Origin of the sequence: Aeromonas molluscorum, from assembly GCF_051376105.1 — a bacterium.
Classification (GTDB): domain Bacteria; phylum Pseudomonadota; class Gammaproteobacteria; order Enterobacterales; family Aeromonadaceae; genus Aeromonas; species Aeromonas molluscorum.
Genome location: NZ_JBPQCY010000001.1, coordinates 2,082,552 through 2,138,793, shown reverse-complemented (window position 1 = coordinate 2,138,793; position 56,242 = coordinate 2,082,552). Strand labels below are relative to the sequence as shown.

At 61.8% G+C, this 56,242-nt stretch carries 50 protein-coding genes (1 of these 50 running past the window's edge); 26 read left to right on the top strand and 24 right to left on the bottom strand.

The features are described 5' to 3' along the window. Window positions 1-223: 223 nt before the first annotated feature. On the top strand, window positions 224-475 hold the full coding sequence (locus ACSMDR_RS10545) for a YkgJ family cysteine cluster protein (protein ID WP_436468155.1): 252 nt from the start codon (window positions 224-226) through the stop codon (window positions 473-475). A gap of 112 nt (window positions 476-587) precedes the next feature. On the opposite strand, the gene ACSMDR_RS10540 is transcribed toward ACSMDR_RS10545, so the two are convergent. The 4 genes from ACSMDR_RS10540 to hemC form a co-directional block, all read right to left on the bottom strand. Continuing rightward, window positions 588-1,751 (bottom strand): heme biosynthesis HemY N-terminal domain-containing protein, encoded by a 1,164-nt coding sequence (locus ACSMDR_RS10540; RefSeq protein ID WP_436468154.1) that lies wholly within the window; start codon window positions 1,749-1,751, stop codon window positions 588-590. Window positions 1,752-1,761: 10 nt separating this feature from the next. After that, window positions 1,762-2,859: a uroporphyrinogen-III C-methyltransferase gene (locus ACSMDR_RS10535; protein WP_436468153.1), complete on the bottom strand. Its 1,098-nt coding sequence runs from the start codon at window positions 2,857-2,859 to the stop codon at window positions 1,762-1,764. Then, complete coding sequence (locus ACSMDR_RS10530) at window positions 2,856-3,590, bottom strand: uroporphyrinogen-III synthase (RefSeq protein ID WP_436468152.1); 735 nt, start codon at window positions 3,588-3,590, stop codon at window positions 2,856-2,858. Before ACSMDR_RS10530 ends, ACSMDR_RS10535 begins: the two co-directional genes overlap by 4 nt. Before the next feature lie 124 nt (window positions 3,591-3,714). Further along, the gene (gene hemC / locus ACSMDR_RS10525) at window positions 3,715-4,644 is read right to left on the bottom strand and encodes a hydroxymethylbilane synthase (protein WP_436468151.1); all 930 of its coding nucleotides are present in this window, start codon (window positions 4,642-4,644) and stop codon (window positions 3,715-3,717) included. Window positions 4,645-4,967: 323 nt separating this feature from the next. On the opposite strand from hemC, the gene ACSMDR_RS10520 reads away from it, so the two are divergent. Beyond that, window positions 4,968-7,487, top strand: a complete 2,520-nt coding sequence (locus ACSMDR_RS10520; protein WP_436468150.1) for a class I adenylate cyclase — start codon at window positions 4,968-4,970, stop codon at window positions 7,485-7,487. Window positions 7,488-7,590: 103 nt separating this feature from the next. Here the strand turns inward: ACSMDR_RS10520 and ACSMDR_RS10515 are convergent, their stop codons facing one another. After that, a complete protein-coding gene (locus ACSMDR_RS10515; RefSeq protein WP_436468149.1) occupies window positions 7,591-8,244 on the bottom strand; it encodes an alpha/beta hydrolase in 654 nt (217 codons plus the stop codon). After that, entirely contained in the window at window positions 8,241-8,555 is a 315-nt protein-coding gene (gene cyaY / locus ACSMDR_RS10510) for an iron donor protein CyaY (protein WP_005892706.1), read from the bottom strand. Before cyaY ends, ACSMDR_RS10515 begins: the two co-directional genes overlap by 4 nt. Before the next feature lie 73 nt (window positions 8,556-8,628). Between cyaY and lptM the strand changes: the two genes are divergently transcribed. The 7 genes from lptM to ACSMDR_RS10475 all read left to right on the top strand — a co-directional run bounded on the left by lptM (window position 8,629) and on the right by ACSMDR_RS10475 (window position 14,290). Beyond that, window positions 8,629-8,841, top strand: coding sequence for an LPS translocon maturation chaperone LptM (gene lptM, locus ACSMDR_RS10505; protein ID WP_436468148.1), 213 nt, complete (start codon window positions 8,629-8,631; stop codon window positions 8,839-8,841). 18 nt (window positions 8,842-8,859) lie between these two features. Continuing rightward, window positions 8,860-10,110, top strand: coding sequence for a diaminopimelate decarboxylase (gene lysA, locus ACSMDR_RS10500; RefSeq protein WP_005892703.1), 1,251 nt, complete (start codon window positions 8,860-8,862; stop codon window positions 10,108-10,110). Between the two features lie 199 nt (window positions 10,111-10,309). Next, entirely contained in the window at window positions 10,310-11,140 is an 831-nt protein-coding gene (gene dapF, locus ACSMDR_RS10495) for a diaminopimelate epimerase (protein ID WP_436468147.1), read from the top strand. A gap of 240 nt (window positions 11,141-11,380) precedes the next feature. Next, window positions 11,381-12,067, top strand: a complete 687-nt coding sequence (locus tag ACSMDR_RS10490; protein WP_436468146.1) for a DUF484 family protein — start codon at window positions 11,381-11,383, stop codon at window positions 12,065-12,067. Beyond that, complete coding sequence (gene xerC / locus ACSMDR_RS10485; RefSeq protein ID WP_436468145.1) at window positions 12,051-13,007, top strand: tyrosine recombinase XerC; 957 nt, start codon at window positions 12,051-12,053, stop codon at window positions 13,005-13,007. Before ACSMDR_RS10490 ends, xerC begins: the two co-directional genes overlap by 17 nt. A 60-nt stretch (window positions 13,008-13,067) precedes the next feature. Further along, entirely contained in the window at window positions 13,068-13,787 is a 720-nt protein-coding gene (locus tag ACSMDR_RS10480) for an HAD-IA family hydrolase (RefSeq protein ID WP_436468144.1), read from the top strand. Window positions 13,788-13,876: 89 nt separating this feature from the next. Next, window positions 13,877-14,290, top strand: a complete 414-nt coding sequence (locus ACSMDR_RS10475) for a hypothetical protein (protein ID WP_005892695.1) — start codon at window positions 13,877-13,879, stop codon at window positions 14,288-14,290. Window positions 14,291-14,357: 67 nt separating this feature from the next. Here the strand turns inward: ACSMDR_RS10475 and ACSMDR_RS10470 are convergent, their stop codons facing one another. The 3 genes from ACSMDR_RS10470 to ACSMDR_RS10460 all read right to left on the bottom strand — a co-directional run bounded on the left by ACSMDR_RS10470 (window position 14,358) and on the right by ACSMDR_RS10460 (window position 18,045). Then, entirely contained in the window at window positions 14,358-15,134 is a 777-nt protein-coding gene (locus tag ACSMDR_RS10470; RefSeq protein ID WP_040318844.1) for a gamma-glutamyl-gamma-aminobutyrate hydrolase family protein, read from the bottom strand. A gap of 363 nt (window positions 15,135-15,497) precedes the next feature. Next, window positions 15,498-16,304, bottom strand: a complete 807-nt coding sequence (yidA, locus tag ACSMDR_RS10465) for a sugar-phosphatase (RefSeq protein ID WP_436468143.1) — start codon at window positions 16,302-16,304, stop codon at window positions 15,498-15,500. A 73-nt stretch (window positions 16,305-16,377) separates the two neighbouring features. After that, the gene (locus ACSMDR_RS10460) at window positions 16,378-18,045 is read right to left on the bottom strand and encodes a flagellar assembly protein A (protein ID WP_040318843.1); all 1,668 of its coding nucleotides are present in this window, start codon (window positions 18,043-18,045) and stop codon (window positions 16,378-16,380) included. Window positions 18,046-18,257: 212 nt separating this feature from the next. On the opposite strand from ACSMDR_RS10460, the gene ACSMDR_RS10455 reads away from it, so the two are divergent. Genes ACSMDR_RS10455 through ACSMDR_RS10440 form a run of 4 tightly spaced genes read left to right on the top strand, consistent with a single transcriptional unit; the run spans window position 18,258 to window position 21,400 of the window. Next, window positions 18,258-19,214, top strand: coding sequence for an HlyD family secretion protein (locus ACSMDR_RS10455; protein ID WP_436468142.1), 957 nt, complete (start codon window positions 18,258-18,260; stop codon window positions 19,212-19,214). A 25-nt stretch (window positions 19,215-19,239) separates the two neighbouring features. Further along, a complete protein-coding gene (locus ACSMDR_RS10450) occupies window positions 19,240-20,169 on the top strand; it encodes an ABC transporter ATP-binding protein (RefSeq protein ID WP_436468247.1) in 930 nt (309 codons plus the stop codon). Beyond that, window positions 20,166-20,309 carry a hypothetical protein gene (locus tag ACSMDR_RS10445; protein ID WP_436468141.1) on the top strand — a complete coding sequence of 48 codons (144 nt, stop codon included), beginning with the start codon at window positions 20,166-20,168 and terminating at the stop codon, window positions 20,307-20,309. Before ACSMDR_RS10450 ends, ACSMDR_RS10445 begins: the two co-directional genes overlap by 4 nt. After that, window positions 20,306-21,400, top strand: coding sequence for an ABC transporter permease (locus ACSMDR_RS10440; protein ID WP_436468140.1), 1,095 nt, complete (start codon window positions 20,306-20,308; stop codon window positions 21,398-21,400). The genes ACSMDR_RS10445 and ACSMDR_RS10440 overlap by 4 nt, the downstream gene beginning before the upstream one ends. Window positions 21,401-21,441: 41 nt before the next feature. Here the strand turns inward: ACSMDR_RS10440 and ACSMDR_RS10435 are convergent, their stop codons facing one another. Next, window positions 21,442-22,596 carry a molybdopterin-binding protein gene (locus ACSMDR_RS10435; protein WP_436468139.1) on the bottom strand — a complete coding sequence of 385 codons (1,155 nt, stop codon included), beginning with the start codon at window positions 22,594-22,596 and terminating at the stop codon, window positions 21,442-21,444. 115 nt (window positions 22,597-22,711) lie between these two features. Beyond that, on the bottom strand, window positions 22,712-23,953 hold the full coding sequence (locus ACSMDR_RS10430) for a cyclic di-GMP phosphodiesterase (protein WP_436468138.1): 1,242 nt from the start codon (window positions 23,951-23,953) through the stop codon (window positions 22,712-22,714). A gap of 142 nt (window positions 23,954-24,095) precedes the next feature. On the opposite strand from ACSMDR_RS10430, the gene metA reads away from it, so the two are divergent. Further along, window positions 24,096-25,043: a homoserine O-acetyltransferase MetA gene (gene metA / locus ACSMDR_RS10425; protein WP_005892672.1), complete on the top strand. Its 948-nt coding sequence runs from the start codon at window positions 24,096-24,098 to the stop codon at window positions 25,041-25,043. A 92-nt stretch (window positions 25,044-25,135) separates the two neighbouring features. Here the strand turns inward: metA and ACSMDR_RS10420 are convergent, their stop codons facing one another. Beyond that, window positions 25,136-26,410 carry a cation:proton antiporter gene (locus tag ACSMDR_RS10420; RefSeq protein WP_005892670.1) on the bottom strand — a complete coding sequence of 425 codons (1,275 nt, stop codon included), beginning with the start codon at window positions 26,408-26,410 and terminating at the stop codon, window positions 25,136-25,138. Window positions 26,411-26,611: 201 nt separating this feature from the next. Between ACSMDR_RS10420 and metH the strand changes: the two genes are divergently transcribed. Together metH and rimK are read left to right on the top strand one after the other, a co-directional pair. Further along, on the top strand, window positions 26,612-30,283 hold the full coding sequence (gene metH / locus ACSMDR_RS10415) for a methionine synthase (RefSeq protein ID WP_436468137.1): 3,672 nt from the start codon (window positions 26,612-26,614) through the stop codon (window positions 30,281-30,283). A gap of 215 nt (window positions 30,284-30,498) precedes the next feature. Beyond that, the gene (gene rimK / locus ACSMDR_RS10410; RefSeq protein ID WP_005892668.1) at window positions 30,499-31,395 is read left to right on the top strand and encodes a 30S ribosomal protein S6--L-glutamate ligase; all 897 of its coding nucleotides are present in this window, start codon (window positions 30,499-30,501) and stop codon (window positions 31,393-31,395) included. Window positions 31,396-31,488: 93 nt separating this feature from the next. Here the strand turns inward: rimK and ACSMDR_RS10405 are convergent, their stop codons facing one another. Beyond that, window positions 31,489-32,928 (bottom strand): RimK family alpha-L-glutamate ligase, encoded by a 1,440-nt coding sequence (locus ACSMDR_RS10405; protein ID WP_005892665.1) that lies wholly within the window; start codon window positions 32,926-32,928, stop codon window positions 31,489-31,491. 186 nt (window positions 32,929-33,114) lie between these two features. Here ACSMDR_RS10405 and ACSMDR_RS10400 point away from each other — a divergent pair, with 186 nt between their 5' ends. Genes ACSMDR_RS10400 through ACSMDR_RS10390 form a run of 3 tightly spaced genes read left to right on the top strand, consistent with a single transcriptional unit; the run spans window position 33,115 to window position 34,654 of the window. Beyond that, window positions 33,115-33,618: a GNAT family N-acetyltransferase gene (locus tag ACSMDR_RS10400; RefSeq protein WP_436468136.1), complete on the top strand. Its 504-nt coding sequence runs from the start codon at window positions 33,115-33,117 to the stop codon at window positions 33,616-33,618. Then, window positions 33,608-33,847, top strand: a complete 240-nt coding sequence (locus tag ACSMDR_RS10395) for a DUF3624 domain-containing protein (RefSeq protein ID WP_005892660.1) — start codon at window positions 33,608-33,610, stop codon at window positions 33,845-33,847. Before ACSMDR_RS10400 ends, ACSMDR_RS10395 begins: the two co-directional genes overlap by 11 nt. Window positions 33,848-33,907: 60 nt before the next feature. Further along, complete coding sequence (locus ACSMDR_RS10390; RefSeq protein ID WP_005892658.1) at window positions 33,908-34,654, top strand: SDR family oxidoreductase; 747 nt, start codon at window positions 33,908-33,910, stop codon at window positions 34,652-34,654. A 63-nt stretch (window positions 34,655-34,717) separates the two neighbouring features. Here ACSMDR_RS10390 and ACSMDR_RS10385 read toward each other — a convergent pair whose 3' ends face one another. Both ACSMDR_RS10385 and ACSMDR_RS10380 read right to left on the bottom strand, forming a co-directional pair. Beyond that, window positions 34,718-36,190 (bottom strand): C69 family dipeptidase, encoded by a 1,473-nt coding sequence (locus tag ACSMDR_RS10385; RefSeq protein ID WP_436468135.1) that lies wholly within the window; start codon window positions 36,188-36,190, stop codon window positions 34,718-34,720. Between the two features lie 741 nt (window positions 36,191-36,931). Then, a complete protein-coding gene (locus tag ACSMDR_RS10380) occupies window positions 36,932-37,519 on the bottom strand; it encodes a hypothetical protein (RefSeq protein ID WP_436468134.1) in 588 nt (195 codons plus the stop codon). 248 nt (window positions 37,520-37,767) lie between these two features. On the opposite strand from ACSMDR_RS10380, the gene ACSMDR_RS10375 reads away from it, so the two are divergent. Continuing rightward, entirely contained in the window at window positions 37,768-38,919 is a 1,152-nt protein-coding gene (locus ACSMDR_RS10375; protein ID WP_436468133.1) for an iron-containing alcohol dehydrogenase, read from the top strand. Between the two features lie 142 nt (window positions 38,920-39,061). On the opposite strand, the gene ACSMDR_RS10370 is transcribed toward ACSMDR_RS10375, so the two are convergent. From ACSMDR_RS10370 to ACSMDR_RS10360, 3 genes are all read right to left on the bottom strand, one after another. Further along, the gene (locus tag ACSMDR_RS10370) at window positions 39,062-39,688 is read right to left on the bottom strand and encodes a glutathione S-transferase family protein (protein WP_005899781.1); all 627 of its coding nucleotides are present in this window, start codon (window positions 39,686-39,688) and stop codon (window positions 39,062-39,064) included. A 109-nt stretch (window positions 39,689-39,797) separates the two neighbouring features. Continuing rightward, window positions 39,798-41,066 carry an O-acetylhomoserine aminocarboxypropyltransferase/cysteine synthase family protein gene (locus tag ACSMDR_RS10365; protein WP_436468132.1) on the bottom strand — a complete coding sequence of 423 codons (1,269 nt, stop codon included), beginning with the start codon at window positions 41,064-41,066 and terminating at the stop codon, window positions 39,798-39,800. 171 nt (window positions 41,067-41,237) lie between these two features. After that, complete coding sequence (locus tag ACSMDR_RS10360) at window positions 41,238-41,414, bottom strand: hypothetical protein (RefSeq protein WP_005899776.1); 177 nt, start codon at window positions 41,412-41,414, stop codon at window positions 41,238-41,240. A 100-nt stretch (window positions 41,415-41,514) separates the two neighbouring features. Here ACSMDR_RS10360 and sgrR point away from each other — a divergent pair, with 100 nt between their 5' ends. The 4 genes from sgrR to ACSMDR_RS10340 all read left to right on the top strand — a co-directional run bounded on the left by sgrR (window position 41,515) and on the right by ACSMDR_RS10340 (window position 46,873). Then, window positions 41,515-43,227: an HTH-type transcriptional regulator SgrR gene (gene sgrR, locus ACSMDR_RS10355; protein ID WP_436468131.1), complete on the top strand. Its 1,713-nt coding sequence runs from the start codon at window positions 41,515-41,517 to the stop codon at window positions 43,225-43,227. A gap of 148 nt (window positions 43,228-43,375) precedes the next feature. After that, window positions 43,376-45,553, top strand: coding sequence for a catalase/peroxidase HPI (katG, locus tag ACSMDR_RS10350; RefSeq protein ID WP_436468130.1), 2,178 nt, complete (start codon window positions 43,376-43,378; stop codon window positions 45,551-45,553). 186 nt (window positions 45,554-45,739) lie between these two features. Continuing rightward, entirely contained in the window at window positions 45,740-46,135 is a 396-nt protein-coding gene (locus ACSMDR_RS10345; RefSeq protein ID WP_005899770.1) for an acyl-CoA thioesterase, read from the top strand. 30 nt (window positions 46,136-46,165) lie between these two features. Beyond that, on the top strand, window positions 46,166-46,873 hold the full coding sequence (locus ACSMDR_RS10340) for a hypothetical protein (RefSeq protein ID WP_436468129.1): 708 nt from the start codon (window positions 46,166-46,168) through the stop codon (window positions 46,871-46,873). A 79-nt stretch (window positions 46,874-46,952) separates the two neighbouring features. On the opposite strand, the gene ACSMDR_RS10335 is transcribed toward ACSMDR_RS10340, so the two are convergent. Together ACSMDR_RS10335 and ACSMDR_RS10330 are read right to left on the bottom strand one after the other, a co-directional pair. After that, entirely contained in the window at window positions 46,953-47,711 is a 759-nt protein-coding gene (locus ACSMDR_RS10335) for a lipase secretion chaperone (RefSeq protein WP_436468128.1), read from the bottom strand. Beyond that, window positions 47,708-48,619, bottom strand: coding sequence for a lipase family alpha/beta hydrolase (locus ACSMDR_RS10330; protein ID WP_436468127.1), 912 nt, complete (start codon window positions 48,617-48,619; stop codon window positions 47,708-47,710). The genes ACSMDR_RS10335 and ACSMDR_RS10330 overlap by 4 nt, the downstream gene beginning before the upstream one ends. 221 nt (window positions 48,620-48,840) lie before the next feature. Here ACSMDR_RS10330 and ACSMDR_RS10325 point away from each other — a divergent pair, with 221 nt between their 5' ends. Both ACSMDR_RS10325 and ACSMDR_RS10320 read left to right on the top strand, forming a co-directional pair. After that, window positions 48,841-49,284 carry a DUF2753 family protein gene (locus ACSMDR_RS10325; protein ID WP_436468126.1) on the top strand — a complete coding sequence of 148 codons (444 nt, stop codon included), beginning with the start codon at window positions 48,841-48,843 and terminating at the stop codon, window positions 49,282-49,284. Window positions 49,285-49,314: 30 nt separating this feature from the next. Next, window positions 49,315-49,929, top strand: a complete 615-nt coding sequence (locus ACSMDR_RS10320; protein ID WP_436468125.1) for a superoxide dismutase — start codon at window positions 49,315-49,317, stop codon at window positions 49,927-49,929. Between the two features lie 89 nt (window positions 49,930-50,018). Here the strand turns inward: ACSMDR_RS10320 and ACSMDR_RS10315 are convergent, their stop codons facing one another. From ACSMDR_RS10315 to menC, 4 genes are all read right to left on the bottom strand, one after another. Beyond that, window positions 50,019-50,795 carry a SanA/YdcF family protein gene (locus ACSMDR_RS10315; RefSeq protein ID WP_005899759.1) on the bottom strand — a complete coding sequence of 259 codons (777 nt, stop codon included), beginning with the start codon at window positions 50,793-50,795 and terminating at the stop codon, window positions 50,019-50,021. A gap of 203 nt (window positions 50,796-50,998) precedes the next feature. Further along, window positions 50,999-53,746, bottom strand: a complete 2,748-nt coding sequence (locus ACSMDR_RS10310) for a collagenase (RefSeq protein ID WP_436468124.1) — start codon at window positions 53,744-53,746, stop codon at window positions 50,999-51,001. Between the two features lie 173 nt (window positions 53,747-53,919). Next, a complete protein-coding gene (locus ACSMDR_RS10305) occupies window positions 53,920-55,323 on the bottom strand; it encodes an AMP-binding protein (protein WP_436468123.1) in 1,404 nt (467 codons plus the stop codon). A gap of 10 nt (window positions 55,324-55,333) precedes the next feature. Further along, window positions 55,334-56,242: the 3' portion of an o-succinylbenzoate synthase gene (menC, locus tag ACSMDR_RS10300; RefSeq protein WP_436468122.1), read on the bottom strand. Its footprint extends 21 nt past the window's final position; 909 of the gene's 930 nt are visible here — the last part of the coding sequence; its start codon lies beyond the right edge, outside the window — the gene reads right to left on this strand; the stop codon is at window positions 55,334-55,336.

Sequence of the window (56,242 nt, the reverse complement as noted above, 5' to 3'; positions counted from 1 at the left end):
AGTCACGCACATCCGCGTCGTCGTATCGAGTCGATCCACTCTCTGAGTCGCAAGGACGAGGTGATCCGCGACATCATTCTCTGATGCGCGGTGTCATGTGCCTTGCAATCCAGCCCGGCCCAGCGCCGGGCTTGTTGCAGTCTGTGAGGGGATGACAGCGATAGTGGTAAGAGGTTGTGCGGGCCTGGGATAGACTGGCACATCCCCTTGGATGGATATCGTCATGGAATGTCGTGCCAGCTGTGCAGCTTGTTGTATCGCCCCCAGTATCAGCAGTGCCATCCCGGGCATGCCACAGGGGAAACCCGCCGGGGTACCCTGCGTCCAACTCGATGAGCGGCTGGGTTGTCGCCTGTTCGGCTCACCCGAGCGCCCCAGCGTATGCAGCGGCTTTCGTCCCATGATGGATGTGTGTGGCACTCACCGGGGGGAGGCGCTCTGGCTGCTCGGGGAGTGGGAGCGGCAGACCTCCTGAGCCTACTGACGGCGCCAACCCGCAGCTGTCGCCTCTGATTGAATGAGGTCGACAGCCATAAAAAAGAGGCCGCAATTGCGGCCTCTTTTGACAGGTTTCACCCAAGGTCGGGTTAGATGCCCGCGAGCTGCAGGGCCTGACGATAGTACTCGTTGGCCTTGTTGGTGAGGCGGCGCTTGTCCATCAGCTGGCCCATTGCATGGTAGAGGGCGGCACTTGGCGCCTGTGCCAGCGCTATCTCCAGCAGTCGCTGGGCTTCATCCAATTGGCCTGCCAGCAGGCAAATCTGGGCGAGTGCTGCCTGAGCGCCCGGCTTGTCCTGCATCTTGCCAAGCAGGGTCAGCAGGGGTTGGTAGTCATCCAGACGCAAACGGGGCAACTCGGCCAGCAGCTGAGGCGAGGCATCCCGGCGCAGGGCATCGAGCCAGAGGTCGGCGGCTGCCTGGTCTCCCTGCAGGCTGCGCAACTGGCGGCCATAGCCTAGCAGCAACTCGGGGTCCTGACGCAACGTCTTGGGCATGGCCTGCCAGATGGCAGCCAGCGTGTCAGCTTCGTTGGCACCTTGCTGCAGGCGGCCAACCCAGGCTTGACGAGTCAGATCCTCTTCCTGTTTGGGTGTCAGCTTGCCGACCTTGTGCAGCACCGGGATCAGCTCCAGCAGGGCCGTCCAGTCCTGACGCGCGAGCTGCACCTGGCGCAGCTGATCCAGCACCATGGGATGGCGAGGATTGAGGGCTCGCAGGGACTCCAGGGTCGCGAGGGCGCTTTCGTATTGACCTTGCTCTATCTGCAACTGGGTCTGGGTCAAGGTCAGGGCCAGCTCGGCCTTGGGGTGCTCTTCCTGAGCCTGCAGCAGATATTGATCCCGGCGGCTGTCATCGCCACGGGCCTGAGCCGCCTTGGCGGCTGAGAGGTAGTTGAGCAGTGGGGTCTCGCTATTGCGAGCGCCCTTGACCATCAGCTTCTCGGCTTGGCTATATTGCCCCTCGGCAAAGGCCAGGGTGGCCGCCACCGTCTGTTGGTTGGCCTTGCGGCGACGGCGGGAGCCATACCAGCCAAGGGTCTTGCGGCGCAGGCCAAAGACCCGGGTCAGCACCCATTCGACGATGAGCAGCAGACCATAAAACAGAATGGCCAGGATCACCGCGCTGGTGACCGAGGACTCCAGGGTGTAATTCCCCAGAGAGATCATCACATAGCCCTTGTTGCCCGAGGCCTCGGGGCCGAAGGCCAGGCCCGCCACCATGACGGCGACCAGAATAATCAAACGGATCATGGGGCTCTCCTCAGTTACCGGTCGCGATGCGTTGCAGGCGTTCGGTCAGCACCTGTTCGAGCAGGGCCTGGGTACTGAACCTGTCCGGATAATCGAACTGGATCTGCTCGCCCTTGAGCTTGTCGAGCTCGCCCTGCAGATAGTGGGTTGCGCTGTTTTCGGTATCGAAATATTGCGCCAGCCAGCGGGAGGCCTTGTCGATGCTGTCTTCATACAGGGGTTGCTGCTCGCGGTACACAGCGAGTTGGGCCTGGAGCAGCTTGGTTTTGAGGTTCTCGCGCAGGTAGATCTCCTGCTGGGGCGAGATGAGTGCCTCGACAGCGCCATCCCGGCGACGGATGGTGATGAAGTTTTCGGTAAACTTGACCCAGTTCTTCTTCAGGTTGCTCTCCCATTCGTCCGGGTTGCTGCTGACCGCCTGATTGGCCTGCTCCTCGGCGGTGGGCATGGTGACGTTGGAGAGGGGCAGTTGATCTATCTGATCTTCGAGGGCGGCGAGCTTGAGGGTGAGCCCTTCACGATCGACGCGGGGCATGGCCTTGAGTTTGGCGATGTCTTCGGCCAGAGCCTTGCGAATGGGCATCAGGCTGGGATCGTTGAGGGCCTTGATGCGCTCGTCGGCATTGCCGAGCAAGGTGATGGCGGAAACGAGGTCGTGCTCCAGCCAGAGTTTGCGGCCCGCCATGCGTACCAGATATTCGGACTCGGCCAGCATCCAGTCATTGGGACGTTTGTCGTTGAGATCCAGCACCCGATTCTGCAAGCCTTTCAACTCCTCTTGCAGGGTCAGCTGTTGCTTGCCGAGCTCGCCCAGCTGGGTGCGCTCCTTGCTGCCGCTCTGGTCGAGTCGCCCCATGACATCCGCTAGCTGCTGCTTGAGCTGGCCCAGTTCGGCCTGTTGTGCCAGGGCGCCCTGATGGCCGTGATAGTAGAGGCCGCCAGTTAGCCCAAGGGCGATCAGTATGGCCACAGCCCCCATGACCACACCGGCACGGCCCTTGTGCTGCTTGGCCGGCGCCGGGCTGGCGTGAGTCGGCTCGGCGGCCGGACTCTGGCGCGGTGCGGCGCTCTCTTGCGAAGTGGCCTGGGTCTCTTGTTGTTCTGTCATCGCGTCTTCCTCTGTTCCAGGGCGGCCAGCAGGGCCTGATTGGCTGCCCCCTGGGCAATCGTGATATGGAGAAAACCCAACCCTTCGGCCATCTCGGCCACCCGGGGGCTGGGGACCACCAACTGGCAGCCGTGCAGCCAGGGGTGTGCATCTTCAGGTACCAGCGTCTGCAGACGCTGCAACAACTCCCCGCTGGTGATAAGCAGGCTGTCTATCCCGGCCGCTTGCCACTCACGGGCCAGTGCCGAGCCATCCAATGCAGGGTAGTGGCGCTCATAGGTGCAACAATAGTGCACCAGAGCCCCCCTCGAGGCCAGCGTTCGGGCGATGAGATCCCGGCCCCCGTTGCCGCGCAGGATCAAGACCCGCTTGCCCGCCACCTGTTGCAGTTCGGACAGGGCCAGCAGTCCCTCGCTGCGGGGATCCGCCGGGCTGGCGGCACGAATGCCCAGCTCGGCAAAGGCGGACGCACTGGCGTCGCCTACCGCAAAGTAGTCAATATTTGGCCAGGTCTGACCAGTTTGCAACAGAAAATGATCAGCAAAAATAACAGCATGTGTACTGACGGCGATGACGATATCGGCCTCGGCCAATTGATTGGCCAGCCGATCCAGCTCGTTGCCGGGACCCAGCGTGAGCAAGGTGCAGGGGTGGGGAGCGTGGCCGTGCTGGCGAAGCAGCGTCGCCAGCTCGGCCCCCTGTTCGGCGGGGCGTACCACCAGGGGGGTCATAGCTGCGCCCTCCGAGGGGGGGTGAAGGAGGTCAGTTGCCAGGGGCTCGGTCTGGCCATTCGCAAGATAGGGCCGACATGAGGGGCACGGACCTGCCGACGCTCTGCCTGACGGCCCTGGTCCATCATGCCTGATAGACCTCGGCGAGTATGGTATCGGCACCGGCAGCGAGCAGGCGCTCGGCCAGCTGCTGGCCCAGGGCCTCACCCTGGGCGAGGGGGCCGCGGATCTCGTCGCGCAGTACCTGGCTGCCATCGGGTTGGCCGACCAGACCGCGCAGCCAGATCTGATCTCCTTCGATCAGGGCGTAGGCACCGATTGGTACCTGGCAACCCCCCTGCAGGGCACGGTTCATGGCGCGCTCGGTCAATACCCGGATACGGGTCTCGGCATGCTCCAGCGGCGCCAGCAGGGCGTGCAGTTCCAGATCGTCGTTGCGACACTCGATGCCGACAGCACCCTGACCGTTGGCGGGCAGGCTCTGCTCCGGCGCGATGAAGGCGCGGATCCTGTCTGCCATCTCCAGGCGCAGCAGGCCGGCGGCAGCCAATATGATGGCGTCGTATTCACCAGCATCGAGCTTGGCTAGGCGGGTGTTGACGTTGCCGCGCAGGTCACGTACCACCAGATCCGGACGGGCAGCGCGCAACTGGCACTGGCGGCGCAGACTGGAGGTGCCGACCACGGCGCCCAGGGGCAGGTCGGCCACGCTGGCGAAACGACTGGAGACGAAGGCATCACGGGGATCTTCGCGTTCGCAGATGGTATGCAGGCCAAGTCCTTTGGGAAACTCAACCGGGACGTCTTTCATGGAGTGAACGGCGATATCTGCCCGCCCTTCCAACATGGCCGTTTCCAACTCTTTGACGAACAACCCTTTTCCGCCAACCTTTGCCAACGGAGTATCCAATATCTTGTCACCCTGAGTGCTCATGGGCACCAGCTCGACGGTGAGCTGCGGATGCAGGGCTTCGAGCCTGTCTTTGACAAAGTTGGCCTGCCACAGGGCCAGTGGGCTCTTGCGTGTGGCGATTCTCAGGGTACGGGCTGCCATATCAATCAGTTGTTTCATATTTAAAGGAAAATGATCTTACCACCCTTTACGGGGGCTTTCATGGCACGGGCCGCAAAAGCGGGATCCGGCTGAAAAATGAAGGGGAGGAAATGATTTTCATTATGGCTTTGCATAACGTCAACTATATGATTCTAAATGCCTTATTTGCTTTCCGGTGATACCGTTCATCTGGCTGTCATAAATAATCCCGCTATTCGCTGTGGGCTTGTTTACCACCGCAGTTTGCATTGTTAACATGATCACACTTTTTTGACGTCTCACCGTTTTGGTGCGTCAATTGCAACCCCCAAATAGGCAGGTCATTGCTGGTACAACTCGATGCACTCGTATCGCGTTATGACGAGATCAATCGTCTCAAGACGCAGCGGGCGCTAGGTCTCATGAGTCGCTATGGGCAACAGGTATTCCAACTGCTGCCCGTCATGCTGCACTTCAATCATCCCCTGCTGCCCGGTTATGTGGGTGGGGATGTGCCTCATGGGATCTGGAGTTTTCAAGCCGACGAGACCCAGCAGGCCTTCATCGAAGACCTGTGCCAGAACGCCAACTGCCAGGGGGGGCTCAGCACCCAGGACAGGGCCATTCAAGGCCTCTACTCCATGGGCAGCACCTCTTCTATCGGTCAGTGCTGTCATTCGGATCTTGATATCTGGGTCTGTCACGTGGCGGGCCTCTCTCCCGATCGTCTGGCTCTGCTTGATCTCAAGTGCCAGCAACTCTCCAAGTGGGCCGAGCAGCGCGGCGTGGATCTCAACTTCTTCCTGATCCCCGAAGACAAGTTTCGTCAGCACAACGATGCCCAGATGCAGGGTGAAAACTGCGGCAGTGCCCAGCACCTGTTGCTGCTCGACGAGTTCTATCGCAGCGCCATGCACATTGCGGGCAAGCGCCTGCTCTGGTACCTGGTGCCCCGCGCCTATGACGAGCAGTACGATGCCTATGTGACCGGCCTGTTTGCGAGCGGTCAGCTCAGTCAGGATGACTGGCTCGATCTGGGCAGCTTCAACCGCATTCCGGCCGAGGAGTACTTCGGCTCTGCCCTTTGGCAGCTTTACAAGGGTATCGACTCTCCCTACAAGGCGGTGCTCAAGTCGGTGTTGATGGAGGCCTACTCCCATGAGTACCCGAACACCCGGCTGCTCTCCTTCATCAGCCGCGACTGGTTCCAGCAGCATGAAGGCATGAGTTTCCGGATGGACAACTACTGCCTGATGCTGGACAAGGTGACCAACTACCTCAAATCCATCGGTGACATGCAGCGTCTGGATCTGGTGCGCCGCTGCTTCTATCTGAAGGTGTGTGACGGGCTCAGCCATCCCAACGAAGAGGGCTCGCCCCTGTGGCGGCGGGAGCAGATGGAGCAGCTGGTCGCTTACTGGGGCTGGAGCCCGGAGCGGCTCCATCATCTGGATCATCGCCAGGAGTGGAAGATAGAACAGGTCAAGGTAGCCCATGCCGAGCTGCTAGAGGCCCTGATGCATAGCTATCGCAACTTGATCCAGTTCGCCCGGCGCAACAACATCAGTGAATCCATCAACCCGGAAGATATCGGCATCTTGTCGCGCAAGCTCTATGCGGCCTTCGAGAGCCTGCCGGGCAAGGTGCAGCGCATTAACCTCAAGATAGCGCCGGATCTCAGCGAGCCTGATCTCAGCCTGGTACAGGTGCCCAACGGCCGCCTCAATCGCGCCGGTTGGTATCTCTACAAGCAGTCACTGGAGCCGTCTGACATCATTGGTCGGGCGCCGCTCGAACATAACAGCTATATCAGCAAGCTGGTGGCCTGGGCCTATTTCAATGATCTGCTCACGGCCCAGTCCAGGGTGCACCTGTTCAACCAGGGCTCGGATCTGCACATAGACAACCTGCACCAGTTCTGCCGCGATCTCTCCGGCACCTTCCCGGTCAAATATCCGCGTGCCACCAATGTGGCCCTGAGCCGACCTTGCGAGATCCATCAGCTCTCCATCTACCTCAATCTGGAGGTGGACCCGAGCAGTCATTGGGTCGGTCAGGTGATAGAGTTTGATGCCAACAGCGCCGATGTTTTCTCGTTCGGTCGCAATATGGAGTGTCTGGTCGGTTCGGTGGATCTGGTCTACCGCAACTCCTGGAGCGAGATCCGCACCCTGCATTTTCGCGGTGACGAAGCCGTGGTCGATGCCCTCACCACCATACTCGGCAAGATGCACCAGGATGCGGCGGCCCCGGAAACCATCGCCGTCTTCTGCTATAGCCAGCATTTCCGCTCCCTGGTGCGCTCCCGCTTCCAACAGCTGGTAGCCGAGTGCATCGAACTGCGTCTGGCCCGGGACAAGCAGCAGCTGGTCAAGACCCTCGTCCTTGGCAAGGAGAAATACGGCATCTTCTTCGAGCGCCGCGGGGTCTCTGTCAAGAAGCTGGAGAACGCCATCGACTTCTACCGGCACATCTCCCACAACAAGCTGGATCACCTGCCGCTGCGCCTCGACAAGACCCACAGCCAGCATCTGCCGGGCATAGTGGATACCTATGCCAGCGAGGGGCTGGTGCAGTTCTTCTTCGACACCCGCAATGCGGGCACCAACATTTACATACTGGACGAGGCGAACAGGGTCGAGATTTACCAGCATTTCGCGGGCAACAAAGATGAGCTGGTAGCCGGGGTGAACCGTTTCTATACCTCCAGTCATGAACGGTTCAGCGATGATGGCCAGTTCGTCAACTTCAACCTGCCCCAGTACTACGAGATAGTAGAGAAGGGGGAGACGCTGGACGTTATCCCTTACCGCAGCCAGGGGTTGGGGCGCGATCCTCAGGTGCAGGCCCGTGACGTGGGCTGAGCCAAGCCACCCCGGTGATGTGAAGAGGGCCTGCAATGCAGGCCCTCTTGCTTTTTACGGCGGGCGACCCTGACCCCATGTAACATGAGGCCAGGCCTGCGTCTCAGGGGGCGAAACGAGCCAACAGCCAGGCCCGGACATCCGCCAGCTGGGGGCGGCAGATCTCGTGGCGCATGGGATATTCGTGCCATTGGGGAGCCAGGCCAGCGGCTTCCAGGCGCTGTTTGGCGTCCCACCCCATGGAGAGGTGAACCACATCGTCATAGATGCCATGCATGTAGCAAATTGGCAGAGTGCGAGCGGCATCACTGAGCTCTGCCAGCAGGGCATCCGGCGCCGCCAGATAGGTGGACATGCAGAGCAGACCGGCCAAGGGCGTTGGATGACGCAGGGCGGTGAAGGAGGCAATGACGCCCCCTTGGGAAAAACCGGCGATGACGACATGCTCGGGGGCGAACCCCTCTTGTTCGAGCCGAGTCAACAGTGTGGTTATTTGCGTGCAGGCCGCGCGCACTTCCGTCTCGTCGGCCCTGTCTTCCGGCCGCTCGAAGCCCTTGATGTCGTACCAGCCGCGCATCTTGTGGCCCATGTTGATGGTAATGGGGCGCTCGGGGGCATCGGGGAGCAGATGGCGGATAGGCAGTTCGCTGGGCAGGGCCAGTGCCTCGACCAGAGGAGCCAGCCCCGCCCCCGAATCGCCCAGGCCATGTAGCCAGATCACCGCATGACGGGCCGCGTCGGGGTGGATATCTATCATGGGAAGGTCACGTCCTCGCCAGATTGTAGGGTACAGGCCCGGCTGAGCAGGGCCTTGAGCTCATGGCCGAAACGGTTGTCTATCCAGGTCTCCCCCTTCAGCTCGAAGTGGAAGCCATTCTCGCGGGTAGCGACCCAGATCTGGTGCAGGGGTTCTTGCTTGTTGAGGATGACCTTGGTCTTGTTCTCGAACGCCAGGTTCAGGACGCCGCCAGCCCGCTCGCAATCGATATCCGGGTAATTTGCATCTATGGTGTCTTCCACATACTGGAAAAAGGTGTCTACCAGGGCGTGATACTCGTGATCCTTCATCGGTTTATCCTGTTGCTTTTAACAATGTGAGTGCGATTATAGAGGGCCAAAATTTTTTTCGCAGCGAACCATTATGATCATTCAACTCGTCCGGTGCCTGTCTGCCGTTCTTCTGTCGTTCACCCTGGTTGCCTGTGGCCTGAAAGGCCCGCTCTATATGCCGTCGGCCGAACAGCCGGAGAGCCAGCAATCGACTCCGTCTGAGGCCGAGCCGGCCAAGGGCCAGCAGAGCACTCCCCAGACCCCGGCCGAGGCGACCCCAGAGGCTACGCCGCACTCGTCATAATTTGGAAGGAACCGCCCCTTGGATCACTTTAATTACAATGCCGCCGGTCAGCTTCAGGCCGAACAGATAGATCTGCAACAGCTGGCCGAGCAGCATGGCACCCCGCTCTATGTTTACTCCCGTGCGACGTTGGAGCGCCACTGGCACGCCTTCGATCAGGCGGCGGGGGACATACCTCACCTGGTCTGCTATGCGGTCAAAGCCAACTCCAACATAGCGCTCCTGAACTTGCTGGCTCGCCTCGGCTCCGGCTTCGACATCGTCTCCGGCGGCGAGCTGTCGCGGGTGTTGGCGGCGGGGGGCGATCCGGCCAAGGTTGTCTTCTCCGGCGTAGCCAAGAGCGAGGCCGAGATGCGCCTGGCCTTGGATAAAGAGATCCTCTGTTTCAATCTGGAGTCCGAAGCCGAGCTGGAGCGCCTCAACCGGGTTGCGGCCAGCATGGGCAAGGTGGCGCGGGTGTCGGTACGGGTCAACCCGGACATCGATGCCGGCACTCACCCCTATATCTCGACCGGCCTCAAGCAGAATAAATTCGGTATCCCCATCGAGCAGGCCCCTGCCATCTATCGCAAGGCGGCGGCCATGGGCAACATCGAGATCAAGGGGGTGGATTGTCACATCGGCTCCCAGCTGACCGAGCTCAATCCCTTCATGGAGGCGGCGGACAAGCTGCTGCGGCTGATCGATGAGCTGGCACTGGAGGGGATCCACATCCATCACCTCGATGTAGGTGGTGGCCTGGGGGTCAACTATGGCGCCGAGCAGCCGCCACATCCGACCGAGTATGCCGAGGCCCTCAAAGCCAAGCTGGCAGGCCGCAAGCTGACGCTGTTGTTCGAACCGGGCCGTGCCATCGTCGCCAATGCCGGTGTGCTCTTGACCCGGGTTGAGTACCTCAAGCCCGGCGAGACCCGCAACTTCGCGCTGATCGATGCCGGCATGAACGATCTGCTGCGCCCCTCTTTGTATGGCGCCTGGATGAACATCATCGAGGTCGACAGCAAGGCCCAGCATGAGCCTGCCCTGTACGACGTGGTGGGGCCGGTGTGCGAGACGGGAGACTTCCTCGGCAAGGAGCGCACCCTGGCGATCGCCGAAGGCTCTCTGCTGGCGGTGCGTTCGGCCGGTGCCTATGGCTTTACCATGTCGTCGAACTACAATACCCGCCCCCGGGCCGCAGAAGTGCTGGTCGACGGCGACAAGGCGTTCCTCATCCGGGAGCGTGAGCCGCTGGAATCACTCTGGCAGGGCGAGCATCTGCTGCCTTGAGTCAAATAGAGGAACGCAAGAGGGTGACGGGAGCTCTCTGCTCTGGCCATCAAGGTTCCTCTGATTTATTTGAGCGGGTGATTAACGGTACAGGAACGCAGGATGTTGATAGATTTCTGCAAGATGCATGGAGACCCGGACAACGACTTCATGGTGGTGGACGACCTTTGTTGCGGCCTGAACAGCGCAGGGAAAAAAGATGTTAATTGAATTTTCCAAGATGCACGGCTTGGGTAACGACTTCATGGTGGTCGATGGTGTCACCCAGAAGCTGTTCTTCAGCAGTGACGTCATCAAGAAGCTGGCGGATCGCCACTTCGGGATAGGGTTTGATCAGTTGCTGCTGGTCGAGCCCCCCTATGATCCCGAGCTCGATTTTCACTACCGCATCTTCAATGCCGATGGCAGCGAGGTCGAGCAGTGCGGCAACGGTGCCCGCTGTTTCGCTCGCTTCGTGCGGCTCAAGGGCCTGATCAACCGGGATCGCATCTCGGTCAGCACCGCCCGTGGCCGGATCATCTTGCAGCTGGAGGGGGAGAATCAGGTCACGGTCAACATGGGTGTCCCCCAGTTCGAACCGGGCAAGATCCCGTTTCGCGCCCAGAAAGCCGAGCAGACTTATCTGTTGCGGGCACAGGACCATACCGTCATGTGTGGCGCCGTCTCCATGGGCAACCCTCATTGCATCATAGAGGTGCCCTCGGTGGATGCCGCGCCCGTCGAGACCCTGGGCCCCATAGTGGAGCGCCATGAGCGTTTCCCTGAGCGGGTCAACGTCGGCTTCATGGAGCTGGTCGATGCCACTCAGATCCGGCTGCGGGTCTTTGAGCGCGGGGTAGGCGAGACCCTGGCCTGCGGTACCGGCGCCTGCGCCGCCGCCGTGATTGGCATGAGCCAGGGCAAGCTCAAGGAGCGGGTGACCGTCTCCCTGCCCGGTGGCAAGCTGACCATCGCCTGGAAGGGCCCGGGCCAACCCGTCTACATGACGGGCCCTGCCGAGCACGTGTTCGATGGTCAGATAGAGTTGTGAGACGTTGGCGGCTTAGGCCGCCTTTTCTCTATTCGGGGTCTGGATCGTCAAATCATGCGGCTCATCAAGGGCCGATGACCGAGGGCGCGTCATCAACGCACCTATATGCAAACGCGACTGTATTTGACGTCCCGATAGCGCTCTAATAGAGAATCAGACCACCAGTGTTCCCTGTGCTGGCGCCATCCGGTGGTACCAGGACGCTTGTCACACAGGGTCATCAAGACGGAATTGACCAACATGAGTGAAGTTAAACGGCAGGAGCATGAGGCCGATGAGGCTATGGTGCTGGCGTACCTGAGCCGTTACCCCGAATTTTTCCAGCAGCATGCGAGCATGCTGGATCGCGTGCGCATCCCCCATGAGCGCAAAGGCACAATCTCCCTGGTGGAGCGTCAGCTCGATCGTCAGCGTGAACGGATCGAGCGGCTGGAGCTCGAGATCACCGAGCTGATGAGTCTGGCCAGCGCAAATGAACGGATTTTTCGCATCTATGCGGATCTCTACGGCGATATCTATGGCTGCCAGACCCTGAGCAAGCTGGTGAGCGCCCTGCAAAACGCCTTCGTCGAGAAGTTGCGCCTCTCCGGCGTGCGGCTCTGGCTCAATCCCAAGCAGTATCAACCGGGGGAGGGGCAGCGTTTCCTTGTCCTGAGCAAGGGGATCGAGCAGATAATGGGTCAGCGCCTGCCAGGTCAGGGGTTCTACTTTGGACGTCTCAACCAGAGCGAGCAGCAGCAACTCTTTGGTAGCGGCACCCTGGTCGGCTCCGTGGCCTTGATGCGGCTGGGAGAGCTGGGTCTGCTGGCCTTCGCCAGTTCGGATCCCGGCCATTTCTCCCCGCACAACGATCCCTTGCTGCTGGGCCAGCTTGGTCGCCTGTTGCAGCTGCGTCTGCCGGAACTCATCCGTGACAGCCAGCGCTGAGGGACTCGCCAGCCTGCCCCCTGCGCTGGCGCAGGATCTGGATGATTTCCTCGAATACTTGCGGGTGGAGCGCCAACTGAGCCGTCATACCCGCAGCAACTACCTGTCTCACCTCATCGCGATGACCAGCCAGCTGGTGGATCTTGGTCTGAGCCATTGGCCCGCGCTTGAAGCGAGCCAGGTGCGCAGCCTGATGAGCCGGATGCACAAGGGGGGGCTGGCACCGCGCTCTTTGGCCACCAAGCTCTCCGCCCTGCGCAGTTTTTGTGACTGGCAGGTGCGACAGGGGCGGCTGATTGCCAATCCGGCGCGGGGGATCAGCACACCCAAGCAGGGGCGCCCTCTGCCCAAGAACCTGGATGTGGATGAGATGTATCAGCTGCTCAATATCACCGATGAGCAGGATCCGCTGGCGGTGCGGGATCGCGCCATCATGGAGCTGATGTACTCCTCCGGGCTGCGTCTTGCGGAGTTGGTGGGGCTGGACTTGATCGATTTGCGGCTGGACGATCGCCAATTGAGAGTGGTGGGCAAGGGGTCTCGGGAGCGCGTGCTGCCCATAGGGCGCATGGCGCTGGAGTGGCTGCACAAGTGGTTGGCCATGCGGCCTCTGCTGGTCGCGGGGGAGGAGCCTGCGTTGTTCGTCTCCAGACAGCGGCGGCGCATCTCGGCGCGTTCGGTGCAGATGCGCCTCGATGGCTGGGGCAGCAAGCAGGCCCTCGACTCCCACGTCCACCCTCACAAGCTCAGGCACAGTTTCGCGACTCACATGCTGGAGTCCTCCGGCGATCTGCGGGTGGTGCAGGAGCTGCTTGGTCACGCCAATCTGTCGACCACCCAGATCTATACCCACCTCGACTTCCAGCATCTGGCCAAGGTCTATGATGGCGCTCATCCCAGGGCCAAGCGTCGCGGCGCCGGGGATGAGGAGCAGGAGTAAGCGGGGAGCCGTCATGGTAAAAATGGCGCCTTGTGGGCATGCAGAACAACAGGAGTGACAATGCTTTTCTTTCGCCGCTGGCAGCCGGTCAAGGCTGTCTCGTTCGATCTCGATGACACCCTCTATGACAATGGCCCCCATATAGCGCGGGCCGATGCCTGGATGCTGGCGCGCCTTCGCAGCGACTATCTGGCGGGAGCCATGATGGACGCCGACCGCTGGCAGGCCTGCAAGCGCCAGGTGTTGCAGGACGACCCCGGCCTTCAGCACGATGTCAGCCTGACGCGCAAGCGCAGCCTGCAACTGGCCTTGCGCCAGGGGGGAATGGATGCGGGGTCGGCCGAAGGGGTCGCGACCGAGCTGTTCCAGGGCTTCCTGGCCGAGCGTTCAGCCATCACTGTACCTGCCGCCAGCCACGACTTGCTGGCGGCCTTGGCCCGTCGCTACCCTCTGGTGGCTATTACCAATGGCAATCTGGATCTGGTGCAGGCCGGTTTGGATGGCTACTTTCAGGGGGTCTACAAGGCGGGAGAGGGCCAGCGGATGAAACCGGCGCCGGATATGTTCGTGCAGGCGGCAACTGAGCTGGGACTGGCGCCCGCCGAGATACTGCACGTGGGCGATCATGAGCGCAGCGATGTGCTGGGGGCCCGCCTGCATGGCTATCGCGTCGCCTGGTTCAACCAGGGGCAGGGCGATTGGCGCCGCCTCTCCCAGCTACCCGATCTGATGCTCAGCCACCTCGATGAGCTGGGCCCTCTGCTGCTCGGTCATGACTGAGCCCGCATCATGAAGATGGCCGCGGCTAATAAGAGTGCGTATCGGCGGTGTAGCCCTTATGCTGCCGAGCCTGGAGAACAAGGGAGTGGATGGCGGTGGTGAGTCGTTACTGTTTATTGGCAAGCCTGCTGTGGTTGGGAGGTTGCGATCTGCTGACCGACAGTTACAGGGTCGAGTTCAGCGATGGCTCCTGGCGAGAAATTTCCATCACCCCTTTCTCCGATGAAGCCCATTGGCGTGAGGGGTGCGCCACGGGTGAGATTTTCACCGACCTGGTGCTGCCTCTCAAGCGTGGCAACAAGATGGAAGGCAAACAGCCGCTGCTCATCGGTGGTGAAAAGTTCGAACTCGATGGCGACAGCCTTTATCGCAGCAATGGCATGGTATTTGGTCACTCGCCGGATCACATACAGCGAGGTTTGAAGGGGATGGATGCCTGCCGAAACTTGCGGCCAGTACGCGGCGGCCTGCCCAAGCTCAAGGCCAGGGGATTTGGCGATTGAAGCTTGCCATGGGCGATAACAACAGAGGGGCCATGGGCCCCTCTGTTGTTTTGTGCATCCCTGGGGGCTAGCCGTGGGCGGCGTGCTGGCGGCAGGCCTCGCCGAAGGCGGTGAAGATCTTGACCGAGTGGGGATTGTCTTTCGCACGCCACTCGGGATGCCACTGCACTGCCAGGGTGAACTGAGGCAGCTCGGGGGCGTGGATCGCCTCGACCAGGCCATCTTCGGCGTAGGCCAGCGGCGCCAATCCTTTGCCAAGCCGCTTGATGGCCTGCCCATGCAGGGAGTTGACCGGTATTTTCTTGGCGCCCATCAGTTCGGCGAACCAGCTGTCTTCAACCAGCTCGACCATGTGGCTCTCCCCATACTGCACTTCGGGCGGGGTCTGGGGATCTTCGCGATGATCCTCGAAGCCGGGCTCGCAGTAGACCTTCTGGTGGATGTCACCGCCGAGGGCGACGTTGATCTCCTGCATGCCGCGACAGATGCCGAGGATGGGTAGTCCCTTGTCGATGGCCGCCCGCACCAGCGCGATGTCGAACAGATCCCGCTCCCTGTCCTGCGCCTTGTCCGGTGTCAGGTTCGGCTGGCCGTAGAGGGCCGGATCTATGTTGGAACCGGCGCCGCTCAGGTAGACGCCATCGACCAGGTCCAGATAGCTGTCGAGATCCTCGGTACCGCAGCAGGTGGGCACCAGCAGCGGGGTGCAGCCCCCTATCTCGACCAGGGGTTTGATGTATTTGTGGGTCATCACCTGATAGTCATGACCATTGCGTTCCTGGCTGCCCATCGTCATCAGGACCAGGGGTTTTCGGGTTGATGCAGATCGTGTTTGTGCGGACATAAATCACCTTGGCATTCCTTTGCTGTCCCGCGGGGACCTCTCGCGCCTTGGGCTCGCCCTGACCAAGATCAGGGCCTGCCTCAAGGCAAGTCTAGGAGATCCGTGGCGTCATATCGGGCTGTGCCAAAGGGCGAGAGGACAGACATGACGGCCTGGATCCCGATTTCAGTCTGCCAAGGCCGTTAAATATGTCAAACGAAATGAGCGATTCTTGTTACAAAACGGTGTGCTGTAGAGGCGGCGGTAGGCCGATTAATTGCCAACTGGTTGTTGGCCATGAGAAAGAGGGACATTTGGCTGGTGGATATATTAAACGGTAAGCAGGCGATGCCTGCCTCCCATTTTTCTGCGATCTCGGCTGGCTCAGGCCAGCACAAACTCTTCGATGACCCTGGCAACCCCGTCTTCATCATTGCGACTGGTGATGTGCTGGGCCAATGCCTTGAGTGCCTCAGTCGCATTGCCCATGGCGACCCCGAGACCTGCGTACTCGACCATGTGACTGTCGTTACCGGCATCACCCACGGCGATCACCTGGCTGGCGTTGATGCCAAGGTGTTCTGCCAAGGCGGCGACACCACTGCCTTTGTGGCTCTGCCTGTTCATGATCTCGAGGAAGTAGGGGGCGCTCTGCACCACGGTATAGTTCTGATGGAGGCTATCAGGCAGAGCCGCTATGGCCCGGCTGAGCAAGCTGGGCTCATCTATCATCATGACCTTGAGGATGGCCTCGTCGGCGGGCAGGGCAGCGAAATCGACCAGCTTGATGGGCATGCCGGTCAGGCGGGACTCGTGCTCTGTGTAGTGGCTGAGACGGGGAGTGATCAGACCCTGAGATACCGAGAAGCCATGGACATTGACCCCCTGCTGGTCGGCGAGGCGGGCTATCAGGCTGGCATCGGCCCCGGTCAGTAGCTGGCTGCGAATGACACTGCCACATGCCACCCGTTGCACCATGGCGCCGTTGTAGCTGATCACATAGTCATCCGGGCCCGTCATGCCCAGCTCATCCAGATAACGGGTCATGCCCTCCAGCGGACGGCCCGAGGTCAGCACCACTGTCACGCCGCGGGCGCGGGCCGCTTGGATGGCGGCGTGGGTGCGAGGGGATATCTCGCCTTGCGGGGTCAGCAGCGTGCCATCCATATCTAATGCGATCAGTTTGTACATCGACTTCTACCTGCTCTGTGTGGACTGCAAGTTTGCGAGTGTACCCAAGATCCCGCACGGGATCACGGTTGGCTTATTTGCGACCCTCGAACGGTTGCAGCACGATCTGATCCTGTTTGAAGGCGATGCGGATGGGGCCGTGGTCGATGTCGACCCGGTAGCTGCTGTTGGCCAGCTCCACCTCGACGCCGGCACAGAGGCGCTGGGTGGCGGTGACATCCATCTCGCCGAGCAGCTGCTGCAGGGTCTGCTGGGCCTCATCGAGCTTGGCATCCAGCCCCTTGCTCTGACTCAGGTACTGCTGACGCAGGGTCTTTATCTTTTCCAGGGTCTGCGGGTTGCGGCGATCGCTCGGCAATTGCAGCAGTTTGAGCAGCAGATCCTGCACCTTGAGCAACTGCTCCCGGCAGACCTGCTTGCGCTGTTTGAGCTCCTGCTCCTGCTGTTTGTGAGTGAAATAACCGCCGAGGATCTGCAACCGGGTATGGTTGGCGGCGGAGGCGCCGATGCTGGGAGCCAGGATCTGGCGATTGGCGATGCTGATGCCGCCGAGCAGGGTGCCTTTGCGCATGGCACTGTCGCCGACCAGCAGATCCTGGCCGCTGCGACTGTGGCAATGGGTGAGCTGAGTCTGGATCTGGATGTTGCCGCCCGCCTCCAGCTTGGCGTATTGGGCATAAGCTGCGTGGATCTCTCCCTGGGCGCTGAGTCGGCAGAGCAGATCGCTCTCCTCGGTCTTGCGACCTATGATGCCGTGACGCACCGTGATGGAGCCGCCGGATTCGATGTCGGCACCCTCGACGAAACCGCCAATCACCACGTCGCCACTGGCCTTGATCCGCATGCCGGCAAAGACATCGCCGCTGATGACGAGGGCCCCCTCGAAGGTCACATGGCCGCTGCGGGCGTCTACCTGCTTGAGGCTAAGCACATCATCGACCCGCATGCCCTGCTTCTCCTGGCAGGGCAGGCCGGGGCGGCTGGCGAGCAGCAGATTGGGATCATCGCTGGCGATGAGGGTGCCCTCCCCCGGGACCATGGCCATCTCCTTGCCCGGTTTGACCGGCAAGTGCTGACCTGTGACCGTGAGGCCGGGGGAGCCCTGAGTTGCGGGATGGCGGCGCATCAGCGGATCCCCGGCCCGCACCGTGATCAGGCTGCCGAGATCGCGCAGGTCCACCTTGCCGTGCTCGGTTTCCTGAGGTTTGAGGATGCGATCGGAGGGGGTGTCGACCAGACGCTCGAAGCGGGTATCCTGGCCGGGGATGGGGGGGATGCCATGGGCGATGGCGGGCTGGAGCAGGCTGCCGGGTGCCCCCTCCTTGGCGAGTTTGATGGCCAGTTCTATCAGGGTGCCCTGCACGCCGCTATTGACCTCACTCTCGGCCAAGGCTTGCTGCAGCTGGTCAAGGGTCAGGGGTTTGCCGCCCCAGTCGCAGGTGATCTGGGCCCGTGCCGTCATCTTGTCACTGTCGATCAGTATCATCAGCCGGGCGTCCTGGCGCTTGGCGATGGGGATCGGGTTGGGGGGGATGGGGGCATCGGGCTTGCTTTGCAGGGTATTGAGCAGGATGACCGCCTGCTTGATCCCTTCGTGCAGGGGTTGGTAGCGACGGCAGTTGGAGGCATGTAGCAGGGCGAGCACATCGGCCTCGCGCACTGGCCGTTCTGACCCGGGCAGGATGCGCAGGCAGGCAAACTCCATATCGGCGGACAGCTGTAACCACTCTTTGCTTAACACCCTGGCTCCTGCGCAGTCCATCTGACTGATTTATCTATCAATTCCATTGATTCCCACTTTGTCGATACCCTGATGCGGGAGATTGTGGCCCAGTATCCTGATAATTCTTCTTATTGGTCAATGAGCTATGTCCAAATGGGTGACGAGGGTTGAAGAAATCTACAGGGGGAGGGGATATGCTCAGGACTGGGTGGCAAGGGAGGGGAGGCAAGATGCTTTCATGGTACAGAGGCGGGCTTTGTTTGCTGGCACTTACGCTGGCTGGTTGTCAGCCGACGACCGAGCCGGGGGCGCTCGGCACCCTTGAGCGGGACAGGGTCGAGCTGACCGCAACCGCAAACGAAATTATCCGCGCCCTGCCGCTGGCAGAGGGCAGCCAGGTGGCCGCCGGGGATCTCTTGGTGCAGCTCGATGACAACCGCCAGCAAAGCGTGCTGGCCGAGGCCAGGGCCGATGAGGGGGGGGCCAGAGCGGCGCTGGCCAGGCTCACCAATGGCGAGAGGCCGGAGGACATAGCCGCGGCCCGTGCCGATAGGGATCAGGCTCAGGCAACCCTGCGCGAGGGAGAGCGCAACTTCAGTCGCGTCGCCCAGCTGGTGCGTCAGAAGCTGATGAGTCCGGCGGATCTGGACGGGGCCCGCGCCGAGCGAGATGGCGCTCTGGCCGCCTGGCAGAGTGCAGAGCAGCGTCTCGCCAAGCTGGTGCACGGGGGGCGCATCGAAGACATTGAACAGGCTCAGGCCAATCTGGCCGCAACCCGTGCCCGGGTTGCCCTGGCCGCTCAGGAGTTGGCGGATCTGAGCGTGCGGGCACCCCGCGCTGGGCGGCTCGACAGTCTGCCTTATCAGCTGGGAGAGCGGGTGGCGACCGGCGCCGTCCTGGCGCGCCTGCTGGCCGAGGATGGCCCCTATGCCAGGGTCTATGTGCCCGAGCCGGACCTGGCCCGCTACCGCCTTGGGAAATCTCTTGCCGTCTATATCGACGGGGTGGCCGAGCCCATGACCGGCAGCTTGCGCTGGATTGCCAAGGATCCTGCTTTTACTCCCTATTACGGTCTCAACGAGCTGGACAGGGCACGGCTGGTCTACCTGGCCAAGATTGATCTGCCAGCTGCCGCCAATCCCTTGCCAAGCGGTATACCACTGCGAGTGGAGCCGACCGATGAGTGACACCGCCAGCCCGCAGAGCACAGCCATGGACGAGCCGGCGATCCTGGCCGAGGGGCTGACGAGGCGTTTCGGTGACATGGTCGCGGTCAAAGATCTGGCTCTTTGCCTGCCCAGGGGGCAGATCCATGGCTTCCTCGGTCCCAACGGTTGCGGCAAGTCCACTACGCTGCGCATGCTGACTGGCTTGCTTACCCCGTCCGAGGGGCGGGTGCGGGTGCTGGGGCTGGAGATCCCGAGGCAAGCCGAGGCCCTGCGCCAACGGATCGGCTACATGACGCAGAAATTCTCTCTCTATGACGAGCTGACGGTGTGGGAGAACCTGGAGTTCATGGGCCGCATCCACGGCATGGCCCAATCTGGCCTGAAACTGCGCCTGCAAGAACTGCTCACCACCTATGAACTCGCGCCTCTGGCCCGGCGGCGGGCGGGGGGGCTGAGCGGCGGCCAGAAGCAGCGGCTTGCCCTGGCCGCCGCCGTCATTCACCGGCCTGATCTGTTGCTGCTCGATGAGCCGACCTCGGCGGTCGATCCCCAGAACAGGCGCGACTTTTGGGAGAAGTTGTTCGATCTCAGCGAGGCGGGAACCAGTATTTTAGTGACCACCCACTACATGGACGAGGCGGAGCGGTGTCATCACCTGGCCATCATGGAAGCGGGTCAGGTGCGGGCCCAGGGTTCACCTCAGGGGCTGATGGATGCCATGACCACCCGGGTGGTGGAGGTGCTGGCTCCGGATCTGCGTCCCCTCAAACAGCACCTGCTCACCCTGGCGGCGGTTCGTTCGGCGGCCCAGCTTGGCCAGCGACTGCGGGTGCTGGTGGACAAGGAAGAGGCGGATCCCCTGGCCTGGCTGCGTCAGGCCTGTCCTGCTCTGGCTGGCGCCGAGCTGGCCGAGGTCAGACCCAGTCTGGAAGATGTGTTCGTCAGCTGCACGGGCCGGGAGGTGAGGGCATGATCCGCTGGTGGCGACTGTGGGCCATTACCCAGAAGGAGCTGCGTCAGCTCGCCCGGGACAGGCTTACCTTTGGCACCTGGGCGGTGATGAGCCCCTGTTGCCTGAATATCACGGAAGTCACTACGAGGGTGAAGGCATGATCCGCTGGCTGCGGCTGTGGGCCATTACCCAGAAGGAGCTGCGTCAGCTCGCCCGGGACAGGCTCACCTTTGGCATGGTGGTGATGATACCCCTGATCCAGCTGCTGCTGTTTGGCTACGCCATCAATACCGACGTGCGCCATATTCCGGTCGGTCTGCTCGACATGAGTCGTACCGCAGACGCCCGCCTGCTGGTGGAGGCGGTCAAGGCAACCCAGGTGGTCAGCATAGCGCGCCACTATGAGGGGGTGAGTCAGGCGGAGGTTGCCCTGACCCGGGGCGAGGTGCGCGCCGTGCTGGTATTGCCGGCGGATTTGCCGAGGCGGCTAGGTGAGGGGCGCCCCGTGGGGCAGTGGCTGGTCGATGGCTCGGATACCCTGATCGCCAGTGCCCTGCTGGGTCTGCGCAGCATGCCGCTCACCGAACTGGATCCCAAGCTGACGCAGCCCCCGGTCAGCCTGGAGACTGTGCTCTACTTCAATCCCTCGCGTCGCTCGGCCATCAACATAGTGCCGGGCCTGCTAGGGGTCATTCTCACCATGACCATGATCATGTTCACCTCGGCCGCCATAGTGCGCGAGCGGGAGCGCGGCAACCTGGAGCTGCTCATCACCACGCCGGTGACGGCGCTGGAGCTGATGCTTGGCAAGATCTTGCCCTACATAGGGGTGGGGCTTGTCCAGGTCGCCATCATACTCGGGCTGGGCCACCTCATCTTCGCCGTGCCGATCAACGGGGCCCTGAGCCAGGTCTTGCTGGCGACGCTGCTGTTCATCGCCGCCAGCCTGACACTGGGGCTGCTCATCTCGACCCTGGCCCAGACCCAGCTGCAGGCGATGCAGATGACGGTGTTCATCCTGCTGCCCTCCATCCTGCTGTCGGGCTTCATGTTCCCCTACGAGGGGATGCCGGTGCCGGCCCAGTGGGTCGCCGAGCTGCTGCCTGCCACCCACTTCATGCGCATCATTCGCGGCATAGTATTGCGGGGTGGCGATCTGGCATCTCTCTGGCAGGACGCGCTCTGGCTCGGTTTTTTTGCCGTTGCCGTGCTGCTGTTAGCGGCCCATCGTTTCAAGAAGAGCCTGGATTGAGGGGCATGAAAGAGAACCCCGGATTGCCGGGGCCTGTGACATCACTCGGGCAGGCGCTGGGCGCTGCGGGGCAGCGTAGGGTAATCGGCGATGACGGGCAGGCCAGCCTGCTGGCGGCGCAACATGTCGAGGGCGGCGAAGGCGAGGATGCGCTGGCCGCTCTCTGGATCCGGGTGACTGAGCCTGAGGGTCTGGCCCCAGTGGCGGCCATCGCGCGACAGCAGCATGGGCACCCCCTCGGCCCCCGCACGGCCTATGGTGAGGGCCAGTCCCTGGGCAGGGCCCTGGAGCCGGGCAAGATCGTCTGGCAGATCCTGCCGATAGCCGGCGCTCACCCCGGCCCGGTCACGGCACAGGGCCAGCAGGGCGCCCTGACTCGCTCCTTCTTGCAACTGCAAGGGTTGATCCTCGGCCAGCCGTGCCAGTATCTGCAACCAGGGGGCCTCATCCCCTCGGCCGACCAGCCAGGGGGCTATCGCGTCGAGCAGGCGGGCTTCGGCGGTGTCCATGTCCTGCGGGCAGGCGCCGTGGCCGATCAGCTTGAGCTCGATGAGCGGCATGGCGGAGCGATAGCCCAGTTCTATCCCCTCGGGCCAAGGGGCGGCATCGAGCTTGTCGCTCAAGGCCGACTCCGAGATGCCAAAGCTGTAGAAGCGGCGCAGCTCGGTGTCCCGCGCACTTCCCGCACCGCGTAGCCGTGGCAGTATCTGCTCGCGCACCATCTGCTTGAATTCGAAAGGCACCCCCGGGGTGAAGACGAGTCGGCTCTGACCATGGGTAACCAGGAAGCCACAGGCGGTGCCGACCGGGTTATCGAGGATCTCGCAGCCCCCGGGCAACCAGGCCTGTTTTTCGTTGCTGGCTGGCATGGGGCGACCTCGGCTGGCATAGCGGGCCTTGATGACATCGAGCCAGTCAGGGTACAGCGTCAGCGGTGCGCCAAAGGCCTCGGCCGCCGCCTGGGCGGTGAGATCGTCGGCGGTTGGCCCTAAGCCGCCACAGACCAGCACCAGTTCGGCGCGAGCGGCGGATTCGCGCAGCAGGCTTACCAGATCGGCCATGTTGTCGCCCACCGTGTGGCGACGGCGTACCTGCCAACCCTGTTCCAGCAACAGGGCGCTGAGCCAGGCGGCATTGGTGTCCACCACCAGGCCGGTCACTATCTCGTCCCCGGTGCTGATTATCTCTATGTGCATGACAAACTCCTGATGAGGTTCCCCGGACCTGCCTTGGGCCGAGCCATGGCTGCGGCATGAGCCTGGGCTATCTTGTGTTCCCTGCTGCACCTTGTCCATGGGGTTCTCCTCGCGGCTACGACTTCGGCTTGTGTTCGAAGTAGTAGCTGATGCGGGTTCGGGGGTTCAGGTATTCAAACACGGCGGGAGGCAGGCGCTTGGGATGGATCACCTTGGCGATGGTGAGCCCCGCTTGCTCCAGGTCGATGATGGCCGCCTCCTGACGCGGTATTCGAGGGTCGTAGACCAGCACGCTGGGGCAGAGCAGTCGGGCGCTATTGATGGACATCACCAGCCCGACCTGGCCGCTGGAGAGCTGGACCACGCTGCCCGGAGGGTAGATACCGAGCAGGCGGATCAGCTGGGCCAGGTTGTCCGGGTTGAACTGGCCCTTGCGCTGCTTGTAGAGGCTGGAGAGGGCCGAGTAGGGCACCTTGGCCTGACGATGGCAGAGGTTGTCGTACTCGTTGATGAGCGACACCAGCTGGGTCGGGGGATCGAGCTGGCCGGCCTTGAGCCCCTCGGGCCCGCTGCCATCCAGATATTCGTGATGGTGCAGCACTATGCCCTTGGCTTCGGCGGGGAAGGCGCTCGCCAGGTTGATCAGATCAAGACCATAGCGGGGATGCTGGGCCAGCAGGTTTTGCTCCGGCTTGGTGAGGGCGGTGCGCTTGCGCAGGATCGGGCTCGGGATCTTCAGTTTGCCGACATCATGGAACAGGGCGCCCATGCCGATCTGGCTGATCTGCTCGGCCCCCATTGCGCACTCCTTGGCCAGCATCATGCTCAGTACGCTGACGTTGAGGGAGTGATAATAGAGCTGATCCCCCTCCTCGCCATCGGCCATCAAGTGCAGCACCAGCTCATCCGCGGCCAGCAGCTGCCGGGTGATGGCATCGATCAATTCCTTGGCTTCGCCGATGGCATTGAGGGGGCGGGCCTGCACCTTGCCCATCAGGCTGCGCACCTGGCTCAAGGAGTGCTGGAACTGCTTCTCGCACTGCTGCAGGTCGCGGCGATACTGCTGCAACTGGGCGATGCGATCTTCCTTCTCCTGCTGCATCAGCGCCTGCTGGCGGCCCGTCTCCAGCGGTTGATCCAGGGTGGGCCGCAGGGCATCCAGCGGTTTGGGTGGGCTGTCGCTCTTGTCGGGGATCAGGGTGACCTGTTTCAAGCCGAGTCGGCGGATAAGTGCTATCTCTTCGTCGCTCTTGATCTTGAAACTGGAAAACAGGAAAGGGTGCTCGCGCCAGCCCAAAGGCAGGGAGACATAGTTGCCGACTTGCAGCCGGTCTACTGAAATGGTGATACCTGTCATGGTGTTCGGAATGAGGGGCGCTTGAGCCGTATGCTAGTCAAAGGCAGGGGCGAACACAAAGGTATCTGATGACAGCTCGGGAGCTTTATTATAGGCTTCTAGATGTCCAGACATTTTTACCGATGCAGTACAGGGAGTCAGCATGCCCATCAAGATCCCGGATCAGTTGCCCGCCGCCGAAGTATTGGGGCAGGAGAATATCTTCGTCATGACGGAATCCCGGGCCGTCACTCAGAACATACGCCCGCTGCGGGTGCTTATCCTCAATCTGATGCCCAAGAAGATAGAGACAGAGATCCAGCTGATGCGGATGCTCTCCAACTCGCCCTTGCAGGTTGACGTGGACCTGCTGCGCATCGATGACAGGGAGTCCAGAAATACCCCCCAGGCGCATCTGGAAAACTTCTATCACGATTTTGAGCAGGTGCGCGGCAACAACTACGACGGCATGATCATCACCGGGGCCCCTCTGGGGCGAGTGGAGTTCGAAGAGGTTATCTACTGGGACAAGGTAGTCGAGATCATCGAGTGGTCCCATGAGCATGTCACCTCCACCCTCTTCCTGTGCTGGGCCGTGCAGGCGGCGCTCAAGGCGCTCTATGGCATGGACAAGCAGACCCACGGCGAGAAGCTCTCCGGCATCTATCGCCACCACCGGCTCGATGAGAACGAACCGTTGCTGCGTGGCTTTGACGACGACTTCGTGGCGCCCCACTCCCGCTATGCCGCCTTCGATGGCGATCTCATCCGTGCCCATACCGACTTGCAGATCTTTGCCGAGTCCGAGGAGGCTGGCGTCTATCTCGCCGCCACCAAGGATTGCCGTCAGGTGTTCGTCACCGGTCACCCCGAATACGATGTGCTGACCCTGGACGGGGAGTACAAGCGGGATCTCGAGGCGGGGCTAGAGCCCATGGTGCCAGTCAACTACTACCCCCACAACGATCCGGCCAAGTCGCCACGGGCCAGCTGGCGTAGTCATGGGCACCTGCTGTTTGCCAACTGGCTCAACTACTACGTCTACCAGCTCACCAGTTATCGCCTGGAGGACATCGGCAAGGTGTTCACCTACGAAAAACCCCGCGACTGAGTGTGATCTGCCGCCTGCCCCATGAAAAAAGCCGCCCGGATGGGCGGCTTTTTTGTGGGCTTAGAGCCTATGCTGAGCCTGGGTCAGCCAGCCTAGTAATCGCCGTTGGCCCGCTTGGCTTTCTCTATCATGGGGGTGATGGTCATCCCCTGCACCACGATGGAGAACATGACTACCGCATAGGTCATGATCAATATCACCTCGCGCAAGTCCACGCCGGAGGGGAGCATCATGGTGTCGGTTGGCAATGCCAGCGCCATCGCCATCGCCAGGCCGCCACGCAGGCCGCCCCAGGTCAGAATGCGGATGGAGAAGGTGTTGTAGCTGCGGAACTTGCGAAACGCCACATAGGGCAGGGAGACGCTGATGAAGCGCGCCGCCAGGCAGAGTGGAATGGCGATGATGGGCAACAGCCAGAACTCCCAGCCAAGATCGAGCAGCACTATCGCCAGACCGATCAGCAGGAACAGCAAGGCATTGAGGAACTGATCCATCAACTCCCAGAAGTGATCCAGATAGTGCTTGCTCTGTTCGGAGAAGCCGGTATGACGAGTCCAGTTGCCGATCATGATACCGGTCACCACCATGGCCAGGGCGCCGGAGACACCCATGATGTTGGCCAGGGCAAAACCGGCGGTCGGGATGCACAGGGTCAGCAACAGTTCGAGGGAACCATCATCGGTGGCGCTGATCATGACGTGGGCCAGCAGGCCGAGCAGCAGACCGAACAGTATGCCGCCGAGGGCTTCATGCATGAAGACAGAGGCCACACCCGAGAAGGTAGGCTCACTGCCGCCGAAGGCGACGGCAAAGACGGTGACGAAAATCACCAGACCCACACCGTCGTTGAACAGGGATTCCCCCTCGATCTGGATGGCGATCTGGGGTGGCGCCTTGAGCTTCTTGACGATGGCCAGCACGGCGATAGGGTCGGTGGGGGAGATGAGGGCCCCGAACAACATGCAGTAGATAAAGGGGATATCCCAACCCAGCAGGGCCGAGATGCCCCAGAAGCCGTAGCCGATGAGGAAGGTCGACAACAGGGTTGAGAAGAGGGCGAGAATGGTGATCTCCCACTTCTGATCTCGCAGGGCTGGCAGATTGATCCCTATCCCGCCTGCAAACAGCAGGAAGCCCAGGATCCCCTTGAGCAGGAAGTCCTGGAAGTTGATGCTCTCCATGGTGGAGACGGCCAGGGGTTGCAAGTTGAACCAACCCAGCTTGCCGAACATGACCATCAACAAAGAGATCAGCATGGAGCCCGCCGTGATGGCAATGGTGGTCTGGATTTTGAGGACATATTGGTTGGCGAAGGCGATGAGAATCGCCAATGCTGCCAAGAAGCAGAGAGTGTAGTAAACGCTCATATTTATTTTTCTCGTTGGAGTTACAGCAAGCACGAGTCCATACAGGACGCGCATAGGGTACTCTGTGGTGATAGTTTACTCACTACCTACTTTTGGGTATCGAGACGAAAGTTTTAGACAGATAGACGGCTAGATTTCCATTTTTTTTCTTTGCTGTTAGGATGAAGCCACGCAGTTGCATGGATGTAAGAGGGAAGAGCGGTGTCGATAAATAACAAGAGTCTACAGGCTTGCCTGGCGCAAAGGATCCTGATCATAGATGGTGCCATGGGTACCATGATCCAGGGCTACAAGCTGGGTGAAGCGGATTACCGGGGTGAGCGTTTTGCGAACTGGCATACCGACATCAAGGGCAACAACGACCTGCTGGTGCTGAGCCAGCCCGGGATCATTCGCGAGATCCATGATCAATATTGCGCCGCCGGGGCCGACATCCTCGAGACCAACACCTTCAACGCCACCCCCATCGCCATGGCCGACTACGAGATGGAAGCCCTCTCGGCGGAGATCAACCTCGAGGCAGCCCGGCTCGCCCGCGCCGTTGCCGATGAGTGGACGGCCAAGGACCCCACCAAGCCGCGTTTCGTGGCTGGCGTGCTGGGCCCCACCAACCGCACCGCCTCGATCTCCCCGGACGTCAACGACCCGGGCAAACGCAATGTCACCTACGACCAGCTGGTGGCCGCCTATACCGAATCGACCCACGCCCTGATCGAGGGGGGTGCCGACATCATTCTGATTGAGACCATCTTCGATACCCTCAATGCCAAGGCTGCCGCCTTCGCGGTGGAAGGGGTGTTCGAGGCGCTGGGCTATGCCCTGCCGGTGATGATCTCCGGCACCATCACGGATGCCTCGGGCCGTACCCTCTCGGGTCAGACGACCGAAGCCTTCTATCACTCCCTGCGTCACGTCAAACCCTTGTCATTCGGCCTCAACTGCGCGCTGGGCCCCGATGAGCTGCGCGAATACGTGGCCGAGCTGTCTCGCATCAGCGAGAGCCATGTCAGCGCCCACCCCAACGCCGGTCTGCCCAACGCCTTTGGCGAGTACGATCTCGATGCCGATGAGATGGCGGCCCACATCCGCGAGTGGGCCCAGAGTGGTTTCCTCAACCTGGTCGGCGGCTGCTGCGGTACCACCCCGACCCATATCCGCGCCATGGCGGACGCCGTGGCTGGCCTCAAGCCGCGGGCCTTGCCCACGCTGCCGGTCGCCTGCCGTCTGTCGGGTCTGGAGCCCCTCATCATCACCGCGGAGTCCATGTTCGTGAACGTGGGGGAGCGCACCAACGTCACCGGCTCCGCCAAGTTCAAGCGACTCATCAAGGAGGGGCTCTACGATGAGGCCCTCGATGTGGCCAAGCAGCAGGTCATGAGCGGTGCCCAGATCATCGACATCAACATGGACGAGGGGATGCTGGACGCCGAGGCGGCCATGGTGCGCTTCCTTAACCTCATCGCCGGTGAGCCGGACATCGCCCGGGTGCCGGTGATGATCGACTCCTCCAAGTGGGAGGTGCTGGAGGCGGGCCTCAAGTGCGTGCAGGGCAAGCCGGTGGTCAACTCCATCTCCATGAAGGAGGGGGAGGAGAAATTCATCGAGCAAGCGAAGCTGCTGCGTCGCTATGGTGCCGCCGTCATCGTCATGGCCTTCGATGAGCAGGGTCAGGCCGATACCCGGGCCCGCAAGTTCGAGATCTGCCAGCGCGCCTACCGCGTCCTGGTGGACAAGGTCGGCTTCCCGCCGGAAGACATCATCTTCGATCCCAACATCTTCGCGATCGCTACCGGTATCGACGAGCACAACAACTACGCGGTGGACTTCATCGAGGCGGTGAAGGACATCAAGGATAATTTGCCCCATGCCATGATCTCCGGCGGCGTTTCCAACGTCTCCTTCTCGTTTCGGGGCAACGAACCGGTGCGCGAGGCGATCCATGCGGTCTTCCTCTACCACGCCATCCAGAACGGCATGGATATGGGGATCGTCAACGCCGGTCAGCTCGCCATCTATGAAGATATTCCGGCGGAGCTGAAAGAGAAAGTCATCGCCGTGGTGCTCAACCTCAATGACAACGCCACCGAGGAGTTGCTGGCCATTGCCGAGCGTTATCGCGGCAATGGTGCGCAAGCCGAGGATCCCCGGGATCAGGAGTGGCGCAGCTGGCCGGTGGGCAAGCGGCTGGAGCACGCTCTGGTCAAGGGCATCACCGACTTTATCGAAGAGGACACCGAAGAGGCGCGGGCCGGGGCCGAGAAGCCGCTGCACGTGATCGAAGGGCCGCTGATGGATGGGATGAACGTGGTCGGCGACCTGTTCGGTGCCGGCAAGATGTTCCTGCCCCAGGTGGTCAAGTCGGCGCGGGTGATGAAGCGGGCGGTCGCCTACCTGCAACCCTATATAGAGGCGGAGAAATCGGGGGGATCGAGCAACGGCAAAATCGTGATGGCCACCGTCAAGGGGGATGTGCACGACATCGGCAAGAACATCGTCGGCGTGGTGCTGCAGTGCAACAACTACGAGATCGTCGATCTGGGGGTCATGGTCTCCTGCGAGAAGATCCTGAAAACGGCCCGTGAGGTGAACGCCGACATCATCGGTCTCTCGGGTCTTATCACTCCCTCCCTGGACGAGATGGTACACGTGGCCAAGGAGATGGAACGTCAGGGCTTCAAGCTACCGCTGCTCATCGGCGGCGCCACCACCTCCAAGGCGCACACCGCAGTCAAGATTGAGCAGAACTACTCCGAGCCCGTGGTCTATGTATCGAACGCCTCCCGGGCAGTCGGCGTGGCCCAGAGCCTGCTCAACCCCGAGCTCAAACCCGCTTTCGTTGCCCGCATCGACAAGGAGTACGAGATTGCCCGGGAGCAACATGCCCGCAAGCAGCCGAGATCCAAGCCGGTCAGCCTGGCCCACGCCCGGGCCAACCGCCAGCAGTTGGACTGGGTGAACTATCAGCCCCCCGCCCCCCGCGAACCCGGGGTACAAAAGTTCGAGAATGTCGCCATCTCGGTGCTGCGTCCCTACATCGACTGGACGCCGTTCTTCCTGAGCTGGGAGCTGGCGGGCAAGTATCCGCGCATCCTGGAAGATGAGGTGATCGGCGAGGAGGCGACCAAGCTGTTCGTCGAGGCCAACGCCATGCTGGATCTGCTGGAGCGCGATGGCAGCGTGCGTTGCGCCGGCATCATCGGGCTCTTCCCCGCCAATCGGGTCGGCGACAGCATCGAAGTCTATAGCGACGAGTCGCGCAGCGAGGTGCGCAAAGTGCTGCACCACCTGCGTCAGCAGAGCGAGAAGCAGGGCTTTCCCAACTACTGCCTGGCGGACTATGTGGCGCCCAAGGAGAGCGGCAAGCCTGACTGGATCGGGGCCTTCGCGGTGACCGGCGGCATAGGTGAAGAGACCATAGCTCAAGCCTACAAGGCGCAGCATGATGACTTCAATGCCATCCTGGTGCAGGCGGTATGTGACCGTCTGGCCGAAGCCTTTGCCGAATACCTGCACGAGCAGGTGCGCAAGGTGCATTGGGGCTATGCCCCCGAGGAGGCGCTCAGCAACGAGGAGCTGATCCGGGAGAACTATCAGGGTATACGACCTGCCCCTGGCTATCCGGCCTGCCCGGAGCACACCGAGAAGGGCAGCATCTGGGAACTGCTGGATGTGGAAAACGCCATCGGCATGCAGCTGACCGAGTCCTACGCCATGTGGCCTGGCGCCGCGGTATCGGGCTGGTACTTCTCCCATCCGCAAGCCAAGTACTTCGCGGTGGCGCAGATCCAGCAAGATCAGGTCGAAGATTACGCCATGCGCAAGGGCATGAGCCTGAGTGAGGCCGAACGTTGGCTGGGGCCTAACCTGGGTTGAGACGCGCGTCAGCCAGGCTGACCATCAGCCCCATGAAAACGGCGGTTCCACTATGGCGCCGCCGTTTTACATCTGGATGACAGCATCCGACATTTTGCACTTTTTGTGTGGATTGTCTTGTTGTCAGGATAAACGATTGGCGTTGTCATGGCGCTGTGGCACCTTATACTCTCCCGCCCTATCCTGCCCAGGCACTGCCTCCTAGCGGAACTTTCATGAAGATTGCAATTTTATCCCGTGAGCCCAGAAACTACTCCACTCGCCGCCTGGTCGAGGTGGCTCGTGCCCGTGGTCATGAGGTCGAGGTGCTCGACACCCTGCGCTGCTACATGAATATCGCCTCCCATAATCCCTCCATCCATTATGAAGGGGGCGAGCTCGGAAATTATGATGCGGTGATCCCGCGCATTGGCGCCAGCATCACCTTTTACGGCACCGCCGTACTGCGCCAGTTCGAGATGATGAGCACCATGGCCCTCAACAGTTCGGTAGCCATCTCCCGCTCCCGTGATAAATTGCGCGCCATGCAGCTGCTGTCACGTCATGGTATCGGTCTGCCGGTGACAGGTTATGCCCACAGCACCCATGATGTGCCGGATCTCATCAAGATGGTGGGGGGCGCCCCCCTGGTGGTGAAGCTGCTGGAGGGAACCCAGGGGATAGGCGTGGTGCTCTGCGAGACCCAGAAGGCCGCCGAGAGCGTGATCGAGGCCTTCATCCAGACCAACAACAACATCCTGGTGCAGGAGTTCATCCGCGAAGCCGATGGCGCCGATATTCGCTGCCTGGTGGTCAACGGCAAGGTGGTCGCCGCCATGCGCCGCCAGGCCCAGCCGGGGGAGTTTCGCTCCAACCTGCATCGGGGCGGTACGGCCGAGGCGATCAAGATCACCCCGGAAGAGCGGGCGACAGCGGTTCAGGCCGCCAAGATCATGGGGCTGGACGTGGCCGGTGTCGACATACTGCGCAGCGCCCGTGGTCCGCTGGTGCTGGAGGTCAACTCCTCCCCCGGTCTGCAGGGGGTGGAAGCGGCTTCCGGCAAGGATGTGGCTGGCAAGATCATCGAGTATCTGGAGCTCAAGGCGAGTCGCAAGCACAAGCCGGCGGAGTGAGTCCCCGAGCTGGCACCGGCAATGAGTCAGCGGGGCTCAATAACAGAGGGGAGCCCAGGCTCCCCTCTATCGTATCCGACACCAGGATAAGGTTCATGTCAGGGCTTGCAGTCCCCGGTTTTCCAGGCGCTCGCGAAAGGCCCGGGCCAGCCGATCGTAGAGATCCGGTGCCTCTTTATCCTCGATGTCGCCACGGATCCAGGGGTTGTCGATGATCTCTAGCAGTACACAATCGCGCCCCTGCTGACGCAGATCCACCCCAAACAGGCCAGTGCCGAGCTGATGCACGGCCCGCCGCGCCATCTGCAATACCCGTTCTGGTACTTCGGTCAGCGGCATGGCCTCGATCCGGCTCATGTCGAGGGGGTGCTTGCGGCGACGGATGCGATTGCCGGGTTCGGGGCGGTAGCGGCGGCAGGCAAACAGAGGAGAGCCGTCGAGAAAACCGATGCGCCAGTCAAACTCGGCCGGGATCCGGCTCTGTATCAGCAAGAGGGCGGAACGACTCAGCCCCTCTTCCAGCAGGCGGACGAGCTGCTGCTCGTCACTTGCCATGGCCAGATCACGCCCCTGGGCGCCGTCCGGGATCTTCACCATCAGCGGCAGGCCAAGGCGCTGCACCAGCTCGTCTACCTGATGACGTCCGCGACGGGTGACCACCATAGTCGGTGGCATGGCCACGCCACTGCGCACCATCAACTCATAGAGGTAGAGCTTGTTGCTGCAGGCGAGAATGGCGCGGGAGCTGTCGATGACCGGCATCTTTAGCTGCTCGGCCCGACGGGCAAACTCGAAGGTGTAGTGGCCGACGGCGGTTTCGGATCTCAGCCAGAGGCTGTCGAATTCGGGCAGCCGCTCTATGGCGTTGGGGGCGAGGATCTCGGCGTGGATCCCCTGAGCGGCCGCGGCCCGGATGAAGCGAGCCAGCGCCAGTTCATCGCTGCTGGCGCGGCCATCGGCGGGATCTGCCAGTATGGCGAGCTGGTAGCGCGGTGTACTGGGCTCGGCCTGATCACCGACCAGGGACTGGACATGGCTCAACATCAGGGCGCGCTCCCCCTCGCCAAGGGCAAGGGGTGACAGGCTCTGCTGTTGGCGCACCGACCAGCCGTGGCGGCCGCGCTTCAGAGTCAGCTCCTGGAGCGGCAGCTGGCTCAGGCCATAGTAGTAACGAGCCAGCCCTGCCAGCGCCTCCTGTTCACATTGACCGAAGATGGCGCGCACCCGGATCCTGTCTTCGTTCTGCTGGGCCAGCCAGCCTTGCAGCTTGCGCCACAGCTTGGCCGGCGGCTGCTGGGGTTGCAGCACACTGATGGCTTGCAGCCCGGGCAGGCAGTGGTGGCCACGGGCCTGAGCCAACAGCGAGCAATAGTAGCCGGCACTCAGGTGATCCAGACTGCGGCAGAGGTTGATGATGCGACCACGTCCCCCGGTCGTTGGCAGGCCATGTTGCAAATAGGAACGGGCGGTCAGCAGGTAGTCGCCATGACAGGGCCAGTCACCCGGCTCCTCGACAATGACATAAGTACTCATATTTTCGACTCCAGGGATGAGGCTGCCGGTATGGCAGTATCCCCGGTGGGCTTCGATGCACCGACAGCACGACCATGGCGCGAGGGGGGACAAGAGGTTAGAGTGCCTAATATGACGCTTTGGTAACTTGTGATACAAGTCGCATTTCTGGTGCTGAAGATAAATAACTCAAACGAGGACTCCCCTGTGTTGACCCTGCGCGCCGCCCGTCCCGATGATCTGGGCGCAATCGTAAAACTGGAGCGTTACTGCTTCCCGCCCGAGGTCGCCTTCGGCCGCAATCGCTGGCACTATCTGCTCAGTCACGCAAAAGGACATACCCTGCTGTTGCACGATGCCAAGGGTCAGCTGATGGGCTATCTCTGCCTGCTGGAGCACAAAGGCTGGGATCGACTGGTGATCCAGACCCTGGCCATTCATTGGCGGATGCGGCGCCAGGGCTGGGCCCGTCGTCTGCTTGAGCAGGTGATAGCCAAGGGCAAGGCGCAGGGCTGGGGCGCCATCCGACTCGAAGTGGCCGATGGCAACGATGAGGCGCTGCCTCTCTACCAGCGACTCGGCTTCAAGGCCCAGCAACGACTGCCCGATTATTACGGCCGGGATCAACACGCCCATCGACTGGTGCTGCGATTGCACGAACCCAAGAAGACGGGCGACGTCGCCATACCGGGTTATCTCCGTGAGCTGTGAGATCTGTCTCGCGACAGCCATCCGCGCCAAGCTGGGTCGCTGCCCCGTCTGCGCCATCCAGACCCTGGTCATCGGCCTGACGGGGTGGACAGCCTGGTGGTGGCTGGGGGCGGACAGCTCGGTCAATGCCCTGACGGCTCTCCTGTTCGGGCTCGCCGGCTCGGCGCTGTTTGCGTTGCACCTGCTGGTTTTTGTCTGGCGCAAGATCAGGGGGCGCGAGCTCGACTGATACATCTACAAGCATGAACATCTTCGACAACCGATTTGAATAGCAGCCAAGGAGGCTCAGATGATTGCAATGGTAACGGGCGCTTCGTCCGGTTTTGGTGAGGCGATCAGCCGCGCGCTGGTAAAAGCGGGGCACAGGGTGATTGGCACTGGGCGACGCGCCGAGCGTCTGGCCGCCCTGGGCGATGAGCTGGGCGACAGCTTCCTGCCACTGGTGTTCGACGTGCAGGACAAGGCGGGCACCCGATCAGCCCTGGAGGGATTGCCCGCAGACTGGCGCGAGGTGGACCTGCTGGTCAACAATGCCGGTCTGGCCCTGGGACTGGCGCCGGCCCACCAGTCGGATCTTGATGATTGGGAGCAGATGATTGCCACCAACATCAGTGGCCTGACCCTGGTAACCCGGCTCTTGCTGCCGGGCATGGTGGCACGCAACCGTGGCCATGTGATCAACATTGGCTCCATCGCCGGCACCTATCCCTACCCGGGCGGCAACGTCTATGGCGCCACCAAGGCATTCGTTAAGCAGTTCAGCCTGAACCTGCGTGCCGATCTGGCAGGCTCGGCGGTGCGGGTTACCAATGTGGAGCCAGGCCTGTGCGGCGGCACCGAGTTCTCCAACGTGCGCTTCCATGGGGATGACGCCAAGGCGGCGACCGTCTATCAGGGGGTGCAGGCCATTCAGCCGGAGGATATCGCCAATACCGTGCTCTGGATCGGTGAGCAGCCCGCCCATGTCAATATCAACAGCATAGAGATCATGCCGGTGGCCCAGACCTTCGGCCCTCTGCATATCAGCCGTGGCTGAGTGCTCCGCCCGATGAAATGAAAAGAGGCACCCTGGGGTGCCTCTTTGTTTTGATGGCCCGGGTTAGAGGCTCATTATCTTCTTGAACTCCTCTTCCGAGTACTTCTTCTCCGTACTCTTGGTGAGATCCGTCATCAGCTTGTAGCGCAGATCCTTGGCCATCTGATAGGTCTGCTCCAGCTGGCCGTAGGAATAATCTGCCGCCAGCCCAAGCGCCGTGGCCTTGTCGCGGACATAACTCTGTTTGAGGGTTTTGTCGAGCATGGTCACCTCCTTGTAGAGCTTGGCGCTCTCCTTGCTCCAGACGCTGCGCAGCAGCGGCAGATACTTGTCCGGGTTGGTGTTGGCCAGCGCGGTCAGGCTGCGGAACTGCCAGTAGGCGGAGTCATCGGAGTAGCTGTCGCTGCCGGTGCGATAGGGCAAAGGGTAGGATTCCAGCGGGCTGTAGATCGGCACCATCACGGATTCGGCCAGCACGCCGTAGCTCTGCCAGATGATCCCCTGCAGCTCCTTGGGCATCTCCTTGCGCAGCTGGATCACGTGGGATTCGAGCTGCCTGTCGATGCGGATCGGTCGCTCCGCCTTGCCAGCGAGCCGTGTTCCCTCATAGGTGGCGCTCAGCACTTTGGCCACATCCGGCACGGCGATGAGGGCATCGGGCTTCATGAACAGCGGGTATTGCGCCTGCCGGGTGGCTTGCTGGTGGGAGGCGGTCAGCATTTGCTGGCCGAGCCATTCCCTGTCCACGTTGTAGGGGTCGGCAATGACCCCGAATGCCTTGGCGAAGTTGAAATCTTTCGGATCTGCCTGGTCGAGCAGTTTGTGCTCGCGCACGAACTCCAGCAGCTTGGGCGAGTGCAGTACATCGGCGCTGTCGAGATTGACGCCGTGGATACGCAGGCCGTTGGCCACCATGGCGTAGCTGTCATCGGGTACCCGCACCGCAATCCAGTGGTGGCCGGAGCCAATTTCCATCAGCCAGGCCTCGTTCACATCCGCCAGATAGAGGCTGTTGCCCTCACCGGCGCCATAGGTCTCCACATAATGGCCGAGCAGCGCGACCCCCTCCTTGGCCGTCTTGGCCTGCGGCAGGATCAGGGTGGGGATGATGGCTTCTATGACCCCTTTTTCGATCAGTGGATCCGCTTTCTGGGCCTTGTCGTTGACCTCGGCACTGGTGGTGGCCGAGAGGGCGACGTTGAACTCGTTGATGCCACGCTCCTCATAATATTTGCCGGCGGGATCGCTGGTGGTGGCATCCCAGTCACGGATGGCGGAGTAGGCGAGGAAGGCCTTGGGCATGGGCACTTCCAGCCCGTTGCCCAGCGTCCAGGTCTTGCCCTCGTTCTGCTGGGCAGGCCGGAAAGCCAGGAATTTGTTCCAGTTGTTGACGCCAAAATCCTCGTTCCTGGCGATCATTACGCTGCCATCCGCGCTGGCGCCCTTGCCGACGACAAGGCCGGTACAGGCGTCGGCACTGGTGCCAAGCAGGGTGAGCAGGGTGGCGGAGAGGAGACTCAAGGTGTGTTTTTTCATTGGTTTGCCCGAAGTGTAACTGTGAGTGAAAGTCAGGCGGTGGGATGGGATGCGCTCTGCCGCAGGCCGAAGGCGGCATGGAAGTATGCCGGTGGATTGGTCTGCCGATCATTGATATCGCAAACATTTCATCCATAACACTGCTTGCTGGTTCTATCGTGCGTGGAGATTGTATTCTTCTGTAGTTGTTTGCTTTGTGATCTACGCGTCAATCCTGTTTTTTATTTGGTTATTACTCATTTCAGTAGATACATGAACCATTTAATTATGATTTTGCAGTACATAAATCATAAAAATGATGCCACGCTCGACGGGGAGGATGCGTGGCGCCAGCCTGCACGGGGAACTCGGTCTATCCGGCATGATTGGTTATAACTTTCTGATTTTATTGTAAGTTATTGGGCGCCTATGTCACTGGGGCGGCTGACGGGCCCTGCCGGATAGGCGAACCAAATGGGAGTTTTATGAATCTCTCAGTCGGCAAGAAGAGTGAGTCAACAACAGAGACCAAGTGCGGCTGAGTGATGGCTGGTGCGACTCAAGCGACAATCTTATGTCATCGAGGGCAGGCACTTGCCTCTGTCTGGGGGCAATGGCCGGGTTGATGGCCTGGCAATGAGTGGGCTGGCCGACACCGGCACAGCAAAAAAGGGAGGGCGAACGCCACTCCCTGCTTGATCGTGTTGAGCCCGCCAGCGCTTGCGGGGGTTGTCCCTGGATTAGTTACTTTTTACCCGGGTACTATTTTTTTTCGGGGGCGATGCTGATGCCCACTGCCTGGGTTTGCACGGCCTTGATCTGATCGCCTTTGGCCATCAGGGCAAACTGATCCGGGTTTTGCACCTTCACGACTATGGTGTGATCCACCCCTTTGACGGTGACCGTTTGCTGCTGTTTGTCGAGACCTATGATGTCCCCAAAGAGGGTGACCTTGGCGCCAATGCCGGCTTCTGGGGCCTGACCTGCGGCGGCTTTATCCGCAGCAACCTCCACGATGCGCTTTCTCACCCCGGCGGTGCCTTTGAGCAGTTCCAGATCCAGCATCTGCAGGTACTCCAGCGTGACGGTGTCACCGACTTTCAGGTTCTGCAGGTTGGTAACCTTGTCACCGGCCACTATGTCGAATACATCGCCAGCGGCACCCTTCAGGCTGACCTTGCGGCTGGCCATGTCGATGGCGGTGACGGTCGCCGAGGCGGTCATTACTTCAATCAAGTTGGCCTTGCCTGGTGCACTCAATACTTGGGTGGCGAGCTCGGTTGCCTGTGCCTGTGCCAGGCCGGTCGAGAGGGTGAAGAGGGCGGCAATCCATGCGTGCTTCAATTTCATGTTTATAACCTCATAGCTGGGACGTCGTGGCAAAGCGGGCATCTGAATGATGGCGCGGCATGATCATGGTGTTGTTTAGCGGACTGTCTGCTCTGAACGACCATAACAGAGTCGCGCTTGGCTACCTTATCAAGATTGACGACAATTTTCATGTTGATGGTCAGCTCCCGTTTTTTGACCTCATGGGGCGCCAGGGGCACAATGACCACAACAATGCTCCCCGTGTGACCATCTTTGAGGATCCTGCCGTGCACAATTTTCAATACTCGAATCCGACCCGCGTCTGCTTCGGTGAAGGCCAGATTGCCAGCCTGCCCGAACTCATTCCGGCAGACAGTCGCGTGCTGGTGCTCTATGGCGGCGGCAGCATCAAACACAATGGCGTTTATGACCAGCTGGTGGCAGCCCTCGCAGGGCGCGACTGGCAGGAGTTCTCGGGCATAGGGGCCAACCCCCAGTACGATCAGTTGATGGAGGCGGTCGCCCTGGTCAAACGTGAGGGGATCGATTTCCTGCTGGCCGTCGGTGGTGGTTCAGTGGTGGATGGCACCAAATTTGTGGCCGCCGCCGCCTGTTACCAGGGCGAGGATCCCTGGGACATATTGAAAAGCGGTGCACCATTCGAGCGGGCCTTACCCCTTGGCTGCGTGCTGACTCTGCCTGCCACCGGCTCGGAGAGCAATCCCGCCGCCGTGGTGAGCCGGGGCGATGCCAAGCTCTCCTTCTACAATCCGCTGGTGCTGCCGCAATTTGCGGTGCTGGATCCCACCACGACTTACAGCCTGCCTCCGCGTCAGGTCGGCAACGGCGTGGTGGATGCCTTTGTGCATATTCTGGAGCAATACCTCACCTTCCCGGTGGGAGGGGATGTGCAGGACCGACTGGCCGAAGGCCTGTTGCAGGTGCTGATCGACAATGGCCCTCTGGCGCTGTCCGAGCCGCAGAACTATCAGGTGCGTGCCAACATCATGTGGGCGGCCAGTTTGGCGCTCAATGGCCTGATTGGCCGCGGTGTGCCCCATGACTGGTCCAGCCATGCCATCGGTCATCAGCTTACCGCCCTGTATGGCCTGGATCATGCCCAGAGCCTGGCTGTGGTGTTGCCCTCCCTGCTGCGCGAGCAATCGGCCCAGAAGCAGGAGAAGTTGTGCCAATATGCCAAGCGGGTCTGGCAGGCAAGTCGGGAGGACAAGGCGCTGCGTATCGAGGAGGCCATCATCCGCACCGAGCAGTTCTTCCAGCAGATGGGCGTCGGTACCCGCTTGTCGGATTACAATCTCAACGAGAGCTGCATTCCTGCCATCTGTTCCAACCTCAAGCGCTTTGAGCTGACGGCGCTGGGGGAGCACCAGGACATAGACCCGGACAAGGTGGCCAGGATTCTCTCCCACGCCCTCTGAGTCGCGACTCCCCTGGGAAGATCGGGTCATGTCATGGCACCGGGTCGGGGCATCCAGATCCTACGTGGAACCCTCGACACCTTGTCATTGATATGAAAAACGCCCCTGTTCAGGGGCGTTTTTCATATGGGCAGAGCCAGTATCAGCATGCCGAGTCCAGCTCGCGCTCCAGGGCTTCAGCCTTGCGACAGCCTGGGTGCTCCATCAGGCGTTGATGGTAAGCCAACAGGTGGGGGAAGTGGGGCAATTGGCCACTCTGGGCCAGCAGATCCACCAGGAAGGAGTTCATGATGTCGGCGCCGGTGAGGCGCTCTTCCACCAGATAGCGGCGAGTGCTCAAGACCGCATTTAGATAGCCCAGCACCTTGGCGCACTCCGCCTGGGCGTAGCCCGGCAGGAAGCGCATCGGGCTGCCATCCTTGCGCACGAACATGTCGAGCAGCAGCGGCAAGATGCCGGAGCTCTCGGCAAAGTGGATCCACTGCAGGTAGTCGGCGTACTCCGGGCTCTCAGGGGCGGGAGCCAGGGAATGAGGGGCGTGGCGGGCTATCAGGTATTCGGTGATGGCACCGGATTCGGCCAGCACTCGGCCGTCAAACTCGATGACCGGCGACTTGCCGAGGGGGTGGATGGCCTTGAGCTCGGGCGGTGCCAGAAAGCTGGCAGCATCGCGCTGGTAGGCCTTGATCTCATAGGGCAGCCCCAGCTCTTCAAGCAGCCAGATGATGCGTTTCGAGCGGGATTTGTTCAGGTGATGCAGGACTATCATGGGAACCTCGATTCGGTGGCAGGAGTCGGTATACGCGTCGGCATGGCGACTGGTTCACCGGCATGAAGAAATAAGAGCGCGGGCAGTGCCCGCTCTCTCGTTGATTGATTCAGGCCTCCAGCGCCTGATCCAGATCCGCCAGTATGTCCTCGATGGCTTCGATCCCCACCGACAGCCGGATCATCTCCGGCTTGACCCCGGCCTTTGCCTGTTCGGTTTCGCTCAACTGGCGATGGGTGGTGGAGGCCGGGTGGCAGGCCAGGGACTTGGCATCACCGATGTTGACCAGCCGCTTGAAGATCTTGAGCGCATCGTAGAAGCGAACCCCGGCCTCATAGCCCTCCTTCAAGCCGAACGAGAGGATGGCGGACGGTTTACCGCCCATATACTGCTCGGCGAGGGGGTAGTGGGGGTGGTCGGGCAGACCGGCGTAGCTGACCCAGGCCACCTTGGGGTGATGCTTGAGGTGGTGGGCAACCCGCAGGGCGTTCTCTACATGGCGCTCCATGCGCAGGCTCAGGGTCTCCAGCCCCTGCAACAGCAGGAAGGCGTTCATGGGGGCCAGGGCCGCGCCCGTGTTACGCAGCGGCACGGTACGTACCCGGCCGATGAAGGCGGCCGGGCCAAAGGCCTCGGTATAGACCACCCCATGATAGGAGGGCTCGGGCTGGGTGAGCTGGGGAAAGCGCGCGGCGTGATCCGCCCAGGGGAACTTGCCCGAGTCGACAATGACGCCGCCCAGGGAGTTGCCATGACCGCCCACGTACTTGGTGAGGCTGTGCACCACTATGTCGGCGCCGTGCTCTATGGGCTTGCACAGCACAGGGGTGGCGACCGTGTTGTCGACGATAAGCGGCACGCCACGGGCGTGGGCCACCTTGGCAAACGCCGCCAGATCGACGATGTTGCCCGCCGGATTGCCGATGCTCTCGCAGTAGACCGCCTTGGTTCTGTCGTCGATAAGGGCGGCGATGGCCTCGGCGCTGTCATCCCTGGCGAAGCGCACCTCGACCCCGAAGCTCGGCAGCATATGGGCGAACAGGGTATAGGTGCCGCCATAGAGCTGGGGCGTGGAGACGATGTTGTCACCGGCGGCGGTCAGCGCCTGGATGGCGTAGGTGATGGCGGCGGAACCCGCCGAGACCACCAGACCGGCGATGCCCCCTTCCAGCGCGGCCATCCGCTGCTCCAGCACGTCGTTGGTGGGGTTCATGATGCGGGTGTAGATGTTGCCCGGTACCGCCAGATTGAACAGATCCGCCCCGTGCTGGGCGCTGTCGAACTCGTAGGCCACCGTCTGGTAGATAGGTACGGCCACCGCCTTGGTGGTGGGGTCGCTGGAAAAGCCATGGTGCAGGGCCAGGGTCGCATCTTTCATCACACACTCCTTGTTGGACGTCGTCTGTCGCCGTTCTGGATGGAAGGCTATAGATGGATAGACGTCCAATCTAACAGGGCCGGCGCCGATGTAAACCACCCAATCCGGCAAAGCAATTGCGCCCGCTGGCGAACTGCGCACTCCCTTGCCCTTGAGCAACCGGGGCTGCACTCAGAGGCGGCGACGATACTCCCGATCGTCGATCTGGTGCATGTCCCACTGCATCAGGCGGTTGAGCTGGCTCATGGGAGCCTCGATCAGTGGCAGCGGGCGGGGCAGGATCCGCTTGAAGTAACGACGCAGGGTTTGCTGGATCCGGTTCGGTTTGGGGGCGCTTTGCTGGTTCATGATGATGCTCCTGTGCTGTGGCTCTCATGTTCATCAGCAGTATTGAGCTAAAATACGGAAGTAAAAACTGATAACTTATAGAAACAGGATTTCCTCTTTTATGCCGACCAGTCGCCTCTATCAACAATTTCAACGGCTCGCCCAGCAGCTTGGCTGCGATGAGCGGGAGGCCAGTCTCGCCGAGATAGCGGAGCTGCTCTGCTGCACCCCGCGCAACGCCCGCCTGCTGCTGCGGCGGATGCAGGATCAGGGCTGGCTGAGCTGGTCGGCCGAGGCGGGCAGGGGACGCCGCTCCCGGCTGGTGCTGCTCGACAGCCAGGAGAGCCTGACCCGCCGTCGGCTGCGGGATCTGCTGAGTCAGGGCCAGCTCGCCCAGGCGGTACGGCTGGCGGAGGGGCGGCTGGATTTGCTCACCCCGCTGCTTATCGAACACCTTGGTCAGGCCACCCGGGAGGGACGCCAGATCCTGCGGGTGCCCTACTATCGTCCGCTGCCCCAGCTGCTGCCCACGGATCCGCTGCGCCGCTCCGAAATTCACCTGAGTCGGCAGATCTTCAACGGCCTGACCCGGCGAAATGAGGAAAATGGGGAAATCGAGGGAGATCTCGCCCACCACTGGGAGTGTCTGGGCCCCTGCCACTGGCGCTTCTATCTGAGGCCGGCGGTGCGCTTTCACCACGGCCGCGAGCTGGGGGTGGAAGATGTGATGGAGAGCCTGCTGGCCCTGCGCGATCGCCCGCTGTTCGCCCATCTGGCAAGGCTGGAGAGCCCCTGGCCGCGCACCCTGGACTTGCATCTCGACAGCCCGGATCCTCTGCTGCCTCATCTGCTGGCGGAGCCGGTGGCGGCCATCTTGCCCCGCGAGCTCAAGGGGGAGGCGGGTTTTGCCCTGCAGCCGGTCGGTACCGGCCCCTACAAGGTGACCGCCAACGATCCCCTGCATCTTTGTCTGGAAGCCTTCGACGACTATTTCGGGCTGCGCGCCCTGCTCGACGAGATCGACATCTGGATGCTGCCGGAGCTGGCGGAGCGACTGGAGAGCCATCTGCAATTGGGGCGCGACAGCCCGGAGCTGGGCACCATGCGCGGCGAGTCCGAGCTCGAATCCGGCTGCTACTTCCTGCTGCAGGACGGCAGATCCGGATCCTTGCAGGATCCCGCCCTGCGCCAGTGGCTGGCCCACCTGCTCAACCCCATCGCCCTGATGGCGCGGGTCGCCCCCGAGTTGCAGCGAGGCTGGACCAGCGCACTGGGCCTCTTGCCCCACTGGCGCGAGGCGTTGCCTGCGTCATTGCCAACGCCGGAGCAACTGCCGACGCGGCTGGTGCTGGCCTGTTTCAACCAGCATCTGGAGTTCAACGAGTGCGCCAATGCCATGGCCAGCCTGCTGGCAGAGCAGGGCATCCGGCTGGAGGTGCGCACCCTGGATTACGGCCGCTGGGTGAGCGGGGTGGATGAGGATGTGGATCTCTGGCTCGGCACCTTGAACCTGGAGCATGAGCACGCCTTCGCCCCCTACGCCTGGTTGCTGGGCACCCCCTTGCTGCGCCAGGTGTGGGCATGTCAGGAGCCCCTGTGGCAGGGCCTGATGCAATGGCGTGCCAGCGGTGAGGAACCAGGCCCGCGGGCCTTGCTGGCCCGGGTGCAGCGCCAGGGCTGGTTTGCGCCCCTGTTCCACCATTGGCTGGAGTTGGAGAGCCGGGTCGGCGTGCACGGGGTGCGCATGACGGCGCTCGGCTGGTTCGATTTTCGTAGCGCCTGGCTGCGGCCCGAGCTGGCGAATTCACCCGCCGAGGGGGAGATTGCTCCCTAGTCAAAAGAGCCTGCTTTTGACGCAGCCCTCTCCTGGCTACGACGCTGTGGCGCAAAAAGCCAGGAAGGGGTGAGGGGATCACAGAAGGGATCATTCTCATGTGCCATGCTGATTCTGGTTATGGAACGCAGCGCAAGTGAGGAAAATGATGAGCAACAATTCAGAAAATTCCCGAGGAAAATGTCCGGTCATGCACGGAGGCAGCACGACGACCGAGACGGCCAACATGGAGTGGTGGCCGAAGAGCCTTAACTTCGACATCCTCCATCAGCACGATACCAAGACCAACCCCCTCGGGTCCGACTTTGATTATCGGGAAGAGCTGAAGACCCTGGACGTGGACGCCCTCAAGCAGGATCTGCTGGCCCTGATGACCGACAGCCAGGAGTGGTGGCCGGCAGACTGGGGGCACTATGGCGGCCTGATGATCCGCATGGCCTGGCATGCCGCAGGCACCTATCGCATCGCCGATGGTCGTGGTGGTGGCGGCACCGGCAATCAGCGCTTCGCTCCCCTCAACTCCTGGCCCGATAACGCCAACCTGGACAAGGCGCGGCGCCTGCTGTGGCCTATCAAGCAGAAATATGGCAACAAGATAAGCTGGGCCGATCTCATCATGCTGGCTGGCACTATTGCCTATGAGTCCATGGGGCTCAAGACATTCGGTTTCGGTTTTGGTCGCCAGGATATCTGGCATCCGGAGAAGGATATCTATTGGGGGGCTGAAAAGGAGTGGCTGGCGCCCAGCGACAATCCCAACAGCCGCTACTCGGGGGTACGAGACCTCGATAACCCGCTGGCGGCGGTAATGATGGGGCTCATTTACGTCAACCCCGAAGGGGTGGATGGCAATCCGGATCCGCAGAAAACCGCCCAGGATATCCGTGTCACCTTCGCCCGCATGGCGATGAATGATGAGGAGACGGTGGCCCTGACGGCGGGGGGGCACACCGTCGGCAAGACCCACGGCAATGGCAGTGCCAAGCTGCTTGGTCCGGAGCCGGAAGGCGCAGAGCTTGAGGACCAGGGGCTCGGCTGGCTCAACAAGACTAGCAGAGGCATCGGCCGCGATACGGTCACCAGCGGCATAGAGGGGGCCTGGACGACGCAGCCGACGCGCTGGGACAATGGTTACTTCGACATGCTGTTTGGTCACGAATGGACCCTAACCAAGAGCCCGGCAGGGGCCTGGCAGTGGATACCTATCGACATCAAGGAAGAGGACAAGCCGGTCGATGTGGAGGATCCCTCGATCCGCTGCATGCCCATCATGACTGACGCCGACATGGCCATGAAGGTGGATCCCGAGTATCGCAAGATAGCCGAGCGTTTTCGCGATGACCCGGCCTACTTCTCGGACACCTTTGCCTGTGCCTGGTTCAAGCTGACTCACAGAGACCTGGGGCCGAAGGCGCGCTATTTGGGGCCTGATGTACCGACAGAGGATCTCATCTGGCAGGATCCTGTGCCTGCGGGCCGCAGTGGTTACGATGTGTCGGCCCTCAAGGAGACGATCCGCAACAGTGGCCTCACCATCGGCGAGATGGTCGCCACCGCCTGGGACAGTGCCCGCACTTTCCGTGGCTCGGATCTGCGCGGTGGTGCCAACGGTGCCCGTATCCGCCTGGCGCCCCAGAACGAGTGGGAGGGCAACGAGCCCGCCCGGCTGGCCAAGGTGCTCAAGGTGCTGGAGCCCATCGCCGCAGCCAGCAAGGTGAGTCTGGCCGATGTGATAGTGCTGGCGGGCAATGTGGGCATCGAGTTGGCGGCCAAGGCGGCCGGGGTGCCGGTGACGGTGCCCTTCTACCCTGGTCGCGGCGATGCCAGTGAGCAGATGACGGACGTCGATTCCTTCGAACCCCTTGAACCCCTCCATGATGGTTATCGCAACTGGCTGAAGCAGGACTACCTCGTCAGTGCCGAGGAGCTGATGCTGGATCGTACCCAGCTGATGGGGCTGACTGCTCATGAGATGACGGTGCTGGTCGGGGGGATGCGGGTGCTTGGCACCAACCATGGCGGTACCAAGCACGGGGTCTTTACCGAGCGTGAAGGGAGCTTGACCAACGACTACTTCGTCAACCTGACCGACATGGCCAATCTCTGGCACCCCACCAGCAAGCAGTTCTACGAGGTGCGCGATCGCAAGAGCGGCAAGGTGAAGTGGACGGCGACCCGGATAGATCTGGTGTTTGGCTCCAATTCGGTGCTGCGTGCCTATGCCGAGGTATATGCCCAGCACGACGGCAGAGAGAAGTTTGTGGGTGATTTCGTCGCGGCCTGGAACAAGGTGATGAATGCGGATCGCTTCGACCTGATGAGCTAGATTCGACCTCGATGCCCCGCACACCACCCTGTGCGGGGCATTTTTTTGTCTGCCAGATAACCTGGATATGGTACAGCGACCTCCTCTGGCCAGGGGCATCCCTGTCCTTTGGGGGGGGATATCGGGTAACATTCTGTCAGCCGATCCTGGCCAGCCGCCAGCTCATCCACCGACAAGGAGTCACCCATGCTGGAAATGCAGATCCTCCCCCGTTTTCAGGAGACGGATGCCCTGGGGCATATCAATAATACGGTGCCGGCGGTCTGGTTCGAATCGGCGCGGGATCCCCTGTTTCGCCTTTTCTCCCCCGAACTGGATGTCCATGACTGGCACCTGATCATCGCGGGCTATACGGTGCAGTTCAAACGGGAGCTGTTCTACGGTCAGCCAGTGCTTGTCAAGACGGGGGTAAGCCGCATCGGCAGCAGCTCTTTCACCCTCTGGCAAGAAGCTTGGCAGGGGGGCGAACTAGCGGTGACCGGGGAGACGACCCTGATCCATTTTGACTACCAGACTCGCCAGTCCGTGGTGCTTAGCGAAGCGCAGCGGGATGGGCTCAGAGGCTGGTTACTCGAGCGTTAACCTTGGCCTTTGGCCAATCACAGGAAATCTATGCGCAAGATCCTCATCGCCCTGACCTTGGGGTTAGGTTCACTGCCCGCTCTGGCGGCTTCTCTCGCACAACAGTTCGCCCTGATGGACCAAGGAGCACAAAGTGCCCTGGATACCCGATTGTTCAGTCACGATGGGGTCGAGATCCAAGCCTGGATTGATGGACCTCCCGTCATCATCGCCGTGCCCATTCGCAACGAGCAAGGCAAGTCGGTCGGCGAGAGCCGCTACTACTTCAAGGGCGGCAAGCTGTTTGGGGTCAAGGAGCCCGAGGCCCAATTTGGCTTTGATGAACAAGGTGCTCTGACCCAGTGGCTGGACGCCAAAGGTGAATCGGCCGAGTTCGTCAGCAAGATGAGCATGCAGCAGCGTGAGGCCTGGTTGGGCAAACGTGCCGCCGAGTTGGCTGCTCTCTTTGCCTTGAGTCCAGGGGAGCAGCGCCTGGCCAAAGGAGATGCCGGCATCAAGCTCAAGGGGGCGGAACTCGCTCACTGGCTGTGCAACGACAAGCTGATGGCCCTGACCGGTGGGGACAAGGTGACCTCGGAGAAAGCGGGACTCAAGGTGAGCGAAGAGCGGGTGGAGGGGGCTGTCAATCTGCGTCTCGACACGGGCTGGCAGCCGCTTTCCCTGCGCTGTGATCTGCAGGCTCAGCGAGTCACACGCCTTACCTGGCAGCCCTTGCCCGGTGCCAACAAGCCGCAATGATGGTGGCTGCCTCCCAGCAGTGGTGGTGCCCTGTTTCGCACCGGTAGCGCAATAACGAAGGGGCCCAAGGGCCCCTTCGTTATTGCGCGGGTAGCTGCTCTTGGCGCAGCCGGGTGAGAGCCGCGACCCGGCGCCACTGGGTCTCGGGAAACCATAATGCCAGCAACTGCTGATGCGCCTGGGGATCCTGGCTCGTCATGGTCGCCAGCTCAGCCAGATAGCCATCGAGTTGATGTTCGAAGTGCTGCGTATCCTGGGCCAGTTGCTGCAATCGGCCCTGTGCCTCAGGACCGACCCGCTCCAGCATGGCGAGGCGCCGGGCCTCGGGGGTAAGGCGCGCCATGCGCTGCAGGTCGCTTATCAGTCGGCCATTGGCCTCAGCCTCCTGAAACCAGCCCGGCTGCTCGGCAAGCCAGTTGTCGAGGGCCTCGCCAAGGGCCAGCTGCTCGCCGGGGCTGGCTTCGGCAAACTCCTTGCGTCTGAGGGTCCACTGCTCCATCAATCGCTCTTCACCAAACAAGCCGGACTGCTCCAGGGCATCGAAGTTGCGTTGGCGCAGCTGTTCGCGGGAGTCGAATAGCTGGATCAGGCTGGCGAGATCCGGGGCCTGGGGCAGCGCCAGCCTTGCCTCTTGCTGGAGAAAGCCCTGATAGCGCCTCAGCAGGGGATCCTCGATGGGTTGGCCGCTGGCGAGGCGATCGACCAGCTGTTGGCGCAGGCTGGATGGGTCGAGCACCGGGGCGTCTGGCTTATCCTGCCGCTGGTTCAGCCAATAACCGAGCAGGCCGAGCAACAGGCTGACCACCGCCAGAGTCAGCACGCCGGTATTGGTTTTCACAGTCCCATCTCCTTGAGGCGGTTGGCGTGCTGACGGTAGAGGCTGACCGGGTCAGTCTCAAACAGGTGATGGATCCCAAAGGACTGGTTCACCTCATCGAGATGATTCATCCGGTAGTGGGTGCCAATCACCTTGCCGAGGTGACTGCTGCAGACTCCCACCAGACCATCATTGGCCTCGCTGAAGAAGGTGCCGGTGAGCACCAGAGCTGGATCCACGGGATCCAGGATATTGGTCAGGTTGCCGCGTCCACTCCAGGAGAAGTAGTAGACACCGTTCTCGGCTTGCAGTGGTCCCTCGCCACAATATTGATGCGGCAGCCCCTCAGGGTAGGCGGCGTTGAAGCGGGCCGCCCCGGCACTGGTGAGCGCATCCAGGGCCTTGAGCGGGTCCTGAGGCAGGTTGCTGCCGCCGGACAGCAGGGAGATAACCCCGGACAGCGCGGAGGCGGCGGAGGCCGCAAGTGCTTCTCCCGCCGAGCCGGGAATGACCTGCATCCGTACTTTGTCAGCAATCTCTGAGCCGAAGTTGACGCCACCGACGCTGGTGGCCGAGGCGACCAGTTCGGGGGCGACCGAGGCCACGTAGCGAATGGTGGGACCACCGTGCGAATGACCGATGAGATTCACCTTGTCGGCCCCGGTCACTGCCAGTACTTGCTGAACCTGTGCCAGCAACTGCTCGCCACGCAGTTCCGAGCTGGCGGTGGCAGAGACCTGGGCGACGTACACCTTGGCGCCATCGCGCCCGAGGGCCTGGGGTATCCCGTAGAAGTAATCCACCCCCAGCAGTTTGTCGAAGCCAAACAGGCCATGGACCAGCACTATGGGGTAACGGGTCTGGGTATAGCCGCTCGCCTGGCCCAGCATGGGCAGGGTACAGAGCAGCAATAGCAACCATCTCTTCATATCAGCATCCTTGTTGATAGGGTCATGGGACACGCCAGGCATCATGCCAGCCCCGACAGCATGGCTGCCGATGTGCAGCCCTGCTGTGCAGGGGATCACTAAACGGCCAGCCTCGGTCGCGGCTCCCCCATATGGGGTTGGCCGGGTCTGCTTGTTTCCTGCTGATTAATATGAAATGATAATTAATATCATTCAATGTTTGGCGTGGATGGATCACAGAGATGGCGAGACAGGATCCCATGGCCCAGTGGCGGCAACATACCCGGCTGGCGAATCACCACTTTACCGAGGGCAATCACCTGGCGGCATTGCCCGGTTACCGGCAGGCATTGCTCCTGGCCGAGCAGCAGTTGCTGCGCTGGCAGGATGCCGATGAAGTGGTTGCCGCACTTGTCGTCGCTTGTCACAACCTGGCCGATCTGATGATGGCGATGGGTGAGGATTCGAATGCCGCCACCTTGCTCTGTCAGGCTCATCAATGCCTGCTGCAGCTATCCCACTCATCTCACTGTCGCAACGCACTCCGGGTGGCCGCTCTCAACCACAGTCGGTACACCCAGATGGAGCTGCTCTCTTTTCTGCGTAAACGGGGACCCAACGTCGCCATTCAAACCTGCCTCGACCAGTGCCATTGCCAGGAAGGCGTCTCCCACACGCTGCATTGATCGCCCATTACTCACTCCCAAGGAGTTGCTATGAACCATGTCCTGCCCGTTCTGACCTATGCCTATGATGCACTTGAGCCCCATCTGGATGCGCTCACCATGGAGATCCACCACAGCCGCCACCATCAGACCTATGTCAACGGCCTCAACGCCGCCCTGGCCGCCGCGCCAGCATGGGCTCAGACCCCCCTTGAGCAGTTGCTGCGCGGCATTGACAGCCTGCCCGTCAGCCTGCAAGGGGCGGTGCGCAATCATGGCGGTGGTCACGCCAACCACAGCCTGTTCTGGCAGGTGATGAGTCCCCAGGGGGGCGGTCTGCCAGAGGGGGAGCTGTTGATGGCCATCGAACGGGATCTGGGCGGCTTTGAAGCCTTCACAGGGTTGTTTACCCAAGCCGCCCTGACCCGGTTTGGCAGCGGCTGGGCTTGGTTGGTGGTCACCCCGGCTGGCAAGCTGCAGGTCGAAAGCAGCGCCAACCAGGACAGCCCGCTGATGCAGGGATTGACCCCAATCCTGGGTCTGGATGTGTGGGAACATGCCTATTACCTCAAGTACCAGAACAAACGTCCGGATTACATCGCCGCCTTCTATGAGGTAATTGACTGGACGCAGGTGGCGCGCAATTATCGGCAGGCACTGCGTTAAGCAGAGAGCCGCCAAATCAGATTGGAGCCCATACCGAAAGACCCGCCAAGGCGGGTCTTTCTCTTGCTAGCTGACGGCATTGAGTCGAATCAATCGGCCAGAGTCGCACTCGCCGCCGAAGGTGGCAGCAGCACCTGTTCACCGCTGGCCAGGGGTTCGGTCGGCAGCGGCAGGCAGGGTTGGCTCAACCCCAGGGTACTGAGCGGGCGACAGGGGATGGGCTCGCCAATATTGACCGGCTGGCCAAGGAATTTGGGACCCTTGTCGAGAATATAAAGATCGAGCAGTCCCATCAGCCGGGCGAAGACTTCGCGCACTCGGGTTCTGATGCCCTGATAGGCACTGGGATCCGCGGCGTTGAAGCCAACAGCCTCTATGCCGAAGTGGCGGGCGATGAAGATGGCCCGCTCATTATGAAAGGCTTGGGAGACCACGGTAAAGCGCTCCTGACCGAACACCTCCTTGGCGCGGACCATGGAGTCCAGGGTGCGAAAGCCGGCGTAATCGCTGTAGATGGCATTGGCGGGAATGCCCGCCTTGATCAAGGCGCGGCGCATCTGGCGCGGCTCGTTGTACTGCAAGGTAGCGTTGTCGCCTGAGACCAGGATGTAGTCCACCTTGCCGCTGTTGTAGAGGGTGCTCGCCGCCTTGATCCTGGTCTGGAAATATTGGTTGGTGCCACCGCCGACCAGATACTTGGAGGTGCCGAGCACCAGGGCCACCTTGTTATAGGGCACCTTGTCGACGTCATCATAGGTGTAGTGACGGCTCTCGGACACGGCCCACTCCCCATAAACCAGTAGCAGGGCGGCAGAGCCCAGCAACAGGCAGAAGCAGATGAGCAGTATCTTGCTGAACTTCGTCATGGGCGGTCAGAGTCTGGCTTGAGAGTGAAACAGCGTGGTCGCCATTCTATTACATCTTGGTTGCCCCCGTCATGGGCAATGGCCTCATTCGATAGGGAACCAGCCTGTACCTGTCGCAGCACTTAGCTCCTAACCCTTTGATTGAGTACAAATCTGATGCAAAGGGGCGGCCGTGGCCGCCCCTTGTCACCCCCGTCTCGTCCTCAGTGGGAGGAGTCGTTGGCCTTGCACTCGTCGGAGTCCTTGTTGGCCTCCCACCAGGGCAGCAGATCGCGGCCGAGCCACTGCTGGTAGGCCTCGCTGTCGTTTGCTATCAGGCTGTCGAGTTCGGCTTCGAAGGCGCTCATCGCCTGCTGCTGGTCCGGGTTGCGCAGGGCCTGGGCCATGGCCAGCCAGCTGGCGCCACGGCCGGTCTCGCTGAGGAAGCGGTGCACCGTATAGGACCAGGAGTAGACCAGCTCGCCACCCTTGTCGTAATCCAGGTGCAGTATGTCGGCCAGGGTCGGGCGATCGCTTGCCGGGCGACCGGCGACGTTGTCCATGCCACGGGCGAAGCACTGACCGTGGGCGACGAACTCCGCCAGTCCTTCCGCCCACCAGGTGGTGCGATTGAGCGGGTAGTGACCGAAGCTGCCGTACTGGTTGAAGCGGCCATCCAGATAGTGCACATACTCGTGACGCAGGTTCCACACCTGGAAGGCGGGGCGCTTCCACTCGGCCTCATAGGCGAAGAAGCGGGCCTGATTGCCGGGGCGGGCCGGATCTCCTTCGATGTAGATGCCGCCGTTGTCGGTGGAGACACCGCCAAACAGGGCGCCGCCGTAGCGTTTCCAGTCGGCGGAGGAGTTGAAGATCACCAGCTCCAGTGCCTCGTTGTGGTCATCCGCCACCGGCTGCCAACCGGTTTCCAGCTGCTGATGGAACTGCTGCTCCTCAGCGCCCAGCTCGCGGCAGATGCCGTCGGCCTGATCCTGGCTCAGCTCCTGGGCCCGCAGGCGCAGGGTCGGCGAGCAGGTGTGCTCGAACGGCAGCACATCCTCCAGCCGTATCGGGGTGCAAAGACCGGCAAAGTCGCCGCTGATGCAGGCCTCACTGGTGCGATCCGTGTAGGTCAGATAGTAGGTGGAGAGGGTCAGTGACATCTCTTCCAGCAGATCCTGGCTCTGCTGGCCACCCGGGATCAGGTTGTGATGACGGATGAGGTCGATGACTGAACCATCCAGCAGGGTGCGATAGTTTTCGCTCTCGCCCGGGCGGGTATAGCGGGCGATCCGATAGAGGCGGGTGTAGGCATCCAGCACATTGTTGAGCAGGAACAGATCCTTGCCATCCCGTCCTTGCCACAGCGACAGCTCGCTCATGCCGAGGGCGTGCAGCTGTTTGCGCAGCTCACCATCCTGCTGGCGGAAATCGGCGGCGAAGACATCGCTATGGTCGCTGGCGAAGTCGAGGAAGTTGAGCAGATCGAACAGACCCGTTGCCCAGGCATGCTGACCATTGATCTCGCTGGCGTGGCGGGTGCTGTAAGCCAGCATCTGGTTGAACTGGCCGAGCAGGGTACCAAAGCGGCTCTGCACCGCCGGGCTCTTGAACTGGCCATGCAGGGCGATACTCCAGGCCCCCATGACGGCTCCCACCTCATCGCTGGCCTGCTCCGGATAGAGCAGCGGATGGGCACCGAGCGCAGTCAGGGCTTCAGCCAGTGCCTCGGCGGCGGCCGGGCCATCTTCCTTGTGCTTGCCGTAGTTGTGATAGTTGTGGGCACGCACATATTCGAGCAACAGCTTCATGGCCGGATGGGCGGGCTGATTGGCCGCCAGCAGACTCTGCATGCCCCGTGACACGGCCAGCAGCTTGGTGTCATCGTGGCCATAGTTTTCCTGCCAGACGGGAGCGGGCTGACCGCTGGCGTCCTGCACTATCCTGGCGGCATCGGCATCCAGCAGATCCGTGCCTGGTTGCTCCGGCTCGGAGCAGGGGCGGCCATCGGCGCGACGGCAGTCGAGCTGCTCCTCCTTGCTGGCCAGCACTATGGGGCGATTGAGCACCCGGCTCTCTTGCCACTCGTCGGTTTCCGGCAGTGTCTGCCATTCGCTGCCACCGACCGGGTATTGATAGCCGGTGTCTTTCAGTACTACCTGCACCTCGCTGCCGGCGGGCAGGGTCTGGCGGCAAACCCGATAGCTGATGGTCTTGTCCCCTTCCTGGCGGGTCTGGGGTTCATCGCACTCCTGCTGGGTTTTGGTTTCGTCCAGCTGCCAGCTGTACTGGCGCCAGACGTGCAGCTCGCGGACCTGGCTGGCGGCCTGACTGCCTGGCAGGGGTTGCAGGCGGAAGAAGATCTGCTCGAGGCGGCCGTCCCGCTCGTTGGGGGTCTCCTCCAGCACGCTAAGCTGTTGCCAGTCTTGGGGCTGGTACTGCCAAAGCTGCTCGGCGCAGCGGCCTTGGGCGTTGAGCTCGCAGCGATCCAGCACCTGCTCGCTGTGACCCAGGATGATGCGCTCGGCCAGCGGCAGATGATCCTGGCGCGGTGCGGTCGGGGTGCCGGTCAATGGCTCCCAGCGGCCCTGCTCCAGGCCGTAGCCATAGTCATAGCTGCTGGCCGGGATGGCTTTGCCTGCCGGCACCACCTGCTCGCAGCTGAGGTAACGGATCTGCCAGCCCTGCTCAATCCTGAGCTGCGGCTCGCCGCACTGTTGTTCTGCCTGCGGGGTCAGGTCGGCATCGCGCCAGTCGAAGCGGCGGTAGACGCGCAGTTGCTGATAGGGAGCATCGTCATTGCGGGCGCTGAGCTCGTAGGTCACTTCGGTGACGCGATCGCTCAGCTGGCGGCTCGATTCACCGCTCAGCCGGTACTGTTGCCAGTCGGTGGGGGAGTAATTGGCCAGCGCCGGAGTGGCGAGCAGGCCTGGCGCTGCCAGAAGCAGCAACCTTGTACCCAGATAGTTCATTGTTATTCCTTTGAGCGCTTGTCTGCGAGGTTGTCGCGGGCAATGTATAGAGTTTCAAAGGAGTATCAACTGGCCATCTTGGTCTTATAAATCATGTATTTAATCTGGTGAATAATAAAACCAGCCCCATAAGGGGCTGGCGTGATAGCAAGGACTCAGCGCCATTTGGGGGGCTAGGTGTCCAGGCTCCGGGCGAGCAGAGCACGGGAGGGTTTCAGGCTGCCAGCCAGATCGGGCCAGGGTTGCCAGAGATCCGGCACCATGAAGCCGGGTAGTGACTGCCGGATCCAGGCCGCCAACTCGGGATAGGGCACAGCTTCCCCATGCCAGTCGATGAAGGCGGCGGGGCGCTGTCCCCACTCGTCATCGGAGATCGGCACCACCAGTGCCTGCGCCACGGCGGGGTGATCCACCAGTCGTTGCTCTATGGTTTCGGGCTGAATGTTCTCCCCCCCGGAGATAAACAGATTGTCGAGGCGTCCCTCCACCACCAGCTCGCCGCTGGCGGTGAAATGACCCTTGTCACGGGTGTGGAACCAGCCGTCCTCGTCCAGCGGTCGCTCCAGGGCGCCATCCTTGAAATAACCGGCAAACAGGGTATCGCCGCGCACGCAGATTTCCGCTTGCTGGATGCAGACCTCCCGTCCCGGCAGTGGCAAGCCGACCACGCCGGCGGCGGCAGGCTGGCCGGTGCAGACCTGGCTGCCCATCTCGGAGAGGCCATAGCTCACCTTGGGGGTAAGCCCCATGGCCGCAAGGCGCGCAACCAGTGGCTGAGAAATGGCGGCGCCCCCGAGCAGCAGCTCGCGCAAGCGGGTACGCGTGGGGTTCAAGCCCTGGGCCAGCAGCCGCCAGAGCTGGGTCGGCACCAGGGAGAGGTGGGTGATGGGCAGGCGTTCGAGGCGATCCTTGAGGGGTTGGCTGCGATCGTCCAGTACCAGGCTGGCCCCGGCCAGAAAGACCCGGAACAGGATGGCGTAACCGCCGACATGAAACAGCGGCAGGGAGAGCAGCCAGCCGCACGTCTGATCCAGCGGGATCCGGGCGGCTGAGCCCCGGGCCGAGGCCAGATGGTTGGCAAGGCGATGCACCACGGCTTTCGGTGCGCCGCTGGAGCCCGAGGTGAGGATCATATTGCTGAGCCGGGCAGGATCCAGTGGCCAGGCGTCATCGGTTGCCGTCAGTTCGGTGCTGAATGCGAGCCGCAGTGGCCGCCAAGGTCCGGTCGGGATCTCGTCGCTCGACCAGAAGGCCGCCACGTCCAGTTGTTGCGCCAGTGCGGCCTGTCTGGTCGCCGGAAATGCGGGGTTTAACGGGCAGAAGAGAATGCCGCTGCGCAGGCAGGCCCAGGCCAGCAAGACGTCTTCCAGGGCGCCGCGTACCACGGCGGCCAGACGGTCGCCGCTCTGCAAGCCGGCCCCTTCCAGTTGCAGGCAGAGGCTGTTTAGCCGCGCATCCAGCTGCCGGTAGTTGAGTGGGCTTGCGGCGTGGATGGCGATCCGCAGGGGGGTGGTGTGTGCCCAGTGGCGTACCGGGCAGGCTTCCAGGTGGGCGTGATGGTCAGATGTCGGCAGCATGAAAGCCCCTTCAGTCACGGTGAAACAGGGGCTCCAGCAGGGCAGGGTCGGGCTCGCCATCCGCACCCAGCAGATCGCTGGCCAGCCAGCGTCTGGTATCCAGGCCCGGGGCCTGATCGGGCGCCCACTCCGCGGCGAGGCGGGCGAGCTGGCCGAGGCCGACCCCGGACTCGAAGCAAGATGAGACGATCACTTTCAGGCGCAGTTCACGGGCCCTGGCCACCAGCGCCTCGCTGTTGGCCAGGGCGCCGAGCAGCATGGGCTTGAGCACCAGGGCCTTGAGCTGCGGGATCGGTTCCCAAGGCTTGCCCTGGGCCAGCAGCTCGTCCAGGGCCACCGGCATGCCGGTACGGTTTGCCACGAAGGCGATGTCGTCAAAGTTGGCGCAGGGATCTTCCAGGTATTCGATGCGGGTTGGGTCCAGATGGCCGCAAAAAGCCCAGGCCTCCTCGCGGGTCCAGCCCTGGTTGGCATCCAGCACGAGATGGAGATTGGGACGCCGGTCGAGCAGCAGGCGGATCAGCGCCAGTTCGTCGCGCATGGGATAGCGAGCCACCTTCAGCTTGGCTTTGGCTGGCGTCTGGTGCAGCCACTCTTTCCAATGTTTGAGCAGATCCTGGGGGGCGCCCTGGATCAGCGGATAGGGCTCGGGCAGCGGCTTGTCCTGCGCGGGCCAGAGGCGGCGTGCGCAATCAAAACCGAACTGTACCGACGGCAGGCGTGGCGCCGGAGTCTCTCCCCGGGCCAGCCTCTCGAGGCAGGTTTTGGCCTCCGCTTCGGCCTCGGCCAGAGACTCCTGGGAGAAGCCGGGCAGGGGGGCTATCTCGCCCCAACCATGGGGGGTGCGCAGCAACAGGCCCTGGCGCACCGACTCGACCCGGCCGTGGAAGCTCAGCGGCTGAGTGAAGGGAAGCTGGTA

Coding starts and splice junctions, on each gene's coding strand:
- ACSMDR_RS10545 (WP_436468155.1), top strand. CDS start 224: ATGGAATGTCGTGCCAGCTGTGCAGCTTGTTGTATCGCCCCCAGTATC.
- ACSMDR_RS10540 (WP_436468154.1), bottom strand. CDS start 1,751: ATGATCCGTTTGATTATTCTGGTCGCCGTCATGGTGGCGGGCCTGGCC.
- ACSMDR_RS10535 (WP_436468153.1), bottom strand. CDS start 2,859: ATGACAGAACAACAAGAGACCCAGGCCACTTCGCAAGAGAGCGCCGCA.
- ACSMDR_RS10530 (WP_436468152.1), bottom strand. CDS start 3,590: ATGACCCCCCTGGTGGTACGCCCCGCCGAACAGGGGGCCGAGCTGGCG.
- hemC (WP_436468151.1), bottom strand. CDS start 4,644: ATGGCAGCCCGTACCCTGAGAATCGCCACACGCAAGAGCCCACTGGCC.
- ACSMDR_RS10515 (WP_436468149.1), bottom strand. CDS start 8,244: ATGATAGATATCCACCCCGACGCGGCCCGTCATGCGGTGATCTGGCTA.
- cyaY (WP_005892706.1), bottom strand. CDS start 8,555: ATGAAGGATCACGAGTATCACGCCCTGGTAGACACCTTTTTCCAGTAT.
- lptM (WP_436468148.1), top strand. CDS start 8,629: ATGATCATTCAACTCGTCCGGTGCCTGTCTGCCGTTCTTCTGTCGTTC.
- dapF (WP_436468147.1), top strand. CDS start 10,310: ATGTTAATTGAATTTTCCAAGATGCACGGCTTGGGTAACGACTTCATG.
- ACSMDR_RS10490 (WP_436468146.1), top strand. CDS start 11,381: ATGAGTGAAGTTAAACGGCAGGAGCATGAGGCCGATGAGGCTATGGTG.
- ACSMDR_RS10480 (WP_436468144.1), top strand. CDS start 13,068: ATGCTTTTCTTTCGCCGCTGGCAGCCGGTCAAGGCTGTCTCGTTCGAT.
- ACSMDR_RS10475 (WP_005892695.1), top strand. CDS start 13,877: ATGGCGGTGGTGAGTCGTTACTGTTTATTGGCAAGCCTGCTGTGGTTG.
- ACSMDR_RS10470 (WP_040318844.1), bottom strand. CDS start 15,134: ATGTCCGCACAAACACGATCTGCATCAACCCGAAAACCCCTGGTCCTG.
- yidA (WP_436468143.1), bottom strand. CDS start 16,304: ATGTACAAACTGATCGCATTAGATATGGATGGCACGCTGCTGACCCCG.
- ACSMDR_RS10455 (WP_436468142.1), top strand. CDS start 18,258: ATGCTTTCATGGTACAGAGGCGGGCTTTGTTTGCTGGCACTTACGCTG.
- ACSMDR_RS10450 (WP_436468247.1), top strand. CDS start 19,240: ATGGACGAGCCGGCGATCCTGGCCGAGGGGCTGACGAGGCGTTTCGGT.
- ACSMDR_RS10445 (WP_436468141.1), top strand. CDS start 20,166: ATGATCCGCTGGTGGCGACTGTGGGCCATTACCCAGAAGGAGCTGCGT.
- ACSMDR_RS10440 (WP_436468140.1), top strand. CDS start 20,306: ATGATCCGCTGGCTGCGGCTGTGGGCCATTACCCAGAAGGAGCTGCGT.
- ACSMDR_RS10435 (WP_436468139.1), bottom strand. CDS start 22,596: ATGCACATAGAGATAATCAGCACCGGGGACGAGATAGTGACCGGCCTG.
- ACSMDR_RS10430 (WP_436468138.1), bottom strand. CDS start 23,953: ATGACAGGTATCACCATTTCAGTAGACCGGCTGCAAGTCGGCAACTAT.
- metA (WP_005892672.1), top strand. CDS start 24,096: ATGCCCATCAAGATCCCGGATCAGTTGCCCGCCGCCGAAGTATTGGGG.
- ACSMDR_RS10420 (WP_005892670.1), bottom strand. CDS start 26,410: ATGAGCGTTTACTACACTCTCTGCTTCTTGGCAGCATTGGCGATTCTC.
- rimK (WP_005892668.1), top strand. CDS start 30,499: ATGAAGATTGCAATTTTATCCCGTGAGCCCAGAAACTACTCCACTCGC.
- ACSMDR_RS10405 (WP_005892665.1), bottom strand. CDS start 32,928: ATGAGTACTTATGTCATTGTCGAGGAGCCGGGTGACTGGCCCTGTCAT.
- ACSMDR_RS10390 (WP_005892658.1), top strand. CDS start 33,908: ATGATTGCAATGGTAACGGGCGCTTCGTCCGGTTTTGGTGAGGCGATC.
- ACSMDR_RS10385 (WP_436468135.1), bottom strand. CDS start 36,190: ATGAAAAAACACACCTTGAGTCTCCTCTCCGCCACCCTGCTCACCCTG.
- ACSMDR_RS10380 (WP_436468134.1), bottom strand. CDS start 37,519: ATGAAATTGAAGCACGCATGGATTGCCGCCCTCTTCACCCTCTCGACC.
- ACSMDR_RS10370 (WP_005899781.1), bottom strand. CDS start 39,688: ATGATAGTCCTGCATCACCTGAACAAATCCCGCTCGAAACGCATCATC.
- ACSMDR_RS10365 (WP_436468132.1), bottom strand. CDS start 41,066: ATGAAAGATGCGACCCTGGCCCTGCACCATGGCTTTTCCAGCGACCCC.
- ACSMDR_RS10360 (WP_005899776.1), bottom strand. CDS start 41,414: ATGAACCAGCAAAGCGCCCCCAAACCGAACCGGATCCAGCAAACCCTG.
- sgrR (WP_436468131.1), top strand. CDS start 41,515: ATGCCGACCAGTCGCCTCTATCAACAATTTCAACGGCTCGCCCAGCAG.
- katG (WP_436468130.1), top strand. CDS start 43,376: ATGAGCAACAATTCAGAAAATTCCCGAGGAAAATGTCCGGTCATGCAC.
- ACSMDR_RS10345 (WP_005899770.1), top strand. CDS start 45,740: ATGCTGGAAATGCAGATCCTCCCCCGTTTTCAGGAGACGGATGCCCTG.
- ACSMDR_RS10340 (WP_436468129.1), top strand. CDS start 46,166: ATGCGCAAGATCCTCATCGCCCTGACCTTGGGGTTAGGTTCACTGCCC.
- ACSMDR_RS10330 (WP_436468127.1), bottom strand. CDS start 48,619: ATGAAGAGATGGTTGCTATTGCTGCTCTGTACCCTGCCCATGCTGGGC.
- ACSMDR_RS10325 (WP_436468126.1), top strand. CDS start 48,841: ATGGCGAGACAGGATCCCATGGCCCAGTGGCGGCAACATACCCGGCTG.
- ACSMDR_RS10320 (WP_436468125.1), top strand. CDS start 49,315: ATGAACCATGTCCTGCCCGTTCTGACCTATGCCTATGATGCACTTGAG.
- ACSMDR_RS10315 (WP_005899759.1), bottom strand. CDS start 50,795: ATGACGAAGTTCAGCAAGATACTGCTCATCTGCTTCTGCCTGTTGCTG.
- ACSMDR_RS10310 (WP_436468124.1), bottom strand. CDS start 53,746: ATGAACTATCTGGGTACAAGGTTGCTGCTTCTGGCAGCGCCAGGCCTG.
- ACSMDR_RS10305 (WP_436468123.1), bottom strand. CDS start 55,323: ATGCTGCCGACATCTGACCATCACGCCCACCTGGAAGCCTGCCCGGTA.